The sequence below is a fragment of the Arthrobacter sp. MA-N2 genome (genome assembly GCF_000517125.1).
GTDB lineage: Bacteria > Actinomycetota > Actinomycetes > Actinomycetales > Micrococcaceae > Arthrobacter > Arthrobacter methylotrophus.
This window is the reverse complement of the sequence record NZ_AQRI01000026.1, coordinates 1-55,761: the sequence shown is the minus strand read 5'-3', so window position 1 is coordinate 55,761 and position 55,761 is coordinate 1. Positions and strand designations below refer to the sequence as shown.

Sequence of the window (55,761 nt, the reverse complement as noted above, 5' to 3'; positions counted from 1 at the left end):
CCCCAGACCCTCAAGCTCCTGGACGTGTGCCGCCGCCGGGGGCTCCCGATCATCACCGTTATCAACAAGTGGGACCGGCCCGGCCTTGAGGCCCTTAATCTCATTGACGGAATCGCAGAGCAGACAGGAATGAATCCGGTGCCGCTGACCTGGCCGGCGGGCAGAGCCGGCGAGTTCGCGGGGTTGTTCGACCTTTACCGCGGGGAAGCGGTGCAGCTGGAGGCGGTCCGCGGCGGTGCACTGCCCAGCCTGGAGACGACTGTGGCGGGCGGGCCCGCGACGAGGGACGCGCAGTGGCAGGCAGCCTTGGAGGAGGCCGAACTCGTCACCGCCGCCAACGGGAAGTTTGACCCCGCAGCGTTTCAGGTGGCCCGCCAGACCCCGGTGCTCTTCACCGCCGCCGCGAAAAACTTCGGCGTACGACAACTGCTGGATGTGCTCACCGAACTCGGCCCGGCCCCGTCCGCCCGCCGCACGGCCGAAGGCGGCCACCAGCCAGTGGACGCAGGCTTTTCCGGGTTTGTCTTCAAGGTCCAGGCAGGCCAGGACGCCGCCCACCGTGACCATATCGCTTTCCTGCGGGTCTGCTCCGGAGTCTTCGAACGCGGCATGGTCCTGACCAACGCCAGGCTGGGACGGCCGTTCGCCACCAAATACGCTCACAGGGTTATCGGCCGGAGCCGGGAGGTTGTTGATTACGCCTGGCCCGGGGACATCGTTGGGCTCGTCAACGCCGCCCGCCTGCGGGTCGGGGACAGCCTCTACGCCACCGAAACGGTCCGGTTCCCCGAGATCCCGCACTTTGCCCCCGAACTTTTCACGGTCGCCCGCGCCGCGGACCCCGGGCGGTATAAGCAGTTCCGGCGTGGCATCGCCCAGCTCGAACACGAAGGCGTCGTCCAGGTCCTGCGCTCGGACCGGCGCGGGGAACAGGCGCCGGTCCTGGCGGCCGTGGGGGCACTGCAGTTCGAGGTCGCCCAGCACCGCATGGCTGGGGAATTCCACGCCCCGGCAACCTTCGAACCCCTGCCCTACACCCTGGCTATGCACCTGAACAACGCAGGGGAAACCCGTCTTCCCGAGACTTTCCGGGGTGGGGAAATCATGCACCGCTCCGACGGCGAAACCCTGGCGCTCTTCACGGACCGGTACAAGCTCGAGCACTTCCGAGAAGACAACCCTGGAGTGGAAATCAGCGCGATCGGTACCTGAGCGTCCGGCTTCGTGCTCAGCCGGCCATCCGGCCGCTGATCACGGCAATGAACTGGTCCGCCCGTCCCAGGTCCGAGGCGAGGGCTTCCCGCCGTGCCGTCGCCTCCTGCAGCATCGACTCCAGTTCGCCCCGTACTGCCTCCCGGTCATAGTGGCCCCGGGAGGTCAAAACATCGAGCATCTCCGCGATTTCATCGAGACCGAAGCCAAGGGATCTCGCCTGCCGGATCAGCAGCAGGCGTTCATAGTCCTCCTCGGAGTAGACCCGGAACCCGCCCTCGGTCCGGGCGCTGGGGTGCAGCAGGCCCACCGAGTCGTAATGCCTGATGGTCCTTAGTGACAGCGCAGTGCGTTCGGCCAGTTGCCCAATGTGCACAATCTTCCTCCCGGATGGTTACGGCTCCTAATTAGAAGTCTACCATTACGTTAGGGTATGGTTGGTGGTGGGCCGGAAGGTCCCCTTACGTTTACCGGCGCAGCGCGGCGCCTCCCCACACTCGCACCGCCCGGGCATTCGTTTGCCCACAACCCATGAAATGGAGCCCGCATGACTGTTGCCGCCCACGCACCAACCCTGACCCCGGAGCAACGCCAGTCCGTCCTACGAACTCTCCGTTCCCCCCGCCTGCTGCGCACTGAGGTCCTCGCCGGCCTCGTTGTGGCGCTGGCCCTGATTCCCGAGGCCATCGCGTTCTCCCTGATCGCAGGGGTGGACCCGCGCATCGGCTTGTTCGCGTCCTTCACCATGGCCGTCTCCATCGCCTTTGTCGGCGGTCGTCCGGCGATGATTTCAGCCGCGACAGCAGCAACCGCTCTCGTCATCGCCCCCCTGGTGAAAACCCATGGCCTGGACTACTTCATCGCCGCCGTCATCCTGGCCGGCATCTTCCAGATCATCCTGGGGGTGCTGGGGGTCGCGAAGCTCATGCGGTTCATCCCCCGCTCGGTGATGGTCGGCTTCGTCAACGCCCTGGCGATCCTGATCTTCACGTCGCAGCTGCCCGAGCTGATCGGTGTCCCCTGGCTGGTCTACCCGCTCGTCGCGGCCGGTCTGGTGATCATTTTCCTGCTGCCGCGGATCACCAAGGTAGTGCCGGCTCCGCTGGTGGCCATCATTGTCCTGACCGCGGCCGCCGTCGTCTTCGCCATCAATGTCCCCACCGTCGGCGGAAAGGGAGAGCTCCCCGAGAGCCTTCCCTCCCTGTTCTTCCCGAATGTTCCGCTGACCTTCGAGACGTTCCAGATCATTGCCCCGTTCGCGGCCGGCATGGCCGTGGTGGGACTGATGGAATCGCTGATGACGGCCAAACTCGTCGACGACGTCACCGACACGCACTCCTTCAAGACCCGGGAGTCATGGGGCCAGGGCGTCGCCAACGTCATTACCGGCTTCTTTGGCGGTATGGGCGGCTGCGCCATGGTGGGCCAGACAATGATCAACGTCAAGGCCTCCGGCGCCAGGACACGGATCTCGACCTTCCTCGCCGGTGTCTTCGTCCTGGTCCTGGTGGTGGCCCTCGGTGACATCGTGGCGCTGATCCCGATGGCCGCACTGGTCGCCGTGATGATCTTTGTCTCGATCGCCACTTTCGACTGGCACAGCATCCACCCCCGGACCCTGAAACGGATGCCCAAGAGCGAAACCACCGTCATGCTCGCCACCGTGGTCCTCACCGTTGCCACCCACAACCTGGCAATCGGCGTGATCTTCGGGGTGATCGTCGCGATGGTCGCATTCGCCCGCAGGGTGGCGCACTTCATGAGTGTGGAGCGAACCATTGAAGATCACTTCGGGGAAACGTTCGCCAAGTACAAAGTCAGCGGCGAATTGTTCTTTGCCTCCTCCAATGACCTGTACATGCAGTTCGAATATGCCGAGGACCCGGACCGGATCGTCATTGACCTCTATGATTCCCACCTGTGGGATGCTTCCACCATCGCGGCGCTGGATTCCATTGCCGCCAAGTACCACAGCTACGGCAAAGAGGTTGAAGTTGAAGGGCTTAATTCGGCCAGCGCCGCCATCCGCGAACGCCTGGGCGGGATGCTCACCGGCGCCCACTGACGCCACGGCTCCAAACCTGTCCACCGCCGCCCACCCGCACCAGGGAGGCCGGCGGTGAGCGGGTTAAGGTGGTTGAGCTCACGGCAGGGCGTGGCCGGACGGACGTCCTGGGCGGGAACGGTCACTGGGGCCGCCCTGATCACTGCCGCCAGCGCACCGGGCCAAACGGCAGGGCTTTCGCCGTTCACGGATCCACTCATCACCCAGCTCGAGGTCAGCCGGACCGATATTTCCTTCAGCTATCTGGTCGGCACCCTCGCCGGGGCCCTGGCGCTGCCGTTCATCGGCCGGGCACTGGACCGGTGGGGTGCACGGCTGGTCATCACCGCGGCCGCACTGGTTTTTTCCGGGACGCTGCTGGCGATGAGTTTTGTCACCGGGGTCCTGGGACTGACCGCGGGGTTTGTCTTCCTGCGGATGGCCGGGCAGGGAGCGCTGACCCTTGCCGCCACGACCGCTGTGGTGAAGGCGGTCACGAAGCGTCGCGGCCTGGCGGTGGGCATCACCGCGGCCGTTGGATCGGCGGGCATCTCACTGACGCCGGTACTGGTGGAGCGGCTGATCAGCGCAGGCGGCCTGCAGCAGGCGTGGCGGCTGGAAGCGGCAGGCGTGCTGCTGGTCATCCTCCCCATGGTCTTGCTGTTGCCGCGGCACCGCTCCGCCACCCCTGCCCCCGGTCCTCCCGCCCGTGAGGATTCTGCCGCCACAGCCCAGCACGGGGTCGGGGATCCGGGCGGACACGTCCCTGAGCGGCTGTGGAGCGGAAAGCAGGCGGCACGGACCCCAATTTTCTGGGCCATTGCCGCGGCGCTGACGGCAACGGGCATGCTTTCGACGGCGCTGGCATTCCACCAGGTGTCCATCCTGACCGCCCGGGGCCTGACGAGTACCGGGGCCGCGGCGAATTTTATCCCGCAGACGGTGACGGGCATCCTCACGACCATCATCCTGGGTGCGGTGTCACACCGACTGGATCCGCGACTGGCGCTGGCCGGGTCCATGGGTCTTCTCGCGGCCGCCCTGCTGTTCCTGCCGCTTGTCAACGGAACCCTCACCGGCATCTTCTACGGTCTGCTGCTGGGTGCGGCAGGTGGAGCGGTGCGCGCCGTGGAACCCATCGCGTTGGCGAACTACTTTGGAACCGCCAGCATCGGCGGGATCCGGGGTGTGATCACGGCGATCAACGTTGGTTCCACCGCGCTGGGGCCAATCCTGTTTTCGCTGGGACGGGACGTCAGTGGCGGCTATGTATTTCCCGCACTGCTTGCGGCGGTGATTCCCCTGGGGGTTGCCGTCTTCGCGTTGCTTTGCCCGGCCCCCGGCAGTACCGGAGGGGTCCTGCGGCGCAGCACCCGCACGAGTGCCTAGACGGCTGAAGGCCCGGCAGCACTGCTGGACCTGACCTTCAGCCGTGAGACGGGAGCCCTCTAGGCGTCCACGACGATGGCGGTCACCACCGGGGCGCGGTTGTAGAACCGGCGCATCCACTCCGTGGTGGCACGCTCGATCACAGCTTCGGGGTCCTTCACCTGTCCGTGCCCGTTGCGGGATGCATGTGCCTGTCCCACCGCTTTGCCGACGGCGGCAGCGGCCTTGTCCAGGTCCGCATCGGTGCAGGCGAACCCCCGGGTGAAGAATTCCGCCGGTTCGGCCAGTTCCCCGGTGTCCGCGTCGAGGATGGCCAGCACGGTCACGGACCCTTCTTCGGCCAGCTGGCGGCGCTCACGCAGGGTGTCTTCGGTGGTGCCGCCGACGTTCTCGCCGTCGACGAAAACCAGGCCGGCTGTGACTCGCCCGGAGATCGTTGCCCGCCCCTTGTGCAGGTCCACCGTGACGCCGTCTTCCGCCAGGACGATCCGCGCCGGATCGATGCCGGTGCTTTCGGCCACGCCGGCGTTGGCCACCAGGTGCCGCCATTCCCCGTGCACGGGCATGACATTGCGGGGCTTGACGAGGTTGTAGCAGTAGGCAAGTTCACCGGCGCTGGCGTGTCCGGAGACGTGGACCTTGGCATTGCCCTTGTGGACCACATTCGCGCCGAGCTGGGTGAGGGCGTTGATGACCCCGTAGATGGCGTTCTCGTTGCCGGGGATCAGGGAGCTGGCCAGCAGGACAGTGTCGCCTGCGGCGATGCTGATGGCATGGTCCTTGTTCGCCATCCGGGACAGCGCGGCCAGAGGTTCGCCCTGAGAGCCGGTGCAGATCAGGACCACGTTGGGGTCATCGCTTTTCTGCAGCCGACGGAAATCCACCAGCGTATTGCGCGGGATCGTGAGGTAGCCCAGGTTCTGGGCGATGGTCATGTTCCGGACCATCGACCGGCCCACGAAGGCGACCTTGCGTTTGTGCCGGTGCGCGGCGTCGATGACCTGCTGGATCCGGTGGACATGGCTGGCGAAACTGGACACAATGATCCGCCGCGGCGCGGTCCGGAACACGGTATCGATGGCCGGGGCCAGATCCTTCTCAGAGGTGGTGAATCCCGGCACGTCGGCGTTGGTCGAGTCGACCAGGAACAAATCAACACCCTCGGTGCCCAGCCGGGCGAACCCGGCCAGGTCGGTGATCCGACGGTCCAGCGGGAACTGGTCCATCTTGAAATCCCCGGTATGCAGCACCAGCCCAGCCCCTGTCCGCACGGCAATCGCCAGCCCGTCAGGGATCGAATGGTTCACAGCAAGGAACTCCAGATCGAACGGACCCAGGGGCAGGTGTGTCCCCTCCGCCACCACCACCGTTTTCGGGGTGATCCGGTGTTCCTTGAGCTTGGCCTCGATGAACGCGACCGTCAGCTTGGACCCGACCACAGGAATGTCGGGCCGTTCCCGCAGCAGGTACGGGACGCCGCCGATGTGATCCTCATGCCCGTGCGTGAGCACCACGGCCACCACATCATCGAGCCGGTCCCGGATGGCCGTAAAGTCCGGCAGAATGAGGTTCACCCCGGGCTGGTGGTCCTCGGGGAACAGCACCCCGCAGTCGATGATAAGCAGCTTGCCTCCGTATTCGAAGACGGTCATGTTCCTGCCGATCTCCCCGATTCCTCCCAGCGCGACGACGCGCAGTGCGCCGTGGGCGAGCTTGGGAGGCGTCTTGTGTTCGATGTGGGCATGGTTCATGGTGTGCTGTTTTCCTTTGACTGGACGGCGGGGTGCTGGTGCCCGCACTGCGCGGGAGGCAGTGCCTAGCGGCGTGGCGGTTCGGTGGTGATGTAGGACCCGCCCTGTCCTGAGGCGCACTGGCAGTTGATGTCCACTTCGAAATGTACCGTCACTTCATCCAGATGGGCGGTGTTTTCCACCGTGACGGTCTTACGGATGGTCTGGGATGCAGACATGATGCTCCTTCTTTTTGTGGTGCGTGGTGGTTTCCCGCGCAGGTATAGCTCAAAACGTGGTGATGGCGCGGGCCGCGTACAGGGCAGCGCCGACTGCTGCGGCATCAGGTCCCAGCGCGTTCAGGCTGACCACGGCGGCGTCCCCGATGCCGGGCCCCGCTTCCTTGACCAGGCTGCGGCGGAACGGATCCAGCAGCAGCGCCCCCAGGGCACCCAATGGGCCGCTGAGAACAATGTGCCGGGGATTGATAATGTTCGCGGCCCCGGCCGCTGCACGGCCCAGCGCCTCGGCGGCCGCCTCGGCAATCCGCAGCGCAGCCGGATCCCCGGCCACCGCGAATGCAGCGAATTCCCGGAACGTGACAGGTGCGTGGGCCGTCGCGTAAGCGGCCAGCACTGCCGGGACGGAAGCGATAGTGTCCAGGCACCCTCTGTTGCCGCAGCGGCAGGGAAGCCCCTGATCACTGACTCTGATGTGACCGATCTGGCCCGCCAGCCCGGCGTGGCCGGTGTACGGCTGACCGCCAAGGACGATTCCAGCAGTGACCTCGGAACCGGCACTCAGGAACAGCACGGCCCCATCCGTGGCCTGCAGGTGCCGCGAATGAGCAAAAGCTGCCATCGCGGGGGCCGCAGCGACGGTCACCGGGACTCCCAGAGCCTCCTGAATGACCGCCTGGATGGCCCCACCGGAGCAGCCGCGGAAGGCAATGCCGCCGGTCACCGGCCCGGCACCCGGAACCGGGGGTCGCGGAAGGGCCACACTGGCAGCGCCCAGACTGCCCTCTTCCGCCCCAACCTCGGCCAGGAGAATCCGCAAGGAATCTGCAACGGCTTCCGACAAGCCGGCACCGGTCTGCAGACCTGAAGCCGGGACGCTTGCCCGGGCCACAATTTGCCCGCCGGGCCGGAGGAGCACGGCATGCAGGAGGCCGCTCGAGACTTCAAAACCCGCCGCCAACGGCCTCCCCTCCTGCAACTGCACCAACACCGCCCGCCGGCCGTGACTGACGGTGTAATCGGTGCGGACCCGGCCCTCGCGCCTGAGCCTACTCACAACGTTCGACACCGTGGCCGCGGAAAGCCCGGTGGAGCGGGCAAGTGCCGCCTGCGTCGCCGGCCCGGCAGCCAGCAGGCCAGCCAGAACAATCTCCCGGTTCCGCAAGGCCAGCGCCTGCTGCGAACCCGGAGCCGCCCCGCCCGGGCCCAAGGTCGGGGACGGCGCCGCAACGGACCCCGGTGGCTGGGAAGCCTGGACCGGACGGTCGCTGATGCTGAGGGAAGCCACGTAACATCTCCTGGCCAATAAGGCGGAAAGAATAACGGTCAAGAACCGCCATAAACCAACTCTACCCTGACGTTAGGTTAGAGTCATAATCGCAGCCACCATCACATCAGTACTCTACTCTTACGTTATGGTAGATATGAGGCCGGTTCCTACCGGGAATGTTCCCGACCGGCCGCCTTCAAAGAGCTGCACCAACCTACGCCTTCAAGAAACGGGGAGTGACCATGCACGAGTGTTCGGTTCGCGGCTGCACAGCACCAGCGGATGATGTTTTCCATGTTGAGGGCCCGGATGAACAGGCCCTGGCGGTTTGCGGTGCCCATAAAGACGCCATGGAAGGCGGTGAGGACTGGGTCCTGACGCATCCGGACGGAGCCGGGCCCGGTGGGGCCGACGTCCTGGTCTCACGGGACGTCCCGTGGCGGGTCCTGGCCGCCAGTGCCAAGAAAGCGGAAGGAAACAAAACCGGACTGATTCTGCACCTGACCCTCAGCCATGCCGGACAGTCCAGGGAACTGCAGCTGCTGGTGCCCTGGGATGAAGCCGAGGTCCTGAGGGGAATACTGGATTCTTGACTCCCAGACCTGTCAGACGGGTGCATCCGGCACGGCGGCCCCCGCAAACCGATAACCAACAGACAGCGCAGCGCCCAGCCGTGCCGGAGCCTGAACTCTTGATTGTCACCGGCATGTCCGGGGCAGGACGCAGCAGTGCGGCCAATGCCCTCGAGGACCACGGCTGGCGTGTCATTGACAACCTTCCCCCGGTGCTGCTGGGGGCTCTGACCGAACTGCTGACCGGGACGCCCGGGCAGCCCTGGAAACTCGCCGTCGTTATGGACATCCGCGGCGGCGGCTTCTTCAACGACCTGCGTCAGACCCTCCGCACCACCCTGCCAACTGACCTTCCCTATCGGATACTCTTTCTGGACGCCAGTGACGCCGTGCTGGTCAGCAGGTTCGAAAAAGAACGCCGGCCCCACCCGCTGCAGACAAACGGGAGAACACTGGAAGGAATCAGCGCCGAGCGGGAAGCGCTTCGGGCCGTCAAAAGCGCCGCGGATATTGTCCTGGACACCACCGAAATGAACGTCCACGCCCTCTCCACGGCCATCACGAAAATGTTTTCCACCACCGGAACGATCGTGGTCCGGGTGGACGTCATGAGCTTCGGCTTCAAGCATGGGCTGCCGCTGGATGCCAACCACGTCGCCGACGTACGGTTCCTCCCGAACCCTCACTGGATACCGGCACTCCAGCGATTGTCCGGCCTGGAGCCGCAGGTCCGGGAGTACGTCCTCGAAGCCGAGGGGGCCAAGGACTTCCTTGACCGATACGTCCAGGCCCTCGTCCCCGTCATCAACGGGTACCGCCGCGAAAACAAACACTTCGTCAACATCGCAGTTGGCTGTACCGGAGGTAAACACCGCTCCGTTGTCATTGCCGAGGCGCTCACGGCGCGACTCGCCCAATTTCCCAACCTCACTGCCAACACTCACCACCGCGACGTGGGACGCGAATAGCGACGAGAGCGCCCATCCAAGCCAATCCAGCAGGAATGCGTGCTGGTCCAATCATCCAGCGCAGACGCCCTCTGAACTGACATCGCGTCGACGGCCTTCCGATCCAGCTCCAGTGCCTCGAAACCTCCCCGCCTCAAAACGCTGGAGATTCAAGACAGCCGGAGTGCAGCGGCGCGACAAAGAGCGATCATAAAGCGCCGCCATTTACCGGCAAACTCCACAGATACCACCACACCGATGGGTAAGGCGTTCTATGGCATCGTGGCCGTGTTCGCGCAGTTGCGCATCGACACCATTAGGGAGAACACCATGGCCGGCCTCGCGCATGCCCGGTCCCAGGGCCGCGTTGGCGGACGCCCTACGGTCATGACACCGGAACGGCTACAAGCCGCTCTCTTGCTCCATCAGCAAGGGAAGAACAAGACACAGATCGGAAAGGCCCTAGGCGTGAGCCGCATGGCCGTAGCGCGGGCGCTTGAACGTAGCGGGACCTGACAGTCAGCCCTACTTGCTCAGCGTCGCTGGATATCCTCATCCCACTCGCCGCCGCCCAAAGTATTGTACAAATCCTCAAAGAAGTCCTCCCACACGGAGAGAAGTTCCTTGACGGTGAAAACCATCGGCTCAGTGCGATGTGATTCCGGGGCTGAGCTGCGCATTGAGGCAATCAGACTTTCAAGATGACGTGAGCATACGCCGCATACTTTGACTGATGGTTTATCGGCATCCTCTACTTGACCGAGGCCTAAGCCTTTGTCAGCGATGCCCACAACAAAACGCTGCGGAGTGCGGGAGCATCCGACGAACATTCCACCCACGAGTTCCCCCACGCAGGCAACCGCGTCTTTGCTGGAAGGCTTTGTCGGGATCATCTAGGCACCTATCTCTCGTCGCACACAATCCGCGTCAGGCGACTGGCGGCCACGCGGAGATTTATGGCCAACGCTACGCGACGTTACCCGCGGTTGTTCGGAAGACTCAGTGAGGGAGATAGCGGCCGTGCCATTCGCCGGCAACGGGCCGACGGACATCCTTGGCCGCTACCCAGCAGGTGTACTGGCTGCCGCCGTCATCGGTCCATGCCACATCCACATCGTCCTTCGTCCAGTGTGTCGCGTACCCGTGGATTTCGAGCGTGTCGCCGTTGACCAAGGGAACCAGGGCGATCACCTGGGGTTCCTCGCCATAGGTGAATCTGCGTATGGTCTGGCCGGTGAACTCGGGTCGCCTGTCGGCGTGCTCGTACACGGTGCCGTTCATTTCGAAGATCCTCCGTGGCTCGAACATGCTCGTCATGCTGCTCTACCTCTCGGATCCGGAGTGGTCTGTGCCTTCACGGTGGCGCGCCGTTTCAGGACTGCATCAGTCGGCTTAGGCACGTCGTGTATGCGGTCATGGTTTCTTCGAAGGTGAGTAGTCGCAGCCCGCCGTACACGGCGGCCTCGGCCCGTCCATCCTCGGTGTCCTCCACCTCGCACAGGAGAGGTTCGCAGCTGCTTCCGTTCGCTGTCAGGGTTGCGATACCCCACGGGTGTTCCGGGGCCGTCACGGTGATGCCGGCAGCGTCAAAGGTGTCCCGAAGGACGTAGGTGGTTACAGTCCGCCACGACTGCACGAACGGCGGCCGCAGCTGCTCGATGAGCTCGTCGTCTTTGCCGTGGTAGGCGCTGGTCAAGTCCATCGCCAGGGCATCCCATTCGCGTGCATCACGGACCATCAGGTGGCCGGTGCGAATCTGGGCTATTGCCGCGTTGAACGTCGTGGTCAAGTCCCCAAACTTCCTGTCGTTTCTGGTGAAGCGCTTGTCTTGCCATTGCTTGGATCACGCGGGCCTACGGCACCAAGTGGTGATTGTCGCCGTCAGCCATTGTGGTAATCACCGCCCCCAGCCCGAGCAGGAGCCCCCTGCGCGCCTTAGAACCTGCCCAAGGGCTTACGGTGCCATCGCTCCGGAACGCGACCCCGCACACCGAATGTGTGTCGTCCCGGCTGAAAAAAAACCCAGCCACCACGACCAGGGGAGACGGCCGCCCGATGGCTTGGACCATGGGAAACTCTCCCGTGACCGGCCGGTACTCTACGGAGGCTGTGCACGGCCACCGCTCGCCCCGGTGGACGTGGGGACGGCTGGTGACGTGGTGGTTGTGTGCAGGCGGTCAGTTTGGGTCCGGTCGTCCCCATGTGTGCGGGAAAAGCCCGAAGGAGATAGCTTTTGCCGTGCCCATGGGGGCGAGGGGTTACTCACCGTCGCTGGTTGCGCCAATCATTTCTTTCTCGCGTGAAGCGTCGTCATTCGCTTTCGACTGGCGGGCGGCCTTGGTGCCACGTGGACGGCCGCCGGCCTTCTTGGTCGGGGCGTCCAGGCCGAAGCCGCGCAGATCGGATTCGGTCCAGTCCGCGCGCAGGGCGGCCTGGTAGTCCTTGGCGTACTTCTGCTCTGCGGCCGCTAGCAGCTGGGCGGCTTCTGCGAGTTCGACGCCGCTGGCAGCTGCCGTCTTCACCGCGTTCACTTTCGCGTCCCGTGCAGCGTCAATTTTTGCGGCCGCTCTTGCGGCTATGTCGTTGATATCCATACCTCAAGCCTAACCGTTCGTCCCGGCCGTGCCGGGAGGTTTTTGCGGGAATGCACACAATCGTGCGAATACCGATGAAGCCATCGCAGCGGAGCAAGCTGGGTACTTATCTACGATAAGTCCGCTTCAACCTCGCTTTCGCGCTCGGTTGGTGGCAAACTGGTGTTTGCGTCCCCCAGGTCTGGGGGTCGCTGCGCTGGGCTTTTCAGTGACCGTGAGGAGGGAACGTGCCGGATCGTCGTCGTCGTGCGAATGTGAAGGGCGGGCGTCCTCATTCGTGGCAGGTGACCGCTTCCGATGAAGAAGCAGCTGCTTTGGTTGTCCGGGCTGAGCAGGCCCGTAAGACGGTGCCGGCCTTGCTCTTTGACGCTGCGATGGCCCAGGGCATGGCGGAACAGTTTGTGCTTGACGTTGAGGTTCGTGAGGAGCTGACCGCGATCCGGAACATGATGCGGGCGCTGGGTAACAACATGAACCAGCTGGCGAAGCACGCGAACGCGACGGGGGAGTTTCCGGCAGAAGCGACTGCCGCTATCAAAGCCGTGCAGCGCACCGCCGCCCGCATCAATGACACACTCTTGGATCTAGGTCAGCGATGATTCCCAACGTCAGCACCGGCAGCCGCATGTTCGGCCTCATCCAATACCTTGCCGGACCCGGACGGGCCAACGAACACACCAACATGCATGTGGTCTGCGCGTCGGAACAGATCGTATCCGTGCTGGACCGGCAGGAACTCGATACCGAAAACACTCGTGCCTTGGGACACGAAATGAACTTCCCCAAGAAGGCATTCCGGGTCTCCGATGACGACCGCGATCACGTGCTGCATGTTTCGTTGTCGCTGGACCCGGACCAGCTGGGGGAGTCGGGCCAGCGTGACGATGAGTTTTGGGAAACCGTGTCGCGGAAGTTCGTCTCCGAAATGGGTTTGGACGGCGCGGACGGGAAAGCCGGGTGCCGATGGGTTTCCATCCGCCACGGGCTGAGCAAGAACGGCAACGACCACGTTCACCTGGCTATGTCCATGATCCGCGAGGACGGCACATGGTGGAGCGATTACAAGAGTAAGTTCAAATCCCAGAAGGCCGCCCGCGTGATCGAGAAGGACCTCGGCCTGCGCGTGCTCGGGCAGGGGCTTAAGACGAAGGGAACCAAGCCGGGAGAGCTGGAATCACTGGCCCGCCGACGTGCCGAAGCAGCGTACGGGCGCGAAGCTAAGAACAACCAGTCCATGGTGCCCTGGGCAATGCTGGACAAGACCGCCCGTGATCACCTGATCGGGGTGCAGCGGACCATCGAGCAACCGCGCGTGGAGCTTGCCCGGCGGTTGCGCGGAGCAGGCGCTGGAGCACGTTCGGAAGCTGAGTATGTGCAGCGGCTCCGAGGCTCGGGCCTGTTGGTTCGGCCCTACTTCGCCAAGGGCAGCACCACGACAGTTGCCGGATATTCGGTAGCGTTCCGGCCGCAATCGGGGGAGCGTCCTATCTGGTACGGCGGCGGAACCCTGGCCAAGGATTTGGCGTTGCCAGCGCTGCGCGGACAGTGGCCCGAAGCTGACCCCGCGGCCGCCGTCCCGGAATGGAAAGCCGCAGGTAAGAACAAGGCATTCGCTACCGCCGTCCCCGCAGGTTCGGACGTGGTGTCCGCCGAGGTTGTGAACGGCTTCTTCCGGGAGATGAAAGACGCTGCCGCGCTATTCCGCGACGTGCAGGGAACCGATCCGGCACGGTTCGCGCAGATCGCCCGGCAGGGTGCAGGAGTGCTCTCGGCGTGGAGTGTCGCAGCCGGGGCAGAGGGAGACGCAGCGGCCAAGGACCTCGCGGCCGCCGCCGATCTTTTCGCCAGGCACGCGCAGCTGGCCGAAGAACCTAAACGAGCCGTGCTGCCCACCCGCGAGATTATTGCCGGGATCGCAACGCACCAGGCCATCAGCCTGTCCAGACGGGCCGGGGCGTCGGCCGTTCTGGCCGCATGGAGTGATTTCGGGACCCAGTTGGGGAAGGCGTTCAAGGCCCATGACTACGGGCACACATCCGACCGGCTGGCCCGTGAGGTTCGGCAGAACCTGACGGCCGTGCAGCGGGCTTACCTGTCGGTGGACGGCAACCCGATACGGCCCCACTTCGGTGGCACCGCGCCCATGAAGGGCACTGCGGATGCAGCGGTGGCCGTACTTGACCGGCCCGTAGTGGCCGCACCCGGTGAAGCACCGGAGCCGGTTCAAAAGCCACGACCGCGCCTCGAGGTACTGGAGGAGCAGTTGCGGGCGGCCGGCCTGCCTGAGCAGGCAATCCGGGCACGGCTCCAGGCAGAGAAGATCATGCCGACAGGTCCGCGCCCCGCCCAGGGGAAGGCCGCGGTGCCCAAGGCGTCCAGGGCACCGACACAGGGACCAGACCAGAAAGTACAACAGAGCAGGGATCAACAGAAAGGTGGGGGATGACGTTGAGCGAGACTGACGGCGTTGATGGGTTTGTTGAAGAGAGTTTCCAGCATGCGTTGGCGATGGCCGCGCAGATTGGTTCCAGTGCGGCCCGGACGTGGCAGCAGCATGCCGAACGGGCGCGGGCCGATAACAGCCGGCGCGGTGCGATGGACCGGCTGGCGTTCGATTCGGAGAAGCTGGCGGCCGCGACTGCGCTGGCCCCGACTGCCAGGAACCAGTGGTGGGAATCGGCCGGGCAGGCAGACATTGTGGATGCCTACCGGATTGCCACGGCGTGGAAGGACCACGACCCGGTGGCCGCGTCGGCTGAGCAGAATATCCGGACCCAGCTGCAGGAACGTTTCGGGTTCGACATTACCGATGTCGTGCGGGATCAGCAGCGCATCGACGCAGCCCACGCGCCGGAGGCTTCGGTGGAGGCGTGGATGAATCTGGGTCCGGGGGAGCGGTCCACGGTTCAGGCACCGGAAGCCGTCGAGGCTGCCGCCCAGCGGTGGGCCATCATGCAGCAGAGCCCCGATTACCAGGACCACGTGTTGGGGCAAGTTCAGGCCAACAATCCGCAGGCCAAGGACCAGCTGGTGAAGGACTGGCTGGCGGCCGGCTCACCGGAGGTCCGGCCGTTCGATCCGGAGTTCCTTGCAGCGCAGAAGCGGTTCGATGACCGGGAGCCTGCCCGCGCGGAGACGCGTGAACTGGAGGCAGAGCAGCGCCGGCAGGAGTTCCTTGCCCGGCAGGGACGGACCCCCGAGCAGGCGCTTAGCCAGGTCAATACGGCTGGTTCCACCGAGGCCAGGAAAGACGCCGAGGGGTATAAGGCTGTTGCTGCGGCCGAGTTCGCCCGTGCTGATCAGGCGAAGGACGAAGCCGCACGCGAGGAACACAGCGGGCCGTCCCACGCGGAGGAGGAGTGGTACCGGGACGAGTTTCTTGCCCGCCATCCCGAAGCCCTCGACGCTGAGGTCAAAGCGGACAGGGCGGCCCACCAGGGGGCCAGCCACGAACGTGCGGGCAACGTAGCGGAGGACCGCGCGGCGGCCGCCTACGGGACTGCTGAGCACCGTGCAGCGCTGGAACAGCAGCTCGTGACAGCCGGGGTGCCCGCCGAGGCTGTAAAGGCACGCATGCAGGGCGAGAAAATCCAGAAGTACCCGATCACCCACGCGGCCGCCGGCAAGGGCGCGAAGGCCGGTAGAACCCGTGGAGCGAACGCCAGTCAGGCACAGGCGCAGAGCAAGAACCGTACGCGCGGCCGCTGACTCCCGGCACCGCTTAGAGTAGCCCCGTACACCGTTGGTGTGCGGGGCTACTCTTTGGCCAAACTCTACCTATGCCTGGGCGTGCGTGGGGATGCTGGGCGAGAGTTCTGACTGCTCACCGCCGTGACTATGTCGGGAAGCCGGGCGGCTTTCCCCTAGGACGGGGATCAATCTGCAACACTCTTCTCGCCTCCCTAACGTCGCCCGCTCCGTATTGTCGGGCTGACGTTGTTAGGAGCGGAACGTGTCGTATCCTCCGATTTCCCGGCCCGGTCTTGGGGCGGGATTGCTCACTGTTAGGACGAAAATAACAGCGCATGCTAACGGGACTGCTAAAGCGTCTGGTGCTATCGGGATGAAGTTTTGGACCACCCAGGTAACGGCCCAACCAAAGGGGATAGTTGCTGCTATCCACGACCAGAATTTCCAGCCCGTGGGGAATGGCCGGTCTACTGCATTGCCCATAGCCGAACAATAATCCCGCTTGGAGAGGGAACGCTAGCCCGTGATCGTTCCTGTTCTGATCATCGCGAGGGCGTCAGCTATGGTGCCGTCGCTTGAGTATTGTGACCCTTGTGAATAATGAAGCCGATCAAACGCCCTCTCAGCGCATGTTGGCGGAAGCGCTGAAGGAGATGCACCGCCTCTACTCGGAAGATCCAGTCAGAGCAGTCCGCGGCCAGCACTTCATTAAGACGCTGCATGGCCACATTGCCGCCGAGTTGAAGCAGAGACTGCATCCAGATGCGGTTCGCGCGGGAGTTTACGTCAAGGAAGAAGCGGCCATCCTCGGCTCCCACAAATCGAAAGACGTCGATGTCGCGGTAATGCATCCGACGTCAGGCCCCCTGCTTCTAGTAGGTGTAAGAAGTCAGATGAGCTCAGTAGGCAGAAACGTCCTAACCTATTACCAGGACATCGTGGGGGAGGCCATCAGTCTCCAAGAGCGCTACCCCATGACAGTGCATTCCTACGTCTACCTTCATCCGTTCACGTACAAGGAAGAAAAGGCTCAGACCAAGACTCTGCCAGCACGCACGGTTACCATCGAAACCGACTACGCGCGCTATGCGAAGATGTACCGCGCTATTACGGGCAGAGATGACAAGTTTTATCGAGTCCTCAGCGGAATCTACGACCAGTTCGCTTACCTCGTCGTGGACTTCGAGAAGTCGCCTGCAGAGTTGCGGGATGACCTAGTAAAGCAGGCCGTCCCCGATACGGACCTGTCCCTTGAAACTTTTGTGGATCGTTTGGTGGCGACGTATAAGAGACGGAACATATGGTTTGACCTGTTTATCTAGTTCTCCAATAGGAAAGTCTCTCAATTCCCTCGTAGACGAGAGATAGTCCGGAGGCCCCTAGGAGCTTGTGAACCGCGGCATCGCCGGCGGCGTAGGCGGCCTTTATGTCACCGGTCTGGAGAGCCTTCGAGATAGAGTCACTGTCAACCAGGTTGGAGTGTTCAGTTCGAAGAACTCTTACTTTGGAGGCTTCGTTGGGGACCATGACAATTACTCCGCCGCCGAGCGAGTGAACCTGCAACCCGATGCTCAGCAGTGTGAGTGGCGTATACCAACTTGCGGCGAACTGATCCGGCGTGCCTCGCTTCAGATACCCTCCCAGCAGACTATTTGAGGCCAACCATTTCTCGTCATTGATCAGAAGCAGGGGACGCTCGCTGAAGACGCTCAGAATAATGTCGGGCGCGAGAACGCCTGGCACTCGGTACCAGGGACTGCGGCGCATCGCCTTGTATCCCGCTGAAACACCAGTTTTGACGCCAAGTTTCACATAGCGTTCTTCGCCCGGAGCGAGGTCATCGTCTGGAACCCAAAGTGCTCCCCTGGCTTCTGCCACCATCTCAGATGTGCGGAGACCGTGTCCTTTTAGGCGCCTGGAGTTTATAACTGCTGGATAGAGGCTTGAATCGGGGATCTTGTACTTAGCAATAACCTCAGCTGACGGGTGAAAGTACTTCTTGTCGCCAGCTATGTAGCCGATCCTAAACGTCATGCTGTCTGACGCCGCATGAGTATGTACGGGGTCGGACTCCGCTAGTAACTCAGCCAGTCCATCGGGCAATATGGCTCGTTGAAAAGCCCGGTCACCGTCGTTGAGGTCGGAGATTCTAATCGGTCCGCCGATAGCCTCCACGCCTTGAACCATCTGTTCATGCGTCTCGTAGGCTTCGTAATCCACGACGTCCGTGGACCCTCCATAACCATCAGCCAATAGCAGCAGGACATCTTGGTTGATATCCGGAAAAATTCGTTCCCTCGTCCTCAGAACTCGAAGAGATGAGAAATGGCGTGCCAGATGATTCCAGAGCGGCCTGGCGTAGGCCACATAGGTGAAATCGAGGGGAAGAACGACGGCAGCACGTCCTCCAGGCTTCAGAAAGGACATCAGATGAACCACAAAGGGCATCCATAGACTTCCGCTCGGGTTCATGGGATGGCCTAGGTGGGTCTGCACCTGCGCCAACGCCGTACGACGCATAGCCTCGGGTATGTGGCGAAGCCGAATATAGGGAGGGTTGGCAATAACCGCATCCACGGGCGTTGGCTTCAAACTCATAAAGTCGCCGATGCGGAGCTCTGATTCGTTGATCAACTCTGCACGGATTGCTTCGCGAGCAGTCGATTCATCGAGTTCCGCCGCAATCCATTGCGTACCCTTGCGTCCGCGAACGGCAGCAACGTCTCTGATTGCTTTAATGAACGAGCCGTCACCGAAGCTCGGCTCGAGAAGCGTCTCATGGTCCCCCCTAAGGGTCCAGGATGCAATGAAATGTGCGGCATCTTGCGGAGTGTAATAGGCACCACGTGCCCGACGCTCTGACAGAAGAAGGCCGCTAACGATAGAGCTTTCCGTCTGACTCGGGGGCTCGAAGACGAGATCGGATCGAGCAGGGCGTCCAGGGCCGCTGGGAATCAGCTCTTCGATGCCAACTAGATCTTCCTCGCGCCAGACAAAACCCTCCAGGCGCCCCACTGGCTCGGGTAGCCACGAAGCCTTCCGGCTACGCCAAGATCGAATGGTGGCCTTGGAGACCCCAAGTCGCTTTGCTAGTTCAGCGGAGTCAATAAGCCCTTGTAGTGTCGGCGCACTCGGATCTGTTGTCACTCGCCCACCTTAATTCAATGCAACAAATCCGTTGCATTAGACATGCCGATACTTGAGAAAGTGACGCGGTCTACTCAGTGGGTCCCGGGGTCTGGACGGTTGTCGCGTCGAGGTTCAGGCCTTCGGGCAGAGGATCAGTGGGGTAGCGGACCATCTGGTCGCCGTGGTCAGACCGGCATTCGGAGAGTGGCCCGCCTTCGGCCATGATCCGGTCGAAGTGGCGGTCAGCGTGATCGAGCATCCAGGTACTGACAGCCCCGCCGCCTTCGGCGTAGGCGACCTCGTATCCCTGCCACAGAGCGGTCATGCGCATCATCACCGATTGGTGGTTCCACCACTGCCGGCACCACCTGATCCCGGTAGTACCGCGCTGGGCCATGACGCCGGGTGCGGAATCGAAGTGCTCATACAGGGGACCGTAGATGCCTTCGTAGAAGTCATAGACGGTGCGGAATGCTGGCTCGGGAGCCTCTTCGGTCTCCTCAGTGACGGAGGCCGAACCTTCCGTGTCCGGGGCGGCGGCCGAGTTATCGCTGATTTCACCGGTTTCGGTGTTGACCCCGGCGGCTTCTGCCACGTGGCCTGCCACACGGGATTCGATGCCGGCGGCCACTTCTGACCAGTCCAGGTCATCGAGCCGGGCGTCCACTGCCTCTTCGATGCGCTTGGTGTACCGGCGGAGAGCTACTTTGGTCAGCAGCTTCTCGACGGCGGCGGCGTCCAGCCCGGCCAGGGCGGCACCGCCAGTACTCAACGCGCTGAGAGCCGCTGACTCCTCCGGGCCGGGTGCTGCGTCTGCAATGGGAACGGCGGCCGCCGTCACGGAGGGCTCAGGTTCGTTGGCTGTGTCATCGAAGAACAGGCCGGATCCCGGAAGATCATCCTCCGGGACCCGCTCCGAGACTGACTGGGTGTCGCTCACGGTGCCGCTACCGGTGTGAGGTCAGGATTGCGGCGTACGGCGTCGGCTTCGGCCTCTGCATCACTGATGGTGCGGTCTGCCTGCGGGTCATGGGCGTGCAAGGAAGCCTTGACGGCCTCTTCGTGCTTGGTCCACATCCACGGGGTGGACTTGACCAGGGCAGCGCGGTTCTGGCCGGTGATGAGGATGCCCCGGCCCTTGGGGAGCGCGGCGAGTTCGGCCACATCGAAGATCCGGTCCCGGTGTTCCTGTTCGGGGCCTCGTGGGGAGTTCTTGGATCCGGGTGAACCGGGAGTTGTGTAGTAGTAATCCCCCACGGCTTCGGAGGTTTTGGACAGGAACGGCCCCGGCTTGTTCCCGCCCAGGTACAGAATCCAGTTCGCGGCCTGATAGAGCGCTTCCATGCCCTTTTCGCCCCAGACGGATTCACCTTGGGAGTAGGACTGCAGAATGGTGGCCACGAGGATTCCGCGTGAGCCGAAGTGGGAGTATTCCTTGGGGAGCTTGGACCAGCGGCAGACGTTGGCCGCTTCATCCAGGATGGCCGCCAAGGGCACCGGCAGCCGTCCACCGGGGCACTCGGTGGCATACTCGACGGCTGCTTCCAGGACGGCCACGGCCATCGCCGTTACGAGGGCGCGCCCGCCACCGGCCGAGTCCTTGGAGAGCGAATACAGGGTGTCTTTGCCCCGGACGAACTCTGCCGGGTTGAAATGGGGACGGCCACGGTAAACGGAGCCCTCAATCTCAGGGGAAGCCACGGTATCACCCTCAGCAGGATTGACCCACCGGGAAATCTCCTGGTTGGTCAGGCATTCGGTCATGATCTGCGCCGTGGAGAACACACCTGAGCGTTCGGGCAGCGAGTCCGGGGAGAAGATGCTCGCCAGCTGGTTCAAGACTTCCACATGGCGCGTGTCGTTCAGGATTGCAATCGCTTCGGGCTCCCGTACGTCCCGGTCAGAAATCCAGGCCTGCACCGTGGACAGGGGCAAGCCCTTCACGGCGGCCGCGAGGAAGAACCCGCGCAGCAGCTGCGTGGCGCGGAGCTCGAAGAACTGGAAGCCCTTCTCTCCCACGGATTCCATCTCGGCCTTCGCGAACGTGTCAGCCAGAGTCCACGCGCTGGCCGCGTCATGGACCATCGAGAGCGGATTCCACCACCAGGTGGGTTTCTCCCCAACGATTCTCTGCGGGTCAAAGACCCATATGGTGCCGCCGTTTTTGGCCCGCACGTCACGCGTGGCATCGGTAAGGAACCGCTTGTTCTCCGTCACGATCACCGCGCCAGGGGATTCAAGGATAAAAGGCACCGCGTAGGAGGCGGACTTCCCGGCACGAGGGCCGGCGAAGATCAGCCCGACAAGTTCAGCGTTCGCGTACAACGGCTGGGAAGTGGGGATGATCTTGCCCAGTTCGAAGCCGGGCCAGCCTTCGGCCTGGCATTTCATCTTCCGGTTGTCGGCCAATGCGCTCTTGACCGAGAGTGACTTGACCTCCTTGGCCGTTGCCATGTGCCGGGCCGCCGCGTCTACCCACGAGGAGCGGGGGGCGAGCTTCCGCAGCAATAGCCAACCACCCACGATCAGGGCGGCCAGAGCCACCCCAACGGTGGCTATCCCGGCGACGTACAGGCCCGAGAATTGACGCGGGCCCTTCACCAGCTCCTGGATGATGACCGGCGGGTTGGCCCACGTCCCGGTGACGTAGAACCCGCCAACACTCAGGCCGCCCACCACGGACAGCAGCACTCCGACCAGCACGGCCATGCCGGCCGTCGTTGCAGCGTTTTTACGGCGCAGGTACCGCGCCCGTGTTGGCGCACCCATCAGGCAGCCTCCTCTTCTTCCGTCCGAACGAACCGGTTACTGCGTTCGTCGGTGACGTGATGCTTCTTCTCGATCTCAGTCAGGGTCATCTGCACCGGGATACCCACCCGGCCGGGGACCTTCAGGAGGATCTTTCCCGCGCCCGGAGGGGCGGCGGGGGTTCCGTCAGCGTTCAGCTTCGGCTTCCAGTCCGGCGGTGCGTTGAAACCGGATACCGTCTCGATTTCCTTGGCGTTGAGCGGCTGGACCGCGCTGAGCTCGTGCAGGTCATCCAGGGACAGGGCCATGAGGCCCAGGAGGCCGCTGCGCTGGGCGAAGCCCTTGGCCGTGGCCCGGTCCTTTGCGTTGGGCAGGGACAGGAAGTCCTTGGGGCTGTGCGTGATCTTCAGCTCTGCTACACCCTTACCCCTGTTAGTCCGCCCGACCCGGTCGGCCCGGTCGATGATGCCCTCACAGGCCCGCATCGGGTACCAGAACTCGTCCTGCACGGACAGGTAACCGCCCCAGTGCACGGACGGGTCATACCGGGACAGTTCCCAGTGCGCGTCGATGGCCGAGAAGCCGATGTTCCAGGTGGCGAGCATCGCGGCCGAGAGCAGCTTCGTGTTCGAGTCCGGGATTGAGGAGGTATCGAAGCAGAACCCGCCGGGATTTCCCACGGGAATGCTCATGGATTCGCTGCCGCCAATCAGCGGCCCCATTTCGCCGTTGAGGACGGCCAGCACGGACAGGTGCAATGTCCGGTACTCCGTGAGGAACTGCTGCGCATCGTTGCAGGCCACCGCCGAGAGGACTTCCGGCGGCGGGTTCAGGAACGCCGCTTTCAGGTCATACAGGGAAGGTCTGCGGACCCGGTTGATGACCGAGCGCACCAGCAGGGCCAGTACCGCATCTTCACTGTCGGCCAGCGGCAGGCCGCGGTTGATCTGGACGACCAGGGCAACCATGTCCACGGCCTTGCCGATGGCCTCCTGCCGCATTTCCTCACCCAGGACACCGCCGATCCTTGCAGCGGCATCCCCCAATGCCCCGAGGTGCAGGAGATTGATCCTGTCTTTCCCGCGCGGGCCGACGCTGAACACCGTGCCGCCCATCTTTTCGATGGCTTCGCGGTATTCGTTTTTCAGCGGGTCAAAGACCATCGGGACGATGCCACGCGCGGCCATGGAGTAGATGAACCGCTGCGCGACCGAGGACTTGCCGTTCCCGTTCAGGCCAAAGAGCATCATCGAGGGTGAGGAAATCAGGCCCGCGTCGTACCAGGTCTTCATGTCCCCGGCCACGGCGGTGCCCACGTTCATATCCCGGCCCAGCGGAGTCCCGACGTTCGGCCGGGACGTGCCGGCCGAAAACGGATAAATCCCGCACAGCTGGGTCGAGGACGAATACCACTGCGGCGGCGCTGGACGCTTGCCCCATCGGCCGCCGCCAAACCCGGTAAAGCCCTTGGATGTTTTGACGTGATTCACTTCGCTACCGCGCTTACTCATTTGGTGCCACTTCCGATCCAGAGGGGCGTAGTGCTGTACCGCCAAGGAAGAACGCCGAACGGAAGGGTGGTGTGGAACGCGGCCGAACCGGCGTGCTCCACGAACCGGTACGGCATGATCAGCTGGTTCATAAGGGACTTCACCTGATTCAGTGCGTCCCGATAAGACTTCTGATCCGGGGCAAACGTCACCGTGACCATCATCGAAAACAGCGACAGCCTGGCACCCTGCGCCAGCTCCTCTTCAGTCTTTTCGGCTACAGCCTTGGCCGCCCGGTCCCAGGACGTGGGCCGGCCCTTGCGGGTGCTGATCTTCCAATCAGCGGTTTTCACCAGCTTGTCCACGATTCTGGCCCCGCTACCGGGGTCCACAGGACGGTAGAACAGTGCAACGCGCTTGCGGAGGAACTTCGCGTTCGGCCCGAAAATCCGGTCAAAACTGCGCGAGGTTATGTGCGCGCCCGGAGGAACAGTCATCATCAGCGTCATCGACGCAACGCCATCGTGGAACACCACGCGGCCCTGTGAGTCATCGAAGAACCCCGGCCCGGCATGCTCCCAGTCCTTGACCGCCTGGCGGCCTTGGAGAGCATCCAAAGCCATTTCCTGATCGCGCATCGGCTGGTACGCCAGCTGCGCGACGTGGGCGAGTTCTTCTTCCACCAGTGGTTCGGGTGTGCCGGCCCCGGCATCACGGAGCATTTCGCTTTGGCCAGGAAGGCGGGCGGCTACCTCAGCTACGGCAGAGGACACGTCCTTATCGGTTGCACCCAGCGTTGCTGCATCCCAGACCATCGTTGCGTAGACGTTCAGCACGGCCGAGCGTGCGGGCAGGGTTCCCACCGCGTGGTCCAGGACTTCCTTGGCGAAGGCCGGGCCACCAGGGGCGACGTCGTCACGGATTGCTGCGCATGTCCCGGCTGAGGATTCCGAGGCTGAATCGACCACAACCGTGGCCCCCGTCAGGCCTTCTTCCACGCTCAGGGAAGAGAGCCAGCTGCCGTACTTGGAGACCTGGGCGTTGACCATGGATTGTTCCTGCATCGAAGCCCCGTCCGGGGAGCAGCCGAATACGGCTGCCAGCTGGTTCACGGCTTTGTGGTGAAGCAGCGAGTACTTCCGGCCCAAGCCGTCAGTACCTGAAATCGTGTCCACGTCCAGCAGGGCACCGGGCAGGCGCTCCGCGTCTTCCGGCGGAAGCGTGGACAGCGCCCCGGTGACGTAGAACGCCGAGCCGGAGGACTTCCGGGTAGCCAGGGACAGCGAATCGGTGATTTTGCCGATGATCGTCCGGCCGCCGAATTTCACCATGCCAAACAGCACGACCAAGGCCGTGACCAGCAGCACTACCAGCGCCACCAGATACAGACCCTTCATCATGAATAGCAGCGAAAACACCAAGCCCGCAGCCGAGACGATCAGCGCGGGAAGGCTGAGGCCATAAAGACCAGGTGAAGCAGGCTGAAGCCAGTTACCGAATTTTTCCTGTGCAGCGTTATCGCTCATGAGCCCAACACTCCCTTTCCATCAGAGTCTTTAGCTCCCTGAGCGACAGCGCCGCCCAGAGACTGAGAAGCAGCCTGAAGCCCCGAACCTGGCCCGGAAGCCCCGGCCGACGCACCGCCGCCAGCCGCCAACCCGCCCGAGGAAGGCGAACCACCGCTTGGACCAGCAATGCCGCTACCGCCAGGTGTCCCAGACGGACCAGCACCACCGGTAGAACCGCTCGGGCCAGAGGAGGAAGCACCACCTGAGCCGCCGGACGTGGAAACGTCCGGTGAAGCACCCTGCGCTGTGGAATTGCCGGGAGACGGTGAACTGAACCGGCCCGCAGTTCCCCCAGCGGAAGCGCCAGCGGCGGCAGAGCCGCCCCCGGTCATCACGGCCGCTCCCCCGGCCACGGCGGCACCGACGACAGCAGCGCCGGCAGCCATGGCCATGGTCCCGCCAGCAGCTGAGCCCATCGCGGCCGTCGCTGGGCTAAGGAGCTTCATAAGCGCCGGAAGGGCAGCAACAGCCAGCACCAGCAGCAACATGCCGTTGATGACGCCTCCAATCCCGTCATCACCCGACTTCAACTTCCACGCGAACGCGTAAATGATTGCCGCGACAGGCTTGTAAATCAGGAAAGCAATCAGCCACTTAGTGACCGTCGAGAAGCCACCTTCGGCACCGCGGATCATGGCCGCCGCAGCGGCGACCGGCCACACAGCGACCAGCAAAGGCAGGACCACGGCGCGGACGATCATGATGATCCACTGCAACAAAGTAGCGATCACCCCGAAAATTCCGGCCACAATCGCCAAGCCGGGACCGATTTGACCAACGGCCCCGGCTGCCGGGCCGAGCTGGTCATAACCGTTAACGGTCACGCCGGCCTCGTCGAGGATGTACTTCGCGAAGGCGTCCCCAGCGGGGATGGCGACCTGCATCAGCGCGGTCCCGGCTGTGGTCACCATGAAGACCATGAACAGGGCCTTCGAGGCCTTCACTGCCTGATCCCCACGGGCGTGGACCATAGTCCAGATGCAGGCGACCATGATTCCCACCGTCGTCAGGAAGATGCTGATTACCTGCAACTGGTCAGACAGCCACTGCATGGAGGCACCGTCCAGGCTGACGAGCATCCCGGCATCCAGCCAGGAGGTCAGGAAACCCTTCATGATCGAATCCCAGGCGCCCATCATGGCTTCACCCAGGCTGTTGGCTCCCGAATCGACGGCAGAGTTCACCGCACCTGAGGCCGCGTTCCCCACACCGCCAACCACTTTGCCGGCAACGCAGGCCAAACCATCCGTCAAAGGATTGCAATCAGCCATTTGAACCACTCCACTCCACAAATCCGCCCTTGACGGGAACGGGCGGCTGGCCGACAAAGGTCGAGCCGTCGTCAAGAACTTTCAGCTTCCAGTCCCCGTCAACCCAGCGGAAGGTGAGCGGAAGACCGGCATAGCCTGAACTAGTCGCAGCGGTAGCCACGACGAGCGTTATTGACGCTTCGTCACCGGTGAAGCTGTCCACGATGAATCCGGCGAAGGTTGCCGGAGTGGTTCCTGCGGCCTTGTCCGGGGTCTTGTCCAGCAGAACCTTCTTCCCAGGAGAATCGATCGCGTAAACCTCACCCGCTTTGCGTGCGTTGATGAGGTTCCCCGCCGCATTCATCGACACAGCGGTGAGTGCCGCACCCAAGGGTGAGCGGGCGAAGCAGACAGGGAATCCGTCTTTTGTTTTGGTGGGGCCGTAGGTGTCCGAGACGGGCCACGTCCACCCCTTGTCGGCTTCCCAGCGGAGGTCTTTGGGCATGGCCGGCTTAGAGGACGTGTCCCCTTCGGGCACGTCGCAATCACCTGTTGCTTTGGTGGCTTCTACCGCTATCGGGTTGGGCGGTGTCGTTCCGGCTGGTTTGACCAGGATCAGGAACAACAGAATGGCGACGAGGAAGACCAACGCGACTGATGCCCACAGCGCGACCTTTCCCCTCAACGTTTGGGGGTTCTGCACCTTGCTCAATGGTCGCCTCCTTATCCGACGAACAGTGCGCCGAGGAGGCTGGCGGTACCCAGGCCGATAGCGCCTGTGAGCCACCATCCGGCCTTGCCCATGAACTCTTCACCGCGGCCGCGCTGGTGAGCGAAGAACAGGCCGATGAAAAGGATCATCAGGCCCAGCACGGCGAGGGAACCGCCGATGATCTTGGTCCACATCAGAACGGTGTCAAGGCCGTCCTGGACCGGGCCGGGGAGCGGCTTGGCTTCGGCTACAACCATGGTTGCTACCTCGGTGAGTTTGGTGAATACAGTCATTTCATTTCTCCTTTAGTGATTGAAAGTGCGGCTCGGACCTTTGCCAGGTCTTTTGCCGGTACATCCGTGAAATCGGCCAGTGCAGAGCGCTTGATCAGCAACCCCGGAACCCAGGGGGCGGGGACCAGAGGAACGGCACCAGCTAGAACCTTGAGTTCGTTCTGGATCAGCTTGGGGGTCCGTCCCGGTACGGCCGGGACAATCAGGACCGCGCTGAACGCAGCCCGGCCGTGGGCAGCAATGGCGGCTTTGGCCGCATCGATGCCGTGCAGGCTGGCGCGGGCGACAAGCACCACGGGTGTCCCGTCCGTGGGAAGCTGCTGGCCGTGGTCGGCACCGTCCAGGATCGAAGCCCAAGCCGTGGCCCCGGCACCGCCGTGCGCGGCCACGAAACCGACAGGCTGTTCTTCGGCTGCCGGGGTTGGTTCCTCTTCAGGTGCGGCGGCGCGGACTTCCGGTGCGATGCTTTGTGCGGCCGTCACCCAGGGACTGACGTTCTCGGTCTTTTCGGTCACGTTCATAGCCCACGCGCCACCGCTGCTGCCGCCCGCAACCACGCCCTGCGCGTTGCAGGCTGGAGGGCGCCGAAACGGATCTGACCGGACTTCAACGCCTCATCAAAGGGCACCACAACCACATCCCGGACGTAGGGCCGGAACTTCTCTGCCGTCTCCTGCGAGAGCCGGGCCTCGCCTCTTTGCCGTTCCGAGACGATTACAACGGCATTGGAAGCGAGTTCGGCAGAGCGCTCAGCCTTCAGGTCCAGGCCCTGCAATGTCAGGAGAGCAGCCTCTACCCGGTCCTCTTCATTGGTGGTGGGAACCACCAGCTGGTCCGCGTGGTCGATCATACGGTTCCACTCGGCGCTTCGGTGGTTGTTGCCTGAATCCATGAGGATCAGCCGGTAGTACTTGGAGACGACCCGATGCAGTACGTCAACCTCTTCAGCGGTTACTTCGTGCGTGCCATCCACATCAGCGTCAGAGCGCAATACGTCGTACTTGTCCGTGCTCTGGTGGTGGACGAATGCGTTGATGTCCGCCGACTGGGCTGTGGGCGAGAGCAGCGCATCAGCGGCGGCGATTACGTCCAGTGCGCTCCTGGCATGGTCACCCTTCTCTGTACGCCACCCCAAAGTCCCTGTCGTGGGGTTGTTATCCCACCCCACGACGCTGCCGCCGTTGCGGCCGAAAACGGCAGCCAAGCCAGCCACGGTGGGTGTCTTGTTCGATCCGCCTTTCTGATTGACCACTGCAATGGTTCGGGTGCCGGCGAAGTGCTTGGATGCCAGCCGGATATCCTCGCGTTCGCTCAGTTCATCCTCGGACGGCGCGAGGGACAGGCCCAGGCTGTTCAGCAGACCCCGGAATCCCTGAGTAGCCGGCTCAACGGCGCTGGGGGCAGCAAGGAAGCTCCCCGCTTCCCTGATAGACCGGCGGGTAACCGTCTCTGCCGCTGCTGGTGCAGCGGACGAGGCTGGCTCCCTGACGACGGTCGTAGTGGACCTAGCCGCCGCCAGCGTGGTTGTCGCGGCGGGCACGGACGGGATGCGCTCAATGATCGCGCTGGCATCCTCCGGGACCGTTGCGGGCTGCTCTTCCTCGACTTCACCAGACGGTGAGACCACCAGGTAGGAAACCCCGGTGTCGTCCATCGAGGTCACACGGACGGGGCGGCCGAGGGTGGCTGCCTCTCCGATGACGCGCTTCATGAGCGCCTGGCGCAGGTCGTTCACGTCCAGGGCTTCGTAGGGGTGTTCTTCCCCGTTGATCTTCAGAACACCGGTGTTGTCCCCGTTGATGATGGCGCTGATCACCGGTTCCGGCTGGATCAGCGATTTTTCGATTGCCATGGGCCTACCTCTTTCTTTTCGGAGTGGTGATGCTGTTTAGGAATCTTTTGGAGCGACACGAGTAATCAGCCACGGTTCCTCCTGCCCTGACCGGTGGAGAGAGAGAACCCACGGGCCGTTATTCGTGGAGAACTCCGCCGTGACCGACATAGGGTTCCCCTTCTCCCTGACCAGGACCGGGCCAGAGAGAATCTTGGTGACCGGGATCCGGCCAGGGTCGATGTACTGCGCGGACTCCTGATAATCGGCGCTCATGCGCGGCTGGAGCGCATCGAACCACGCCCGTGCCGTCACGTCCGGACGAGCAAACTTACCCATCAGATCAATGGCAAGAGCCTTGACCTCCGCTTCCGCCGAGGCATCCCAGGTCACGACCGGCACGCCGTGATCCTCGTCGTGTTCGTGCAGCTCCACTGCGGCGCTGCTCGACTCGGCAGGCTGAGGGGTGGTGTTCGAAGCCGGGGCAGCGCAGCCCGTGAGGGCCGCGGCCGCGACCGCGAGGACAAGGCCGAAATTCTTGGTGCTCATTAGAAGCTCACTCCCTGTGCTTTGAGGATCGGTGCTGGGTCGGTGGTCTGGTTGATCGGGACCATGGGGTTGGGCAGGGCGCCTGGGAAGAACTCCATGTGCAGGTGCCGCCCGGTCACGTTGCCCGTGGCCCCCTCGGTTCCCAGCGGGGTCCCGGCGGCCACCACGTCGCCTTCCTTGACCTTCACTGACCCGGCCTCCATGTGGTACATGCCGATGGTCAGCTTCCCGTCCGTGGTTTGGCCGGTCACCCCCGTGCCGAACGTGCCGTCAAGGTTGCGGACCTTGACGATCTTCATATCCGTCACCGCCACGATGGTTCCCGCGCGGCCGGGAGTAGCGAAGTCGATCCCATAGTGGAAATTCGCCAGCACTCCCCCAACCGTCCCGGCAGGTGCAGCGCGGGGGCCATAGCCACTACTCATGACCGCACCGGGCAGCGGGTGGACCCACTTACCGGAGAGTTCACCCAAGACAGCTCCGCCGGCGCTGGGGCATGCCCCGCTGGCATCAATCCCGGCCGTGGCTTCCCCGCCCAGGGCCTTCACTACCTCAGCTGCAGGAGCACGGAACTGCGCGTAGTGGTCCTCCACAGCATTGCCCTGAACGCGGTGAATGGCCGTACTGGGCTCCAGCTGCTCCCAACCAGCAACCCTGCTCAGCGCCTTGAAGAAGCTCGTGGCGCTGATGTAGGGGTCCATCCGGTCCGAATAAGAGCCCCACGCGCCGTTGTCCCGCTGCTGGAACAGCCCGCGTGAGTCCGGGCCCGCCACGTCGCCGTGGTCGATGACGTTCAGCGTGGACTCCCCAATAGCGGCCTGCACACCAAGAATCTGAGCCGCCGCCGGCAGACCAAGATCCTTCGCCGCCTTCATGATCGCGGCCGCGTTCTCCAGCTGCTTACCAGAGAAAGCACCCGCCTTCGCCGGAATGCTACCCACGGCCACACTGCCGCCGGCCACACCACAGGAGGAGGCAGCCTTAGCCCCACCCGCACCCAAGAACAGCACCACAATCAAAATGGGGGCCAAAAGAAAAGCCCCTACAGCCAGGCCTACGCTCCCAGCGCCGCCCTTCACGATGCGGACCGAACGGCAGAACGCCGCCGCACCCAGGAGTCAGCCGTCCACAATGGCCCGGCAGCCTCCACCGTCAGGACCACGTCCGGGCGGCGGACACGGAAAACGACGCCGGGGCGACGGTCTGGGAAAACGTCTGATGCGGGATGGGATGTCAACAAGCCGGCGGACACTAGGTCGGCCACGACGGCGTTCAGGGAGTCTCCCAGCCCCGTAAGCCGGGCGACCTCGGCCTCATACGTCACGCACGCGGCCCTGCCTTCGACGAACTCCCGCGCGTCCATCATGCCCAGAAGCTCAGAGAGCACCCGCACCTGATCGTCCGGGAGGTTCAAGCCATCAACCCACGAGCGGAAATTCTCGCTTACCTGCGCGGCCCGATCACGAAGAGCTCCGTTCATCGGCCACTCCGTGCCGAACGGCAATGAAGTCTTCACTATCTGCCCATCCCCCTAGAACATCATTCCCACAACTAACAGCAACGACCGACAAAACTGACGTTGGACCAGCTCGTCATTCTTCACAGACAGGACCAAAAGTGCTTGTCACACGGCCTCCCTGTGCAGAAGCTCACGCCACGCTGGTAGCTGAGTTTCGGGCCATATCGTCATATCACATTATATGGCATATCATCAGGAATGCACAGTTTGATACACAATAGGGAGGTGCCGAAATATGTCCCACTCGCGATTCCTGGCCTCACGGAGGGGTCCTTGAACATGCTTGGGGTCAACGCGCTCCGAACATCAATCCTTCGATACCTCGCGCAGCATCCCGATGGAGCAACGTCCGGGGAAATTGGTCGCGATCTAAATGTGGATTACCGGACCGTCTGGAGATATCTAAAAGAGATCGAGACGCAGCGCGGCGTGACCTCCCACCAGGCAGAGGGTAAGGGCCAGTCAGACAGGTGGCGCGTCTACAAGTTGAATGTGGAAGCCCGCGAAGCAGCCATAAACACTTACCTGGATTTCCTGCGGGGAACATAGCCTCCACGTTGTCGTACTTAATGACACATCAGACGTGCGGCGCGGCGTGTCGGAAAACTTTGCACTAGCCCTATGGCTAGTGTGGGCGTCATGGGAACTGTTCTTCGCCGTAAACGCGGCACAGGTATCAGCAACGTGCAGGTCAACTACGCAATCCCGAAGCACTGCAAGGACAAACTCCATGAGGTTTCCGAGCGCATGGGACTCAGTGACGCCCAGGGCCTGGAACTCATCCTCAACCACCTTGAACTTGAAGCGGACGGCCTCCCCGCGTGGGTAGACCGTCAGAGCCTGCAGGAGGCATTGCCTATCGCTAAGGCCAGTTAAAAACTGAAGGCCCGCACTAGGCGGGCCTTCATTAAGTATGTCGTTCAGATCCTTGTTCTTGGCGGATCACGATCTGAACTATTCAAGCTTCCTCTCGCGAGGACGCTCCCCTTTTTGCACCCTTCAAACGAAAGGTTATTGCTGCCTATGGTACCGGACCCGGTTCCGGCGTCAACGCATGCTCGTAGTCGTGTTTCCTGTCAAGTCACAGCCGATGGACCTCGGCTAGAGGATGAGCCAGGCCCCCGGCGGCTACAGCTGACGCCCGAGAACGTCTCTGCTCTGGGAGCAGGCCTTCCGGCCGCCGCTGAACCCGGATCTGGATCCGCTATTGGCTCCAGGAAGCGCCGTAAAGGGCGTGCTGGCAAGTACAAGCCCAGACGCGTACGCAAAGCCAACGAGCGCAGCAACCGCGCCGTATGGTCCGTCGTGCCGGCCGGGTACAGGCCTGCCCGCCACATCATTCGCTGGCTGCGTAGCATTCAGGAGCTCGCGGAGTTCCAGCTGGCTCGCAAAGACTTGAAAGCCAACATCTGGCGGTTCGTGAATGCCATCGCCCAAGGCCCTGGCTTTGACCCCGCCAGCATGACCATCATGCCGCTCTGGCAACGGCTCCAGGAGCGGTTTGGATTCCCCTCCAAGAGCATCTCCAATTACTTCCGCCGACTCCGTGACTGGGGCGTCCTCGCCGTCGTGGCCACGGGTCGCACAGCCGAGTTCACGCCTAAATCTAGCGGCCGCACCGAGAACGAAGCAGCCATCTATGTGCTGCTGGAAAAGGCCGACGTTCAGTCTGTGGAAAAAAGTAGCGTACCGGTGCCCACTAGGGCTGTTAACAACCCCCCGCACGCGATGCGCGAAGGGGATTCAAAAATTCAAATGGAAGCGGCTCCGCCGCTGACGTCTTCCAAACGCGCCGCACAGCGGCGCGAGGTCAATCACCAGCTGCTCAACCGGAAAGAACCCTTTTGGGATCCAAACACAACGACAAACGCCGGGAACAAGCGTGAGCGCCGCGAGGCCGAGCGTCTAGCCTCGCTGGAGCTCCAATTCAGGTCTTTTCCCCTCCAACGCATCTCCACAGCCCATGTCGCCGCCATCTGCCGGCCTTTCCTCCGGGCAGGCTGGACGGTCAAAGACCTCAAGCACGCCATCGATTGGCGCCCGAACACGGACGCCCGCTACCACCACGACGGAGCGGCCGGCGTTGACAACACCGGGGCTTGGCTCCGCTTCCGTCTGGGCAAGTGGATCCGCCCGGATGGCGGGTTCTACCGCTCTCCCAGCCAGAAGCAGGCAGCCGAACAAGCCCAGCGGGTGGCCGAACGTCGCGCCGCCCAGGAACGCCGGGAACGCGAACGCGGCGAATGGGCCACCTACACCCCTCTTGCCATGGGGTGGCGCGAGCGAGTTGCCCTGGCACAGGAAGCCCAAAGCGCATGACCATGGCTTCCCAAAATGAGAAGCAAACTACGCGCTGACACCCAATGTGGACCGCTTTGAGATGTATCCTCCGGTCTCCACCGGCCCACTGAGTATGTCAGTCTGATCGGAGCCCACTAGGACGGCCCGAACGGTACCCACCAGCCGGACATGCCGAACCTAATGACGGCTTGAATGGTACCCACCTGTGAGCGTTGATCCATCCAGTGTTGGATCGACGACGGGAGGGCCCGGGATGGGGTCAAGAGTGGAGTTGTTCGCGCAGATTCGGAGGGATGCCCGGGTGGAGCGGGCGTCAATTCGGGAGCTTGCCCGCAGGCACCAGGTGGCGCGGAAAACCGTGCGTAAGGCGTTGAGTTCCCCGGTCCCGCCAGAGCGCAAAACTCCTGAACGATCCTCGCCGCGGCTTGATCCTTTTAAACTGGCGATCGACGCCATGCTCGTTGAGGACACGACGGCACCGAGGAAGCAGCGTCACACTGCCCGGAGGATTCTTGCCCGGCTCATCGAAGAGCACGGAGCGGAGGAGTTGTCGTATTCGACGGTGCGTGACTACGTTCGGGTCCGCCGGGCGCAGATCGATGTGGAGGCCGGCCGCCGGGTTGAGGTGTTCGTTCCCCAGGAGCACGCCCCGGGCGCGGAAGCGGAAGTGGACTTCGGTGAAGTCTGGATCGTGCTGGACGGGGTAAAGACGAAATGCCACATGTTCATCTTCCGGCTCTCCCACTCCGGCAAGGCCATCCACCGGATTTACCCCACCCAGGCCCAGGAAGCATTTCTGGAAGGCCATGTCGAGGCGTTCAACGAGATCGGCGGCGTGCCGGTCAAACACATCCGCTATGACAACCTCACCAGTGCCGTCAGGTCCGTGGTGTTCGGTCAGGGCCGGAACCGCCTGGAAAACGACCGGTGGGTGCTGTTCCGTTCGTTCTACCCGTTTACTGAACTACGACACGCGTTTGTGCTGGTTGACGCCTAGATTCTGGTTCGCTGACTACGGTCTGTCTTGTGATGAGCGAAGACGTGGACAGAGACCTGGCTCGACTGTCGGTGCCGCTGGTAGGGGCGGTTGAAAGCACAGGGGACCTGTGTCGGCCGTGTCGGCTAGTTGATGCCGGAGGCGCACCGATCGCGGCGGTATCGGCGTTCTTCGACGAGTTGCAGGCGGCAGGCAGATCGGCCTCGACGCTGCGTTCCTACGGGATGGACCTGCTGCGGTGGTTCCGCTTCCTCTGGGAGATCGACGTCGCCTGGAACCGGGCGAGCCGGGTCGAGGCCCGTGACTTCGCCCGCTGGATGCTGGTATCGGGCAAGCCGCAACGATCGCATTGGCGCAGGCCCGGCGAATCAGTGAAGCGCCGGGCGAAGCCGGTCCCGTATTCGCCCGCGGTCCGGGCACACACCGAGACGGTGCTGCGCCGGTTCTACGACTTCCACCTCGACACAGGAACCGGGCCACTGCTCAACCCGTTCCCGTTGGAGCGTCCACGGCGCGGGGGTCGTGCGCATGCCCATCACAATCCAATGGAGCCCCACCGAAACGAACGCAGCGGCCTGTTCCGGCCGCGACTTGCCTCGAGGATCCCGCGCAGCATTCCTGACGCGAAATTCAACGAGATCTTTGCGCGCCTGCCCTCACATCGGGATCGTGCGCTGGTTGCCTTCTATGTCTCCACCGGGGCCAGGGCCTCGGAGCTGTTGTCGGCCCTGCGCAGCGGTGTTGATCCGGGCCGGCAGGTGATCACAGTGATCCGGAAAGGCTCGGGGGCGAGTCAGGAGCTGCCGGCTTCAACTGACGCGTTCGTTTGGCTCCGGCTCTATGAGCTCGAGATGCAAGGACGCCTGCCGAAAGGGCGATCGATGCCGATCTGGTGGACGCTCCGGGAGCCCTATCGTCCCCTGACTTACCATGCGGCGCACCGAATGTTCGAGCGGGCGGTCCGTGCGGCAGGGAGCGATGCGACGCTCCACGGGCTGCGGCATACGGCGGCCTACCGGATGGCCGAAGACCCGAATCTGCCATTGACCGATGTCCAGTTCGTGCTCGGGCACGCGCTGCTGACGACCACGCAGATCTACCTCACTCCGCGCAAGCAGGAAGTAATCCGGCGGGTCTTGGAGCACCACGAGCAACAGACCCGCCAAGCCGAGCGCCGGGCAGTTCCAGCGCCGGCACCGGGCTATGCGCCCGAGACCCTGCAAATCCTGTTCGGAAGGTCATGACTATGACTGTCCTGGTCGTTGACGATCCCAAAGCTCACCGCAGTACCCAGCAGGTCACCGCACCACTGCTGAGCGAATCACTTCGGGCCCGGCCGACCGCCACGCGCTGGGCTGCAACGATGCTGGACCGGGACGCAGCGTTGACCCGCATGAGATCGCGACATGTAGAGGCGAGCGATCACATCAAGATCCCCCGTCAGGGCAGTCAATGGGTTCTGGACTGGCTTGACGAGCATCCGGGCGCGACGTGGCAGGAACGATGGTCGGCGACCGGCGTTGAAGCAGCAGGTCGGCCCTGGCGGCAGATTCCCCTGGCCTGGCTGCGAAACCTAGGCAGGGAGAGCCAATGGAATGACGAACAGTTCCTCCGCTCGCTCCACATCGTATTCGGCGCCGACCTGATCCGCCCCTCACTCTCCTGGCTCTGCATCGCGGCATTCGGGTCCGGGTCCTTGGCCCGGACTATGGCGGCCATGCGCGACCCTGCCGGATTCGCCGAACTCCGGGCCAAATGCACCGCCGACCCGAACGTCTCCCAGACTGCACTGACCCGCAACCTATACCGCGCCGCCGCGCTGGTCTCGGCCATGGGCGGGACGATCAGCGACATCACCCCCGGTGATGTCGTGGAAGTATTGGACGCCGAAGCCTCCACGCGCGGCACCACTATCGGCTCGACCGGCCTGTTCTACCGGCTGCTGCACGAGATGGGCTCCTTCGGACCCGACGCGCCAGCCACGTTGCGCCACTTGCGCGTCGCCGGACAGAAAACCCCCGAACAGATGATCGACCAGTACCAACTCTCTTCCGACCACATCCGCGGTCTCTTGATCGCTTACCTCAAGGAACGCCAGGCAAGCCTCGACTACAGTAGTCTGACCTCGATCACCTACCACTTGGCGGGGCTGTTCTGGGCCGATCTGGAACGCCATCACCCGGGCATTGACAGCCTCGACCTCCCCGCCGGCGTCGCCGCGGCCTGGAAGCGGAGACTGCGCACCATCACCCGTTCCGTCACCGACTCCGATGGCCGTAAACGTGATGCCGAAGTCGAGCGGGTCAGTTACCGCGAATGCCTGACTCCTGTCCGGGCGCTCTACCTCGACCTGGCTCAGTGGGCCGTCGAGGACCCGGCCCGCTGGGCGCACTGGGTCGCCCCTTGCCCGATCGGAAGGGAGGAGATCGACCGCCGGAAGGCCAAGCGCCACCTGAAGTCCCGCATGGACGCCCGCACGCGAGAACGCCTACCGGTCCTGCCAGTCCTGGTCGAGAGCGTGAACCGGCGCCGGAAGGAAGCCGCCGAACTGTTCGAATCAGCAACCCGGACGGCCCCGGGAGCGACGTTCACCGCGGCCGGTCAAAACCTGATGCGAGTGGCTCCATCCCGAGCGGCTGCCGTGAAGATCTGGGCAGTCGAACCCGACACCGGTCAGCGGCGCGATTTGGGTCGCGAGGAAGAACACGCGTTCTGGGCTTTCGCCGCCGTCGAGACCCTTCGGGCTACCGGGATCCGCGTCGAGGAACTCACCGAACTGTCCCACCACAGTCTGATCCAATACCGGCTGCCCACCACCGGAGAAATCGTTCCCTTGCTGCAGATCGCGCCGTCAAAGACCGATACCGAGCGGCTGCTGGTGGTCAGTCCCGAACTAGCCGACGTCCTCAGCCTGATCATCCGCCGCGTCCAGAACCCGAAGACCGGAGCCATTCCGCTGGTCGAAGCATACGACGACCACGAGCGAGTCTGGAGACCAGCGGCGCCTCTCCTTTTCCAGCGCCGCGTCGTGGGCGAGCACCGCGCGATGAGCGCGGGACTGATCCGCAAACTGCTCACCGCAGCCTTGGAACATTCCGGCCTGGTCAATCCCGTCACGGGAGAACCGCTGCACTTCACACCGCACGACTTTAGAAGGCTGTTCATCACCGAAGCCGTCCTCAGTGGGCTGCCGCCACACATCGCGCAGATCATTGCCGGCCACCGAGACATCAACGTCACCATGGGCTACAAGGCCGTCTACCCCACCGAGGCCATCGACGCCCACCTGGCATTCCTCGCCCGCAGACGGTCGCTACGGCCCAGCGAGGAATACCGCACCCCCACCGAAGAAGAATGGAAAGAGTTCCTCGGGCACTTCGAGAAACGCAAAGTCGCGGCCGGGACCTGCGGACGAGCGTTCGGAACACCTTGCATCCACGAGCACGCCTGCATCCGCTGCCCGATGCTTTGGCCCGACCCTGCCCAGCATGGCCGGCTCCTCGAGATCCGCGACAACCTCCTTGCCCGCATCGCCGAGGCTGAACGGGAAGGATGGATCGGCGAGATCGAAGGCCTGCAAGTCAGTCTCGCAGGAGCCGAAGACAAACTCGCCCAGGCTCAACGGCGCCGGACGGGCCAACCGACTGTCTCTCTCGGGTTGCCCTCCGCCAAGAAAATTTGATCATCACCGACAGCGCCAGCCATCCCTTTCGAGCGAGTTCAGAGAATATGGATTTGATGCCTTTTATTGCCAGCCAGGTCTTGCCGGCGCTCACGAGAAAGGCGGGGTCGAGGGCGAGGTGGGTTGGTTCCGCCGCAACCGGCTTACGCCGATGCCCGTGACGAGGTCCCTTGAGGACCTCAACGACCGGATCCGGGGCCGGGAGGTCCAAGACGATCAGCGGCGGATCGATGGCAGGATTCGCACCATCGGCCAGGACTTCGCCGCCGAGCGCCCGTTCCTGGCATCGTTGCCGGCCGAAGAGTTCGATCCCGGTCTGGTGCTGAACCCGAGAGTGGACCGGTCCTCAATGATTACCGTGCGGATGGTGAAGTACTCGGTGCCAGCACGGTTCATCGGCCGGAGGGTCCGGGTCTCCTTGCGGGCGTCCGAAGTTGTGGTGTTCGACGGCCGCGCGGTGGCGGCCCGGCATCAGCGGATTATTGCCAAGGGTGGGCAGTCGGTCCAGTTGGACCATTATCTGGAGGTCCTCAAGACCAAGCCCGGCGCTTTGCCTGGTTCCACGGCTTTGGCCAGGGCGCGGGAGTCAGGTGCTTTCACCAGCGCCCATGAGGCCTTCTGGTCTGCCTCGCGCAGGGTCAACGGCGATGCCGAGGGGACCCGTGAACTGATTGACGTCCTGCTGCTGCACCGCTCGATGGAAGCCGAAGACATCGAGGCGGGGATCTCCGCAGCACTTGGAGTAGGTGCCGTCAGCGCCGACGTCGTAGCGGTTGAAGCCCGCAGACACGCCTCCAGCATCCCCGCTGGTGGGTCCCATCCTGACCGTCATCGCGGTGCACATGCTGAAGCGAAAGTGCAACGAGTTGTCAGCCTAACCCAGCGTCGGCTGATGGACCCGGCGACTGTCATCGCCGGGCTCCCTCCGGACAAGCGACCGCTCCCGACAATCAGCGCCTATGACGAGCTGCTGGCCAAACGCACCGAACATTCCGCAGGAACCGCGTCGAAGGAGAACATCTCATGAGCCCCACCGCACCGGCCACCACCATCACTCCAACCCTGCGCCGGCGCCGCGGCCTGACGGAACAGGCAGCGGTTGCCGCCGTGGACCAGGCCTGCCGCCGATTGCGCCTGCCCACCGTCCGGGCGGTCCTGGACGAGGCTCTGACCGTGGCGGGGAAGGAACAACTCTCCTACCAAGGCTTCCTGGCCGAGCTGTTGCTGGCCGAGTGCGATGACAGGGACCGTCGCTCCTCAATCCGACGCGTCAAAGCCGCGAACTTTCCGCGGGACAAATGGCTCGGTGATTTCGATTTCGACGCGAACACGAACATCAACCCCGCTACCATCCATACCCTCGCTACCGGCGAATGGATCCGGAAAGGTGCACCGCTTTGCTTGATTGGGGACTCCGGAACAGGCAAATCCCACCTGCTTATCGGGCTGGGAACCGCTGCAGCTGAGAAGGGATACCGGGTCAAATACACTTTGGCCACCCGGCTCGTGAACGAGCTCGTCGAAGCCGCCGACGAGAAAGTCCTCGCCAAGACCATCGCCAGATACGGCCGGGTGGACCTGCTGTGCATTGACGAGCTCGGCTATATGGAACTGGACCGCAGAGGAGCCGAACTCCTCTTCCAGGTCCTGACCGAACGCGAAGAAAAGAACTCCATCGCCATCGCCAGTAACGAGTCGTTTTCCGGCTGGACCAAGACGTTCACTGACCCCCGGCTCTGCGCCGCGATCGTTGACCGGTTGACCTTCAACGGCACCATCATCGAAACCGGTACCGACTCCTACCGCCTCGCCCACAGCCTGACGAGGAACGCGCACTAGAGGTTGTCGTTGGCCACATCATGCCGCGCAGCAGGACAGTTTGGAGACGTCAGTAGTGAAGGACTGGGCTGCGATTTTGATGCCTTCGGCCATGGTCAGATACGGGCTCCAGAGATTCGCGACCTGGTCCACGGTCATCCCGGCTTCAAGGATGTAGACCCCGGCGGCGGCGATGTCCCCGGCTTCCTTTCCCACGGCAGTGATCCCTAGGATCTGACCGGTGCCAGCGTCGGCAACGATCTTGATGAAGCCACGGGTGTCACGGTTCACCAGCGCGCGGGGGACAAATTTGAGCGGCAGAACCCGGCACATGCACCGGATCCCTGCCTGGTTCGCTTCCTTGTCCGTCATCCCGACGGCCGCCAAGGCAGGGCTGGTGAACGTGACCCGGGGCAGGTGCCGGTAGTCGACCTCGCGACCGGCACCCTCGAAGGCGTTCTCCACCATCAGGGCACCGTGCGCGGCGGCTACGTAGACGAACTCCCGGTGCCCCGTCACGTCACCCGCTGCCCAGATCCTTGGGTTAGTACTGCGAAGGCTCCCGTCGACCAGGACTTCACCGCGGTTCCCGGTTTCGACGCCGACCATGCAGAGGTTCAAATCCTCCGTGACCGGGCGCCGGCCTGTTGCCACGAGCAGGCGCGCGGCCCTGAACTCCTCCTGTCCTCCTGAGACGGAAGCGTCTACGACCACGTCCCCGGTGGCCGGATCGTAGCCTACCTTGGACACTGTCGCTCGGCGGACGACCCGGATGCCCTCGTCGGCGAAGACACCGGCGAGGGCGTTCCCGGCTTCAGGCTCTTCGGCCGAGGCGAGCCTGGAGCGGACCAGCATGGTCACCTTCGTTCCGAGCCGGGCGAAAAGCTGCGCCTGCTCCAGTGCCACGTACCCGCCGCCCAACACCAGCATCGAAGGGGGAACTTCCTGCAGCTCCATCGCACTCGTGGACGTCAGATAATCCACGTCGTCCATTCCCGGTACTTCAGGGATCCAGGGGGTGGAGCCAGTTGCCACCAGATAATGGTCGGCGCTCACTGTCTCGGTGGTCCCGCCCGGGACGGTGATATTCAAAACCGGTGCGGCCGCGGTGCCGGCGAACGCCGCCGTCCCCTGCTGAAGCTTCCATCCGTAGTCCGCGGCGAGGTCCACATACTTCTCTGATCTCATGGCTTCGACCAGGGACCGTTTCCCGGCGACCAGTTCGGGCATATCCACCGGCGCTGAGGAGGTGCTGATGCCCGGGAAACGCCCGGAAGCGTCCACGGCGACGTGGCGGGCTTCCGCGGCGGCCAGCAGGGCCTTGGACGGGATGCAGCCCGTGTTCACGCACGTGCCACCCACAGTGCTGCGCTCAACCATCAACACCCGCTTGCCGCGATTAGTGGCCCGGATGGCAGCAGCGAAAGCACCCCCGCCGGAACCGATGATGGCCAGGTCATAATCGAAAGGTATTACCGACATGAGGGACTCCTAAAGATGCGAGGGGAGCACAACTGCTGCTCAGCCATGGCGGGCCTTCAGCCGAAGACCTGCTCTGCATCTCATTCTCAACCTTCCCCTACACTGGAATGTCAAGGAATCGCCGTCCTGGTGGCCTGCTAAGAAATGGGTTCATGATGCGTATCGGTGAGGCCGCGGCAGCGGCAGGGATGACGACGAAGACGTTGCGCTTCTACGAGGACAGCGGGCTTCTCCCGGCAGCGAAAAGATCCTCTAACGGCTACCGGGACTACACCGAAGACTCCGTGGCTAGGCTCGAGTTCATCCGCCGCGGACGAGCCGCCGGCCTCGCCCTGACGCAGATACGGGAAATTCTTGGCCTCCGTGACGCCGGAGAAGCCCCCTGCTCCCACGTCCAGGACCTGCTCTCCAACCAGCTGGCCGACCTGGACCACCAGATTGCTGAACTGATGGCGTTGCGATCCGTCGTCGCCGGCCTCCACGCCAACGCCGATGCCGGGACCGACGCAAGCTGCGATCCCGGACGTATCTGCAGCTACCTCTGACACCCTCCTCCAAGGACGCCTGCTTCGGGACCTCGGATTTCGTCCCGACCCGTGGCAGTGGTTTCACAGGGCCAGAACGCAGACAAAGAGCGCCTGGGCAACTTCGCAACATCGTCCCCGGGCGTCCGGCTGGTGGGTACCGTTCGGGCCGTCCTAGTGGGCTCCGATCACGTTGACACAATCACCCACAGTGGGCACAGCGCAACGGCGAAGTTTCCCATGGTCCAAGCCATCGGGCGGCCGTCTCCCCTGGTCGTGGTGGCTGGGTTTTTTTCAGCCGGGACGACACACATTCGGTGTGCGGGGTCGCGTTCCGGAGCGATGGCACCGTAAGCCCTTGGGCAGGTTCTAAGGCGCGCAGGGGGCTCCTGCTCGGGCTGGGGGCGGTGATTACCACAATGGCTGACGGCGACAATCACCACTTGGTGCCGTAGGCCCGCGTGATCCAAGCAATGGCAAGTCCCGTCATTTCTGGAAAAGCAGAAATCTACATTCCAAGAAATCCGGAAAACTTCCTAGAAGTTCCTAGGGGGACTTGCAATCAATCTCCTAGGGGGGGTAGAATAGATATAAGAAAGCAGCCCATCCGGAAGGAACACGAACCATGGCCACCGCCACCAAAACCCGCAAGACAGCCGAAGAGCGCAAGGCTCAGGCCGAAGCCCTTCACGCACAGCTCACCGCTCAAATCGAAACGTTCACCAGCTCGGCCGAGTGGATGAAGTTTCTCGCCTTTGCCCAGGCATTCCACGCCTACAGCCTCAACAACGTGATTTTGATCCTCTCGCAGTGCAACATCGCGAGCCGCGTTGCAGGCTTCCGCAAGTGGCAGGACCTCGGCCGTCAGGTCCGCAAGGGTGAGAAGGCCATCAGGATTTTTGGCTACAGCACGAAGAAGGTCACCGAAACCAACGAGGCCACAGGCGAGGACGAGGAAAAGACCGTCGTCCGCTTCCCCATCCTCTCCGTTTTCGACATCTCACAGACCGACGTCATCGAAGGGGCCGAGGACTACAGCAGCCCCGCCCGCCGCCTGACCGGCTCTGATGATCTGGGCATCGTCGCCAACGTCACAGAATTTCTGACCGCGCGCGGCTGGAGCGTCACCCACGAGGCCATCCCCGGCGAAGTCAACGGCTACACCACCACGGACGGCACGCGCCGCGTGGTGATCGACGCGAACCTCTCCCCCGCGCAGGCAGCCAAGACAGCCATCCACGAAGCCGCCCACGTGATCTTGCACGCCGAGGAGGACCACAAAGAATACGTGGCACACAGAGGCGTCAAGGAAACCGAAGCCGAAAGCGTGGCCTACGTCATGGCCGGAATGCTCGGACTGGACACCAGCGCCTACAGTGTCGGCTACGTCGCCGGATGGGCCAAGGCCGACATGGAAACTATTAAGGCCACCGCCGCTAACGTTCTCCGCGCCGTCCACGAGCTCGCGGAAGCCCTCGACACCGACGACGAAGCTGCATAGAGCAAACCCAATTCCGGCCCATTTAGGGCCACGGGGTGGCCCGAAATGGGCCACCCCACTTACCGAAGGAGCAACCTTGCAGCAGCTCGAAGGCCAGGGTGAACTCTTCGCCATCGCGCCCGATCCATTGATCTACACCAACGGCGAGCACCCCACTCACTGCGTGAAGTGCCGCGAAAAGCTCACGATGGCCTACGAAGGCGGAGGAGGCAAAGGCTACCGCTGGGAGAAATGCCAGAAATGCGCCCGAACCAAAGATCCCGCGTTCACGCGGAAACTGCGCGCAGCCATCAACGAGGCCCGCAGCAAATAGACCAGTAAGCGGCGGCCGAAAGGCCGCCGCCGTCCTCGCAAGCTCGGCCGGCGGTCCACGGCAAAGTTCCATGGCCCCAGGCGTACCGCTGCCGTCTCCCCGGACGTCGTGGCTGTGGAGTACCTACAAACCAGGATCCGCCGGCACCAGGTCACCGCGGCGACCCAAAAAGCCTAGAACACGCTGATTCGGAGACGCTGACCAGAAACGTCGGGTGTAGGAGTCCTACAAGCCGGGGCAAGTCCCCCATGGTCCAAGCCATCGGGTGGCCGTCTCCCCTGGTCGTGGTGGTTGGGTTTTTTTTCAGCCGGGACGACACATATTCGGTGTGCGGGGCCGGGGTCCGGAGCGATGGCACCGTAAGCCCTTGGGCAGGTTCTAAGGCGCTCGGGGGGCTTCCAGTGTGGTTACGGGCGGTGACAACCACAAGCTGCAGAGCGGCGGTTAACCACCACAGGGGTTCCGCAGGCCAGCGTGACGCTATGCACGGCAAGTCTCGGTTTCTGTAAAGGCATAAAACCAGAAATCTACATTTCAAGAAATCCGGAAAACTTCCTCTGAATCTCCTAGGGGGACTTGCGTAGAAGTTCCTAGGGGGGATAGAATAGAAGTATCAAGAAGCCCACCGGAAGGAACCACAATGATTCAGAAATGCATTGCCCTGGTTGTTCCAGCCCGACTCAGCGAGGACGTAACAGCAAAGAATCTGGATGTCCGCCAAGGCACACTCCAAGCCGTTTACGGCCCACTCGATTGCATCGTCAGCGGTGACTGGCAGGTCTACCTCAGGGCAGACAGCAGGAACCTCCGCCCCAACGTCAGGGCCACGCAACTGCTTCACGAGACAGGGCTCTATCTGCCCGAGGTTGCAGGCAACGCCCTCTACCTCGGCCGCACAGATCACGGCTGGGACGCCGACGCTCCCGCCCATTTGATCCGACTGGCAGAGCGCCTTTTCGATATCCGCCTTCCAGCTGCCGAACTCGTCTAGACACCCACAGGTGGCCGGGGATCCCCGGCCACCCCCGATCCCCCAGGAGCAGGAGCCATGACCACCACTGTCTACACAATCACCGACGAAACCGGCCGCGAATGCAGCAAATGCACCGCCACCAAGAAGGCCATGGACCGCACGGGGATCACCTATGAAGTCCGGGAAATGACTGAGGCTGACCGCGAAGCGTTCAAAAAGGCCGGCCACATGTCGGCTCCCGTCGTTGTCACGGACTCCGACATTTGGGCCGGCTTCCGCCCCGACAAAATTCTGACGCTAGCCGGAAGGGAATCCTGATGGCACTGACCAAGGAACAGGCCGAGAAGATCCAGGGACGGGGACGGGTCGACTCAACATCGTGGTGCTGCTCCGGCCCGTTTCCGCTGAAGGGCTGCCCCGATTGGCGGAGCCACTGGCACTCGGATTGCACGGTCTGCCACTGGACAGAAAACCCCAGGTTCTGGGGACCGACTCCGGAGGACGCCGCGGCGCTACTGATCGAACACCTGGACCAGGAACACCACCGGCATGGACCCAGCAAACCCTTTTTTAGTTCCCGCCCCGCTTTTCAACAGCTTAGAACGCGAAAGGAACCAAGACCATGAGTGAATTGGCCGGACAGCTCGCACTCTTCGACACGCAGAGCTTCCCCACCATCCTTGATGCAGAATCCTACGAAGTTGCCTACTGCCCCGCGTGCCACTCCAATTGGGGCGCGGAGAATGCCCGGACCAAGCCACGCATTCAGGACCGCCTCGACGAGGAACACGAAATGATGGCTGACGGCCGCTGCGCCTACATGCACCAGCTCGCGATCACAGAACCGTTCTACACACTGGCGGAGGTTGCCCTCGTCCGTGCGGGCGGCTGGCCCTGCCCCTACCCAAGGCCCAAGGGGTTCGGAGGCCTGTACCAGCTCCGTTCGTCCTAGTCCCCCACCAATCCAAAGGAGAAACATGCAAAACACCTACGCCGCTGAAGCCCAGGCACTTCTCGCCGAAGCTGCCCAGGAACTTCCAGAGGATGCCACGGCAGCCGCCGCTATCAAGGCCACCATGGCGCAGGCATACGCTTCGCTCGCACTGGCGCAGGAAGTCGCGGCCGCAAGCGAAGCAAAAACTACGGCTCCCAAGATCTTCTAGTTTCTCCTAGCCCCCCTTGCAATTGACATGCAAGGGGGGCTAGAATAGAGTTATGAAGGAAATCAAAAGGAAAGAAGCCGAGGCGGAACTGACCAAGGCCGGATGGAGGATTATTCGGCAGACGGGCAAGCATGACGTATGGGCCTCGCCGGACGGGACAGTCACCGTGGCTGTTCCCCGGCACCGGACCATCAGCCCCGGAGTCGTCCGGCAGATCGCCAAGGGACTGCCGACCACGCCGAGCGGCTGGCAGTAGCCTTCCCGGTAGGGGCCGCAAGGCCCCTACCGGCCCACCGCCCGGCAGTACGAGAGGAAGAAATGACCGTCAAGCGCGAGCTCGAAGCTGTAGCCCACAAAGAGGGCAAGTGGTGGATGATCCACATTCACGAGTTGGATCAGGTCACGCAGGCCAGCAGAGCGAAAGACATCCAGGACATGGCCACGGACCTTGCGGCCGCCGTGCTCGACCTCGACCCCGACGAGGTTAAGGTAAATGTCAGCCTCCGAGCCCCTGACGAAGCCATGAAGCGCTGGACCCAGGCACGGGAAGACATTGAGAAAGCCCAGGAGCTTTCCGCTAAGGGTGCCGCGGAATCACGTGCCGTCGTCGCAGAACTCAGCGAGCAGTTCAGCATTACCGAAGTCGCCCGCATGCTCGGCATCTCCACCCAGCGAGTCTCCCAGCTCAAAGCAAAGAAGCCCGCCGAAGCATAACCAGAAATCTACAAAACAAGATTTCTGTAAATCCAGACGCAACGCGAATCCGGTTCAAGTGGCCGGCCCCTGGAACCCAAACGATCAAGGAGAACGGAACTATGGCACAGAAGATCATCCCCGGAGGATTTGAGGCCCGCGCTATCGCAGGCAAGTCGCCCGAAGAACTGGAGACCCGAAGCCAGGAGTATCACGAGGACGTCGAAGCCATCAAAGACGCAATCCTGCGCCAGCTCGGAGCCGGGACCGACATAGGCGAGCTTGTCTATGCCGGAATGCTGGAAGCCCAACGGGAAGTGGCAGAGGGCTACAACCTTCTGGATAACCGGCCCGGATCCTGGGAAGCCGCCGGACTGTCGCAACTAATGGAAAGCGTGCACGCGCAGCTCAACACGGAACGCGAGCTGACGGACGGGCCGACGTCCAAAGAAATCTAGGAATGTAGAAACCAAGAAAACAACAAATCTATATTTCAAGCAGCGTGTATATCCAGAAATGTAGATTGGAAGGAATGTAGATTCGTCTCATGCAGGTACTAGCGATTTACTCAGAGAGCGGTGGAGTCACCAAGACGTCCACGGCGGTCTCGTTGGCCGTCATTGCGGCCAGGAATGGCCGGCGGGTGACGCTGGTTGACCTAGACCCGCGGGCCGCCACCACGAAGTGGGCGCGAGTGGCCCCCGAAGAGGACCACCTACATGTCGGAGCGATCCTCGCGCATGACGACTGCGAAGGCTACGCGGAAGGCCTGGGCATTCCCGTTCCGGGCTGGTCCGAAAACCTCCGCATCATCCCGGCGGCGAGGAACGTCAGCAACAGGGAAGCCGAGTATTCCGACAGTGCGGAGTTCCGGCTGAAAACCTCGCTGGTCGGGCTGGAATCTGACCTGGTGATCATTGACTGCCCCAACCGGCAGGGCGGCCCGCTCATCAAGGGCGCACTGACAGCCGCGGATTCCATCGTCTACGCCTCGAAGCTCTCAGGAGACGGCGTGGACGGTGTTGTTGGGGCACGGCAGACGGTGACCCAGTTCAAGAAGAACCTGACACGAATCGGGGCTCCCGACTCGCTGGAGGAGGTGGGCATCATCGCGGCCGCCATAGATGACAGGGCAGTGGCCCAGCCGCTCGTTGAGCGGGTCTCCTTCGATGACCTCGAAGAAACAGGCTTGCTGCTGACACCGATGGTTCCCAAGCGCACCATCGTGGAGCAGGTCCGTCTCACGGGGGAGTGGTACGGCGATTATCCGAGTGGGCGCGTAGTCCTTGATGCCTACACCGAACTATTCAAGAAAGTGATCCGATGACCGAGAAGCCGGACCTGGGGAACCGACGCACCAAGATGTTGATCAAGCCGGCCCCCGATGAGCACGTAGATCCTATCGAGACGCCGCAGGTAGCGGCGCCGGCCCCTGCTTCGGAAAGGTCCGTTCCGGCGGCCGCCAAGAAGCCGGCAGCTGCCGCCGCCCCGCGAGACCTCAACCTTCAGGTCAGTGACGAGGTTTTCGAGACCATCGATTTCACCAAGTTCAAGACCAAGCTCACCAAGCGGGCCATCGTGGAACAGGCAGTGCTTGCCCACTGGGCCAAATACCGCCAACAGTAGGACCGACGAAGGCTTGAACCGTACCCGGAGGTGGGTGGGGAAGCGAACTAACATCTTTGGGAAGGGCTTGAACTGTGACGGAAACTGGAGACATTCTCGCCCTGTGGGCGCTGATCGTGAGCATCTTCGGAACCGGGATCGCCCTGCTTGCCCTGGCGGTGGCCTATCTCGACTGGCGCCAAGTCGGCATGGAATCGCCTTGGACGTTCACGGCCGTCGGCGGAGGTTACTGGAGGCTGGAGCGCATCCACCGAAAGCCAGCGCAGATACGGCGATTTGAGTACGGACAGATGTGCTCTGGACTCCAGTTTGCAGTCGCAAGTGGCGCAGGCTTCCCTATGAAGGTGTATCGGCGAGGGGACACGGAACTCGTCTCCGTAAGCCCTTCCAGCAGCGTTGAAATAATCACCATTGTGTACAAGGAACATGGCTTCTTGGACAGGCTCCTAAGGAAGATCCCGAAGCGCAGCACACTATATGCGCAAAGCTCAGTCGATGAGGGCTACCAGCGATGGGACACCCCCCTGCATCTGAATCCCTGATTCTCTCCGTACTGGCCACGCCCAGCACGGAAACCGCCGATTCCGTGCGCTGCTCGCCCGTTCCGCGACACACCCAGCGCAGAGCGCACGAAACCGTTGCACGAAACGGTTTTGCCCGTTTCCGTGGCCGCTAGGTTTGTGGGCAGAGAGGAGCCGCACATTGAACGTTATCGGCTACGCCAGAGTGTCCACCCGAGACCAGGACCCGCAATACCAGGAGCACGCCCTCACAGCTGCAGGAGCATCGAGGGTATTCACTGACCACGGGGACTCCAGCAGAATCCGAGACAGGCCCCGATGGGTTGCATGTCTGGACTACATGCGGGACGGCGACACGCTTCTGGTCCACCGACTCGACAGGGTGTCGGGGGAGTGGCACCTGTTCCAGCTCATTAGCGAGCTGGCAGAGCGCGGCATCAACATCCGATCCCTGACCGAACCGGAGGTCGATACCACCTGTGGATGTTGGTGTTAGGTGGCGGCTTTTTGTGTTCGCTCTGTGTCGCTAGTTGCCGATGACGAGGATGCTTGCTGCTGCTTCTACCACGTCGTCGGTGATGGTTTCGAGTTGATTGATTTTTAGGACGCGTGTGATCTGTGGGAATAGCCGTTCGAGGAGACGGAAGTTGCCACGGGTGATGCGTTCTACTGCGGCAATTGCCTGGGCGTCGGTGAAATCATCGGGGTCGAGGGTCCGTCCAAGGCGTTTCCAGTGTCGGTCCAAAACGAAGAGGAGTTCATCTCTGCCCAGGGAGCGGTACCGGTGGGAGAAGCCGAGGCGGCTGTATAGCTGGGGGTAGTGCCGAAATCGTTGGTCGATGCCGGGCATGCCGATGAGGATCATCGGCAGGTGGGTTCGGTCGTGGTTGTCACGGAGGAGTTCAAGGGCTGTCGCGTTAAGCCGTTCGGCTTCGTCGATGATGAGCAGCTCAACGAGTGTGGTGACTCTGTTCATCGAGCGTGGTGCGGCATCGAGCTTGTGCAGGTGTTCATCAATGCACGAGCCAACTCTCACCTGGTACCGGTGGATGTCCTCCATAAGGCTTTTGGGTCGGCAGAGAACGTCCGGGGTGTAAAAAACGGTCCGGGAACGGTTGGCGAGTGCATAGTGCTTCTCGTCCTGGTCGCCGCGTGGTCCCCACTCGGTGATGTAGGGCTCAAGGTCATCCCAGTTTGCGTAGCGGCGCGCGGAGAGTGTTTTGCCCACCCCGGCGTCCCCGTGGCAGATCCCTATTGTTCGTTCTTTTCGGACTGCGTTGGCAAACTCGTTGAAGCGCCGGTGTTCCTTGGTGACGATGAAGGTGGGGTTCATCATTAGTCCTCTTCGTAGGTGCGCAGCCGGCGCCGGCGCCGTACTGGTTCAGTGATGTGCGGTTCGTCGCGGCTGGTGACTGACGGAATGCGGTCGTTGATGGTGCGGCGCAGTTCTTTCCGGCGCGCTCTGCGTGCGGCCTCTATGTCCCGCAGACTCAAACGAAGGTTGGGGTGATCTTCGTCAACAGCAACGCAGACGAACGTGTCATGGTCATAGACGCGGATCTCGGATACGTCCCGCGGGTCGTAGCGGATGGTGACGGTTTGACCCACGAAGGGCGCCAGCGTGGGCGAGAGGTAGCGCTGGCCTTGAAAGTGGATGCCGTCGCGTTGCACGGTCCGGTTCTTTGGAACCGTCAGGAGTAGCCCGTCGAGGTCCTCCAGGGATTCGGGCATCCGGGGAAGCCAACCGTCCGCGACCCAAGCATCCCGTGGTGAGACACCGAGTTCGCTGTGGGGCCGGTCGTTGTAGGCGGCGACGAAGCTTCCGATGGCGCGATCTAGTCCCGGGAGGTCGAGCGCGGCGCGTGGTTTCCCGTCCCGCGATCCAAGATGCCCGGGGAGGGTGGAGAGAACTTCTGTGTTGATGGTCCCGAAGAACCGCTCGATCTTTCCTCTGCCCTGCGGGCGGCCGATGGTCGAGTGGATGATGCGGACGTGCAGCTCGATGGCGGTGCGTTCGAGGTGGTGGCTGGTGAAGTCGGAGCCGTGGTCCACGTGCAGGATGTCGGGCAGCCCGCACATTACCCAGCTGGGGTCGCTCTTGCGCCAAATCGCCTGGCGGAGTGCCAAGGCGGTGTTCAGTGCTGATGGTGCACCGGTGAAGACGGTGTAGCCGCAGAGCGCCCGGGAGTAATCGTCCATCACTGTCGTCAGCCATGGCCGGTCAGGTTTCCCGGTGGCGCCGCTAATCAGGATGTCGAGTTGGGTGTGGTCAGCTTGCCAGATTTGGTTTGGGCGGTCGGCGCGGCGGCGAAGGACAAGTTCATGCCGGTCCCTGTACGATCCAGGACCTTCGAGAGCCAGGGTCACCAGGGCAGGGTCTAGGGCCTGGACGATCTTGCGGACGACGGAGTAGCTCGGCGCCAGCGCGCCTCTTCTGCCCGCTTCGGCCGCGGCGAGTCTGTGCAGCGTTGCCATGCTCGGACGGGGCTTCGTCAGTGCAAGTCCCTCGATAAACCTAACCACTCCGGGGTCTATGCGCCGCGTGCCGGCATCGGCGCGCGGTCCCAGGTCGAGGGCACTCGCACCACCAGCTCGGTAGAGCCGAAGCCAACGTTGAAGAGTGCGGGTGCTGATCCCAGTTTCGCGGGCGAGGGCGGCAAGCGGGATCTGGTCCTCGACGTGAAGTCGAAGGACTCTCCAGCGCTCATCGCCGGTCAGGAGCACCTACATCTTGATGCCCTCGCGCACGGCGAGGGCTTGCTGGTGGCGGTAAAGAGTCGCACGGCTCCAGCCCACGAGGCGGGCCGCGTCTTCGGCGGTGCGTCCCTTCGCCCGGGCGTCCTGCGCGATCGCCAGCTTGTCCGCAATGACAAGCGGATCCGTCAGCGGGCGGCCAAAGCGTGTTCCGTTCTGCCTGGCAGCGGCGATGCCGGCATTGACGCGCTCGATGATCAGCTCGCGCTCATACTCGGCCAACGTGGCGAGCATGTTCAACATCAACCGACCCGTCGAGGTCGCCGGGTCGATGCCGTCTGAGATGGATCGGACCTGGACGCCGCGTTCGCGCAGCAGGTTCACGGTGTTCAGCACGTCGATCAATGACCGGCCCAGCCGATCGACCCGCCACACAACGACGATGTCGCCCTCCTCTGCATACTCCAGGAGCCTCTTCATTCCAGGCCGCTCGATCGCCGTCTTGCTTCCCGAGGTGACATCGGCAAAAACGTCGCGCTTCTGCACGCCGGCGGAGACGAGTGCGTCGAGTTGCAGCTGGGCATCCTGGCTCGAAGTACTCACCCGCGTATAACCCAAATGTCTCATTAGGCTATTTTGACTCAGAAAACCCGTCATAGGCCCCCGTTGAGACGATTTATGGTGAGACGTGTTTCCGAGACGTCAGCGGGCCCGGCTTTCTCAAGCTGCTGTCATTTTCAGAAGTCGTCTGCACGGAATGTCAGAAGTCGTCTGCACAACGGTTCCAAGTCCCGCAAGGGACCGGCTTACGGGCACTACAAGGACACTTCGTGTGACTAGAGTTCAGTCCATGATCGTTTGGCTCAACGGCACCCACGGAGCGGGAAAGACAACAACGAGTGCGCTTGTGCAGCGAATGCTGCCCGACTCCCGCGTCCTCGATGCCGAAAAGGTCGGCGAGGTGCTCATGGACATTAGGCCGGGACTTCCCGCAACGGGCAACTTCCAGCACTGGGAGCCATGGCGGCCGCTCGTTGTTGAAACCGCACGGCGCGTGCTTGAGTTCACCGGAGGCACACTCGTGATGCCAATGACTGTCCTGGTCGAGAGCTACTGGCGGGAGATTAGCGACGGTCTTACGAAGCACGGCATACCGATCCGGCATTTCGTGCTCCATGCCGACCAAGCGGCGCTGCACGACCGCATACAGAACGACAAAGTTCTCGGCCCCTCGACGTTCCGCTTCTCGTATTTGGAACCATACGCGGACGCAGCTCGTACCTGGCTACACAATGAAGCGGAGGTCATCGACACCACAGACATCACGCCGGACCAAGCTGCGCAGCAGATCGCGGACTCGGTGCTTGGCCGCTGAAAGTGCCGAACGTCCGGCCTGCGTGTCTCCGCCAAGAGGATCCCGAATCGGGAAGGACGTTCCATGGTTTGAAACTGCATTGCCCCATTCCCCTAGGGTGGTGGTCATGTCTGAGCCATATTTTTTCTCCGCCGAAGCGGACATAGTTGATCGTGGCCGCGTACACCAGTGGCTCAGCGAGCAGTCCTACTGGGCGCAAGGTCGGGGTCGTGAGCAGCAGGATGCAGCTATCGACGCCTCTCGGAACTACGGGGTCTACGACGTCGGGACTGGAGAGCAGGTGGCCTACGCTCGCGTCGTGACTGACGGCGTTACGTTTGCCTGGCTGTGCGACGTGTTCGTTGCGCCCGAAGCCCGCGGTCAAGGCATCGGGAAGATGCTCGCCGCCGGTGTATTGGCGGACCTGGAACCTCTAGGCCTGAAACGGATTTTACTTTCAACGGCAGATGCTCACGGGCTTTACGCCCAATATGGCTTCACAGAACTGACTGAGCCATCAAGAATGATGGCACGAGTGCGCTGACCCATCCGTCACTAGGACGCCTTATGGCCGTCATGTGTGACCTTCGGGGATAAATGGCGGCTTTTCACGGCGCTGTTGGCGCTTGGTGCAGCGGCAGCCAGGCCTAGTGAGTAGTGGATGCAGGGACGTCCGGAATCTTCAAAGACCCCATGCCCGGTAACCTGCCAACCCGCACTTTCATATATCTTGCGGGCGGAAAGGTTTTCTTTTAGCACTCCGAGGGTCGCCTCTGCGAATCCCTCCATCACGAGTGACTGAGTGATGTTTGCAAGCAAGGCTCGCCCCAGTCCGCGGGACTGAATCGCGGGGTCAACGGCCAGCAGCGTGAGGTGAGCCGCTCGTGCAGCAGCCGGCGGAGTCTTATCTATTGCCAGCGCAAACCCATAGGTCCTTGAGCCGCTTTCCGCGAGGGTAAGGATACTTCCCGGGACGGTGAGTTTTGCCATTGCTCTGCGCTTCACTTGTTGATCGCTGTGTGTGCCATCACGAACGGCAAGGGCGTTCATCCAGAGTTCTGCGCATCCAGGGAAGTCCGCCTCGGTTCCCGCGCGGAATATTAGTGGCGCGGGCCGCCTGTTCCTGTTGTGATTTTCCATCCATACATTTGTAGCGCAGTCGGCCCGATTCGTGTCCGTGGGCTTAGTGAGGAATAGAACGTATCTTGCAAACGATCGTTCGCAAGACAGCACTTGGTTTTCCCTCCTGCCCCTGGCATCCAAGGATTCGCGGTGTAACGCCTGCCGTGTGCGCGCCAAAGTAACGGCTGGCTCCATGCGCGAAACACCGCGTGCAAAGATCAACGCTTCAGGAGGACGGACCCGCCCGGGAGGCCGCCATGGGGCTCCGCTCATACAGGCGCCGTTCCAGATGTCGGCCTACTCCCCCAATTTGTCGCTGCGTCTCCCCAGATGCAGGGCTAGCCGCGCCCACCAATCGAGCCGATCTCCGCCCCTGTTCGCACCGGAACTGCTGGGCAGCACGAACACTTCGCTACCAGCGATTCTCCAGTACTGAAGGCCCATCTCGACACTCTGACCGGGATCGGCGTGCTCGACGTAATCCTCGGCAACACCCTTGCCGTTGAAAGCCACACACTGAGGCCGGAACTCGCGCACCAGTGCCTCCAACCGTGCGTGGCCGGCGCCAAGTTCGTCGGACTTGTTCAGGTCGGTCAAACCGATCCCCAGTCGCGGAAGGTCTTCGTCGTCCTGCCAGGTCAACGCCTCGGAGGTCAGCCCGGAGTCGTAGAGAAGGCCCCAGAACGCATTGCCGCCGTCCGCGTAGTAGTGGCCTTTTTGGAGGCTTTTGCCACCTGGCTTTGGCATATCCCCACTGATGAGCAGCTGCATTCCTGCAGCAATCCGGTCCGGCAGACCCGCTCTATCCATTCCCCGCCTCCTTCGCCTAGGCGCCTCATGGTATCGGGCTTCCACCGTTTCCGGGCGTACTGAGGCTTAGCGTTGGACATTGCACTTTTCAGACGCCACCTCAGGGCTCCTTTCGCCTCAGGCAGACCGGATCCCCTGATTCTTGCAAACGAAGGATGCCGAGAAAACAGCGAACCGAGAATCGGGGGTTGATTGCCCATCGAAGGTGTGGATCGCGGCAGAGCAACGTGACTATCAATCTGGTCCAGAACAGTCCCACGACTTCATGGGCTGACTCCTTTGCAGGGTTTGAGGTAAGCAACTGCGCTTGCGGTCGGTTCGCTGTCGTCCCCGTTCCCTACCGTACCGCCTGCGATAAGAACAGTGCCGTTGGCGAGCAGTGTTGCCGTGTGGTCGCTGCGGACGTCTCCAAGGCCAGTCTGTAGTGACCACGTCTCAAGCAGGGGGTCAAACAGTTCGACGCTGTCAATGCGCTCGTCTGAGCCCGTCATTCCACCGACAACAAGGACCGTGCCATCGGGCATCAGTGTGGAACTGTGATCGTAGCGGGCGACTTTCAGATCTGCCGTGGCCGACCACGTTTCGGTCGCAGGTTTATACAGTTCGGTCGTGGCGATGGCGACGCCCCTGTCGAAGCCCCCGGTTACAAGCACCGAGCCCGTGGATAGAAGGGTCGCGCAGTGGCTTGAGCGGGCAACTTTCATACGTGCCACGGTGGACCAGGTTCCGGTCTGTGGGTTGTAAAGCTCGGCTGGGTCCAATCTTTGGGGGTTGGCGTAACCGCCACAGACAAGCACAGTGCCGTCGAGGAGCAGGGTGGCACAGTGGCCGTGGCGGGCAACTGCCATGCTGCCCGTTGCAGTCCACGTTCCAGCCGCTGGGTCATAGAGCTCGCTACTAGCCAAGGGGGCTCCATATTCGGCCAATCCGCCGGCAACCAAGACTTTCCCATTGGGCAGTAGCGTGGCTGTGTGTGAACTTCGGGCAGTCGCCATCTTGGCTGTGTTCTGCCAAAGTCGGGCTGCTGGGTCGAACAATTCGGAACTTGCCATGGGTTCCCACCAGTAAATCGATCCCCCAGCAAACAGGACTGTTCCATTTGGCAGCAGTGTCGCTGTGTGTGAACTTCGGGCAGTCGCCATCTTGGCTGTCTTCTGCCAAAGTCCAGTTGCTGGGTCGAACAACTCGGCACTGCGCAAAGCACCGTCGCGCTCCCCTCCGGCAACGAGTACTGTACCAACGGTCAGGAGCGTGGCCGTGTGCTCTGTTCGGGCTTTAGTCATCGGCTCTGCTGCTGTTACCGCAGGTTCCTTGGTTAGTTCCGGCGGAAAGCGATTCCGAAATCTGGCTGTATGCCACTCTTGATAGTTGTCGTGGAACCCCTTCACGAAGTTCAGGTACGGAGCAGATC

At 62.6% G+C, this 55,761-nt stretch carries 60 protein-coding genes and 2 pseudogenes (1 of these 62 only partly in view); 34 read left to right on the top strand and 28 right to left on the bottom strand.

Annotation, left to right across the window (positions count from 1 at the left end):
- Positions 1 to 1,212, top strand: the 3' portion of a protein-coding gene (locus A3M3_RS0100315) for a peptide chain release factor 3 (RefSeq protein ID WP_028264624.1). The gene continues 387 nt to the left of window position 1, outside the view; only the last 1,212 of its 1,599 coding nucleotides appear in the window; its start codon lies off the left edge, out of view; it ends in the stop codon at positions 1,210 to 1,212.
- A gap of 16 nt (positions 1,213 to 1,228) precedes the next feature.
- Here A3M3_RS0100315 and A3M3_RS0100310 read toward each other — a convergent pair whose 3' ends face one another.
- The gene (locus tag A3M3_RS0100310; RefSeq protein ID WP_331280350.1) at positions 1,229 to 1,588 is read right to left on the bottom strand and encodes a MerR family transcriptional regulator; all 360 of its coding nucleotides are present in this window, start codon (positions 1,586 to 1,588) and stop codon (positions 1,229 to 1,231) included.
- A gap of 171 nt (positions 1,589 to 1,759) precedes the next feature.
- Here A3M3_RS0100310 and A3M3_RS0100305 point away from each other — a divergent pair, with 171 nt between their 5' ends.
- The gene (locus tag A3M3_RS0100305) at positions 1,760 to 3,277 is read left to right on the top strand and encodes a SulP family inorganic anion transporter (RefSeq protein WP_028264622.1); all 1,518 of its coding nucleotides are present in this window, start codon (positions 1,760 to 1,762) and stop codon (positions 3,275 to 3,277) included.
- A gap of 72 nt (positions 3,278 to 3,349) precedes the next feature.
- Positions 3,350 to 4,645 (top strand): MFS transporter, encoded by a 1,296-nt coding sequence (locus A3M3_RS0100300; protein WP_231497152.1) that lies wholly within the window; start codon positions 3,350 to 3,352, stop codon positions 4,643 to 4,645.
- Positions 4,646 to 4,704: 59 nt separating this feature from the next.
- Here the strand turns inward: A3M3_RS0100300 and A3M3_RS0100295 are convergent, their stop codons facing one another.
- The 3 genes from A3M3_RS0100295 to A3M3_RS0100285 all read right to left on the bottom strand — a co-directional run bounded on the left by A3M3_RS0100295 (position 4,705) and on the right by A3M3_RS0100285 (position 7,902).
- Positions 4,705 to 6,396, bottom strand: coding sequence for a ribonuclease J (locus A3M3_RS0100295; RefSeq protein WP_028264620.1), 1,692 nt, complete (start codon positions 6,394 to 6,396; stop codon positions 4,705 to 4,707).
- Positions 6,397 to 6,461: 65 nt separating this feature from the next.
- Positions 6,462 to 6,614 carry a hypothetical protein gene (locus A3M3_RS27790; protein WP_155854252.1) on the bottom strand — a complete coding sequence of 51 codons (153 nt, stop codon included), beginning with the start codon at positions 6,612 to 6,614 and terminating at the stop codon, positions 6,462 to 6,464.
- Positions 6,615 to 6,663: 49 nt separating this feature from the next.
- The gene (locus A3M3_RS0100285) at positions 6,664 to 7,902 is read right to left on the bottom strand and encodes an ROK family transcriptional regulator (RefSeq protein ID WP_028264619.1); all 1,239 of its coding nucleotides are present in this window, start codon (positions 7,900 to 7,902) and stop codon (positions 6,664 to 6,666) included.
- A 218-nt stretch (positions 7,903 to 8,120) separates the two neighbouring features.
- Between A3M3_RS0100285 and A3M3_RS0100280 the strand changes: the two genes are divergently transcribed.
- From A3M3_RS0100280 to A3M3_RS29415, 3 genes are all read left to right on the top strand, one after another.
- The gene (locus tag A3M3_RS0100280) at positions 8,121 to 8,477 is read left to right on the top strand and encodes a hypothetical protein (RefSeq protein WP_155854251.1); all 357 of its coding nucleotides are present in this window, start codon (positions 8,121 to 8,123) and stop codon (positions 8,475 to 8,477) included.
- Positions 8,478 to 8,557: 80 nt separating this feature from the next.
- On the top strand, positions 8,558 to 9,424 hold the full coding sequence (gene rapZ, locus A3M3_RS0100275) for an RNase adapter RapZ (protein ID WP_028264617.1): 867 nt from the start codon (positions 8,558 to 8,560) through the stop codon (positions 9,422 to 9,424).
- A 237-nt stretch (positions 9,425 to 9,661) separates the two neighbouring features.
- Positions 9,662 to 9,919, top strand: a complete 258-nt coding sequence (locus A3M3_RS29415; protein WP_231497151.1) for a recombinase family protein — start codon at positions 9,662 to 9,664, stop codon at positions 9,917 to 9,919.
- A gap of 17 nt (positions 9,920 to 9,936) precedes the next feature.
- On the opposite strand, the gene A3M3_RS27785 is transcribed toward A3M3_RS29415, so the two are convergent.
- The 4 genes from A3M3_RS27785 to A3M3_RS0100245 all read right to left on the bottom strand — a co-directional run bounded on the left by A3M3_RS27785 (position 9,937) and on the right by A3M3_RS0100245 (position 11,997).
- Entirely contained in the window at positions 9,937 to 10,296 is a 360-nt protein-coding gene (locus A3M3_RS27785) for a hypothetical protein (RefSeq protein WP_155854250.1), read from the bottom strand.
- A 106-nt stretch (positions 10,297 to 10,402) separates the two neighbouring features.
- Positions 10,403 to 10,720 carry a hypothetical protein gene (locus A3M3_RS0100260; protein ID WP_028264616.1) on the bottom strand — a complete coding sequence of 106 codons (318 nt, stop codon included), beginning with the start codon at positions 10,718 to 10,720 and terminating at the stop codon, positions 10,403 to 10,405.
- A gap of 55 nt (positions 10,721 to 10,775) precedes the next feature.
- Positions 10,776 to 11,192, bottom strand: coding sequence for a hypothetical protein (locus A3M3_RS23375; RefSeq protein ID WP_035741096.1), 417 nt, complete (start codon positions 11,190 to 11,192; stop codon positions 10,776 to 10,778).
- 469 nt (positions 11,193 to 11,661) lie between these two features.
- Positions 11,662 to 11,997 (bottom strand): hypothetical protein, encoded by a 336-nt coding sequence (locus tag A3M3_RS0100245; protein ID WP_028264614.1) that lies wholly within the window; start codon positions 11,995 to 11,997, stop codon positions 11,662 to 11,664.
- A gap of 227 nt (positions 11,998 to 12,224) precedes the next feature.
- Between A3M3_RS0100245 and A3M3_RS0100240 the strand changes: the two genes are divergently transcribed.
- The 4 genes from A3M3_RS0100240 to A3M3_RS0100225 all read left to right on the top strand — a co-directional run bounded on the left by A3M3_RS0100240 (position 12,225) and on the right by A3M3_RS0100225 (position 17,009).
- Positions 12,225 to 12,596: a plasmid mobilization protein gene (locus A3M3_RS0100240; protein ID WP_028264613.1), complete on the top strand. Its 372-nt coding sequence runs from the start codon at positions 12,225 to 12,227 to the stop codon at positions 12,594 to 12,596.
- The gene (locus A3M3_RS0100235) at positions 12,593 to 14,443 is read left to right on the top strand and encodes a relaxase/mobilization nuclease domain-containing protein (RefSeq protein ID WP_028264612.1); all 1,851 of its coding nucleotides are present in this window, start codon (positions 12,593 to 12,595) and stop codon (positions 14,441 to 14,443) included. The genes A3M3_RS0100240 and A3M3_RS0100235 overlap by 4 nt, the downstream gene beginning before the upstream one ends.
- Positions 14,440 to 15,705: a hypothetical protein gene (locus tag A3M3_RS0100230; protein ID WP_028264611.1), complete on the top strand. Its 1,266-nt coding sequence runs from the start codon at positions 14,440 to 14,442 to the stop codon at positions 15,703 to 15,705. Before A3M3_RS0100235 ends, A3M3_RS0100230 begins: the two co-directional genes overlap by 4 nt.
- 557 nt (positions 15,706 to 16,262) lie before the next feature.
- A complete protein-coding gene (locus A3M3_RS0100225) occupies positions 16,263 to 17,009 on the top strand; it encodes a hypothetical protein (protein ID WP_155854248.1) in 747 nt (248 codons plus the stop codon).
- On the opposite strand, the gene A3M3_RS0100220 is transcribed toward A3M3_RS0100225, so the two are convergent.
- The 13 genes from A3M3_RS0100220 to A3M3_RS0100160 all read right to left on the bottom strand — a co-directional run bounded on the left by A3M3_RS0100220 (position 17,002) and on the right by A3M3_RS0100160 (position 30,737).
- Positions 17,002 to 18,702, bottom strand: coding sequence for an SAM-dependent methyltransferase (locus A3M3_RS0100220; RefSeq protein WP_028264609.1), 1,701 nt, complete (start codon positions 18,700 to 18,702; stop codon positions 17,002 to 17,004). The genes A3M3_RS0100225 and A3M3_RS0100220 overlap by 8 nt on opposite strands.
- Before the next feature lie 202 nt (positions 18,703 to 18,904).
- A complete protein-coding gene (locus A3M3_RS0100215) occupies positions 18,905 to 19,756 on the bottom strand; it encodes a DUF4913 domain-containing protein (protein WP_028264608.1) in 852 nt (283 codons plus the stop codon).
- Entirely contained in the window at positions 19,753 to 21,585 is a 1,833-nt protein-coding gene (locus A3M3_RS23370) for a type IV secretory system conjugative DNA transfer family protein (RefSeq protein WP_051422862.1), read from the bottom strand. The genes A3M3_RS0100215 and A3M3_RS23370 overlap by 4 nt, the downstream gene beginning before the upstream one ends.
- Positions 21,585 to 23,075 (bottom strand): hypothetical protein, encoded by a 1,491-nt coding sequence (locus A3M3_RS0100205; RefSeq protein ID WP_081736647.1) that lies wholly within the window; start codon positions 23,073 to 23,075, stop codon positions 21,585 to 21,587. The genes A3M3_RS23370 and A3M3_RS0100205 overlap by 1 nt, the downstream gene beginning before the upstream one ends.
- Positions 23,072 to 24,580 carry an SCO6880 family protein gene (locus A3M3_RS23365; protein WP_035741092.1) on the bottom strand — a complete coding sequence of 503 codons (1,509 nt, stop codon included), beginning with the start codon at positions 24,578 to 24,580 and terminating at the stop codon, positions 23,072 to 23,074. The genes A3M3_RS0100205 and A3M3_RS23365 overlap by 4 nt, the downstream gene beginning before the upstream one ends.
- The gene (locus A3M3_RS26780; protein ID WP_051422861.1) at positions 24,577 to 25,893 is read right to left on the bottom strand and encodes a hypothetical protein; all 1,317 of its coding nucleotides are present in this window, start codon (positions 25,891 to 25,893) and stop codon (positions 24,577 to 24,579) included. The genes A3M3_RS23365 and A3M3_RS26780 overlap by 4 nt, the downstream gene beginning before the upstream one ends.
- Positions 25,886 to 26,584, bottom strand: coding sequence for a hypothetical protein (locus A3M3_RS0100190; protein WP_028264606.1), 699 nt, complete (start codon positions 26,582 to 26,584; stop codon positions 25,886 to 25,888). The genes A3M3_RS26780 and A3M3_RS0100190 overlap by 8 nt, the downstream gene beginning before the upstream one ends.
- An 11-nt stretch (positions 26,585 to 26,595) precedes the next feature.
- On the bottom strand, positions 26,596 to 26,877 hold the full coding sequence (locus tag A3M3_RS0100185; RefSeq protein ID WP_028264605.1) for a hypothetical protein: 282 nt from the start codon (positions 26,875 to 26,877) through the stop codon (positions 26,596 to 26,598).
- Positions 26,874 to 27,392: a hypothetical protein gene (locus A3M3_RS26775; protein WP_051422860.1), complete on the bottom strand. Its 519-nt coding sequence runs from the start codon at positions 27,390 to 27,392 to the stop codon at positions 26,874 to 26,876. The genes A3M3_RS0100185 and A3M3_RS26775 overlap by 4 nt, the downstream gene beginning before the upstream one ends.
- Positions 27,393 to 27,394: 2 nt before the next feature.
- Positions 27,395 to 28,729 (bottom strand): MinD/ParA family ATP-binding protein, encoded by a 1,335-nt coding sequence (locus A3M3_RS0100175; RefSeq protein WP_028264604.1) that lies wholly within the window; start codon positions 28,727 to 28,729, stop codon positions 27,395 to 27,397.
- Positions 28,730 to 28,765: 36 nt separating this feature from the next.
- Positions 28,766 to 29,257 (bottom strand): hypothetical protein, encoded by a 492-nt coding sequence (locus A3M3_RS0100170; protein ID WP_028264603.1) that lies wholly within the window; start codon positions 29,255 to 29,257, stop codon positions 28,766 to 28,768.
- The gene (locus tag A3M3_RS0100165) at positions 29,257 to 30,288 is read right to left on the bottom strand and encodes a M23 family metallopeptidase (protein WP_231497150.1); all 1,032 of its coding nucleotides are present in this window, start codon (positions 30,286 to 30,288) and stop codon (positions 29,257 to 29,259) included. The genes A3M3_RS0100170 and A3M3_RS0100165 overlap by 1 nt, the downstream gene beginning before the upstream one ends.
- A 44-nt stretch (positions 30,289 to 30,332) precedes the next feature.
- The gene (locus A3M3_RS0100160) at positions 30,333 to 30,737 is read right to left on the bottom strand and encodes a hypothetical protein (protein WP_028264601.1); all 405 of its coding nucleotides are present in this window, start codon (positions 30,735 to 30,737) and stop codon (positions 30,333 to 30,335) included.
- Between the two features lie 237 nt (positions 30,738 to 30,974).
- Here A3M3_RS0100160 and A3M3_RS29410 point away from each other — a divergent pair, with 237 nt between their 5' ends.
- The 8 genes and pseudogenes from A3M3_RS29410 (at position 30,975) to istB (ending at position 39,595) form a co-directional block, all read left to right on the top strand.
- Positions 30,975 to 31,325 carry an HTH domain-containing protein gene (locus A3M3_RS29410; RefSeq protein WP_081736646.1) on the top strand — a complete coding sequence of 117 codons (351 nt, stop codon included), beginning with the start codon at positions 30,975 to 30,977 and terminating at the stop codon, positions 31,323 to 31,325.
- 90 nt (positions 31,326 to 31,415) lie between these two features.
- A complete protein-coding gene (locus A3M3_RS0100150) occupies positions 31,416 to 31,652 on the top strand; it encodes a hypothetical protein (protein WP_155854247.1) in 237 nt (78 codons plus the stop codon).
- A gap of 429 nt (positions 31,653 to 32,081) precedes the next feature.
- Entirely contained in the window at positions 32,082 to 33,095 is a 1,014-nt protein-coding gene (locus A3M3_RS0100145) for a hypothetical protein (protein ID WP_028264598.1), read from the top strand.
- A 235-nt stretch (positions 33,096 to 33,330) separates the two neighbouring features.
- Positions 33,331 to 34,035: pseudogene (gene istA / locus A3M3_RS23350) on the top strand (IS21 family transposase); the annotation flags it as partial.
- A 71-nt stretch (positions 34,036 to 34,106) separates the two neighbouring features.
- Positions 34,107 to 35,318: a tyrosine-type recombinase/integrase gene (locus A3M3_RS0100135; RefSeq protein WP_028264596.1), complete on the top strand. Its 1,212-nt coding sequence runs from the start codon at positions 34,107 to 34,109 to the stop codon at positions 35,316 to 35,318.
- A 2-nt stretch (positions 35,319 to 35,320) separates the two neighbouring features.
- Positions 35,321 to 37,756 (top strand): site-specific integrase, encoded by a 2,436-nt coding sequence (locus A3M3_RS0100130; RefSeq protein WP_028264595.1) that lies wholly within the window; start codon positions 35,321 to 35,323, stop codon positions 37,754 to 37,756.
- 46 nt (positions 37,757 to 37,802) lie between these two features.
- Positions 37,803 to 38,783: pseudogene (locus tag A3M3_RS23345) on the top strand (Mu transposase domain-containing protein); the annotation flags it as partial.
- Positions 38,780 to 39,595, top strand: coding sequence for an IS21-like element helper ATPase IstB (gene istB / locus A3M3_RS0100120; RefSeq protein WP_028264594.1), 816 nt, complete (start codon positions 38,780 to 38,782; stop codon positions 39,593 to 39,595). The pseudogene A3M3_RS23345 and the gene istB, both read left to right, overlap by 4 nt.
- 18 nt (positions 39,596 to 39,613) lie before the next feature.
- On the opposite strand, the gene merA is transcribed toward istB, so the two are convergent.
- A complete protein-coding gene (gene merA / locus A3M3_RS0100115; protein WP_028264593.1) occupies positions 39,614 to 41,056 on the bottom strand; it encodes a mercury(II) reductase in 1,443 nt (480 codons plus the stop codon).
- A gap of 155 nt (positions 41,057 to 41,211) precedes the next feature.
- Between merA and A3M3_RS0100110 the strand changes: the two genes are divergently transcribed.
- From A3M3_RS0100110 to A3M3_RS23340, 14 genes are all read left to right on the top strand, one after another.
- A complete protein-coding gene (locus A3M3_RS0100110; RefSeq protein ID WP_028264592.1) occupies positions 41,212 to 41,601 on the top strand; it encodes a heavy metal-responsive transcriptional regulator in 390 nt (129 codons plus the stop codon).
- Between the two features lie 604 nt (positions 41,602 to 42,205).
- The gene (locus tag A3M3_RS0100105) at positions 42,206 to 43,081 is read left to right on the top strand and encodes an ArdC-like ssDNA-binding domain-containing protein (protein WP_028264591.1); all 876 of its coding nucleotides are present in this window, start codon (positions 42,206 to 42,208) and stop codon (positions 43,079 to 43,081) included.
- 76 nt (positions 43,082 to 43,157) lie between these two features.
- Positions 43,158 to 43,394, top strand: coding sequence for a hypothetical protein (locus tag A3M3_RS0100100; RefSeq protein WP_028264590.1), 237 nt, complete (start codon positions 43,158 to 43,160; stop codon positions 43,392 to 43,394).
- Positions 43,395 to 44,034: 640 nt separating this feature from the next.
- On the top strand, positions 44,035 to 44,385 hold the full coding sequence (locus A3M3_RS0100095) for a hypothetical protein (RefSeq protein ID WP_028264589.1): 351 nt from the start codon (positions 44,035 to 44,037) through the stop codon (positions 44,383 to 44,385).
- Positions 44,386 to 44,442: 57 nt separating this feature from the next.
- Complete coding sequence (locus tag A3M3_RS0100090) at positions 44,443 to 44,685, top strand: glutaredoxin domain-containing protein (RefSeq protein ID WP_028264588.1); 243 nt, start codon at positions 44,443 to 44,445, stop codon at positions 44,683 to 44,685.
- 304 nt (positions 44,686 to 44,989) lie between these two features.
- On the top strand, positions 44,990 to 45,319 hold the full coding sequence (locus A3M3_RS0100085; RefSeq protein WP_028264587.1) for a hypothetical protein: 330 nt from the start codon (positions 44,990 to 44,992) through the stop codon (positions 45,317 to 45,319).
- A gap of 25 nt (positions 45,320 to 45,344) precedes the next feature.
- Positions 45,345 to 45,530, top strand: a complete 186-nt coding sequence (locus A3M3_RS0100080) for a hypothetical protein (RefSeq protein WP_028264586.1) — start codon at positions 45,345 to 45,347, stop codon at positions 45,528 to 45,530.
- Between the two features lie 52 nt (positions 45,531 to 45,582).
- A complete protein-coding gene (locus A3M3_RS0100075; protein WP_028264585.1) occupies positions 45,583 to 45,786 on the top strand; it encodes a type II toxin-antitoxin system HicA family toxin in 204 nt (67 codons plus the stop codon).
- A gap of 62 nt (positions 45,787 to 45,848) precedes the next feature.
- A complete protein-coding gene (locus A3M3_RS0100070; protein ID WP_028264584.1) occupies positions 45,849 to 46,244 on the top strand; it encodes a hypothetical protein in 396 nt (131 codons plus the stop codon).
- 101 nt (positions 46,245 to 46,345) lie between these two features.
- Positions 46,346 to 46,681, top strand: coding sequence for a hypothetical protein (locus A3M3_RS0100065; RefSeq protein WP_028264583.1), 336 nt, complete (start codon positions 46,346 to 46,348; stop codon positions 46,679 to 46,681).
- Between the two features lie 89 nt (positions 46,682 to 46,770).
- On the top strand, positions 46,771 to 47,550 hold the full coding sequence (locus A3M3_RS0100060) for a ParA family protein (RefSeq protein WP_028264582.1): 780 nt from the start codon (positions 46,771 to 46,773) through the stop codon (positions 47,548 to 47,550).
- The gene (locus tag A3M3_RS0100055; RefSeq protein ID WP_028264581.1) at positions 47,547 to 47,849 is read left to right on the top strand and encodes a hypothetical protein; all 303 of its coding nucleotides are present in this window, start codon (positions 47,547 to 47,549) and stop codon (positions 47,847 to 47,849) included. Before A3M3_RS0100060 ends, A3M3_RS0100055 begins: the two co-directional genes overlap by 4 nt.
- Before the next feature lie 74 nt (positions 47,850 to 47,923).
- Entirely contained in the window at positions 47,924 to 48,391 is a 468-nt protein-coding gene (locus A3M3_RS0100050) for a hypothetical protein (protein WP_028264580.1), read from the top strand.
- Positions 48,392 to 48,527: 136 nt separating this feature from the next.
- Positions 48,528 to 48,866: a recombinase family protein gene (locus A3M3_RS23340; RefSeq protein ID WP_331280349.1), complete on the top strand. Its 339-nt coding sequence runs from the start codon at positions 48,528 to 48,530 to the stop codon at positions 48,864 to 48,866.
- A gap of 30 nt (positions 48,867 to 48,896) precedes the next feature.
- Here A3M3_RS23340 and A3M3_RS0100040 read toward each other — a convergent pair whose 3' ends face one another.
- From A3M3_RS0100040 to A3M3_RS0100030, 3 genes are read right to left on the bottom strand one after another with little or no spacing between them, the layout of a single operon-like run.
- Entirely contained in the window at positions 48,897 to 49,703 is an 807-nt protein-coding gene (locus A3M3_RS0100040) for an AAA family ATPase (protein ID WP_028264579.1), read from the bottom strand.
- Between the two features lie 2 nt (positions 49,704 to 49,705).
- The gene (locus tag A3M3_RS0100035; protein WP_442853086.1) at positions 49,706 to 51,094 is read right to left on the bottom strand and encodes a Mu transposase C-terminal domain-containing protein; all 1,389 of its coding nucleotides are present in this window, start codon (positions 51,092 to 51,094) and stop codon (positions 49,706 to 49,708) included.
- Complete coding sequence (locus tag A3M3_RS0100030) at positions 51,095 to 51,691, bottom strand: recombinase family protein (RefSeq protein WP_028264577.1); 597 nt, start codon at positions 51,689 to 51,691, stop codon at positions 51,095 to 51,097.
- A 223-nt stretch (positions 51,692 to 51,914) separates the two neighbouring features.
- On the opposite strand from A3M3_RS0100030, the gene A3M3_RS0100025 reads away from it, so the two are divergent.
- Both A3M3_RS0100025 and A3M3_RS0100020 read left to right on the top strand, forming a co-directional pair.
- A complete protein-coding gene (locus A3M3_RS0100025) occupies positions 51,915 to 52,439 on the top strand; it encodes an AAA family ATPase (RefSeq protein ID WP_028264576.1) in 525 nt (174 codons plus the stop codon).
- A gap of 106 nt (positions 52,440 to 52,545) precedes the next feature.
- Entirely contained in the window at positions 52,546 to 52,962 is a 417-nt protein-coding gene (locus A3M3_RS0100020) for a GNAT family N-acetyltransferase (RefSeq protein WP_028264575.1), read from the top strand.
- 11 nt (positions 52,963 to 52,973) lie between these two features.
- On the opposite strand, the gene A3M3_RS28380 is transcribed toward A3M3_RS0100020, so the two are convergent.
- The 3 genes from A3M3_RS28380 to A3M3_RS28655 all read right to left on the bottom strand — a co-directional run bounded on the left by A3M3_RS28380 (position 52,974) and on the right by A3M3_RS28655 (position 55,633).
- Positions 52,974 to 53,468 carry a GNAT family N-acetyltransferase gene (locus A3M3_RS28380; RefSeq protein ID WP_269317234.1) on the bottom strand — a complete coding sequence of 165 codons (495 nt, stop codon included), beginning with the start codon at positions 53,466 to 53,468 and terminating at the stop codon, positions 52,974 to 52,976.
- Between the two features lie 369 nt (positions 53,469 to 53,837).
- On the bottom strand, positions 53,838 to 54,350 hold the full coding sequence (locus A3M3_RS0100010; RefSeq protein ID WP_028264574.1) for a mismatch-specific DNA-glycosylase: 513 nt from the start codon (positions 54,348 to 54,350) through the stop codon (positions 53,838 to 53,840).
- 263 nt (positions 54,351 to 54,613) lie between these two features.
- Positions 54,614 to 55,633, bottom strand: coding sequence for a kelch repeat-containing protein (locus A3M3_RS28655; protein WP_051422858.1), 1,020 nt, complete (start codon positions 55,631 to 55,633; stop codon positions 54,614 to 54,616).
- Positions 55,634 to 55,761: the final 128 nt, after the last annotated feature.

Coding starts and splice junctions, on each gene's coding strand:
- A3M3_RS0100305 (WP_028264622.1), top strand. CDS start 1,760: ATGACTGTTGCCGCCCACGCACCAACCCTGACCCCGGAGCAACGCCAG.
- A3M3_RS0100295 (WP_028264620.1), bottom strand. CDS start 6,396: ATGAACCATGCCCACATCGAACACAAGACGCCTCCCAAGCTCGCCCAC.
- A3M3_RS27790 (WP_155854252.1), bottom strand. CDS start 6,614: ATGTCTGCATCCCAGACCATCCGTAAGACCGTCACGGTGGAAAACACC.
- A3M3_RS29415 (WP_231497151.1), top strand. CDS start 9,662: ATGGGTAAGGCGTTCTATGGCATCGTGGCCGTGTTCGCGCAGTTGCGC.
- A3M3_RS27785 (WP_155854250.1), bottom strand. CDS start 10,296: ATGATCCCGACAAAGCCTTCCAGCAAAGACGCGGTTGCCTGCGTGGGG.
- A3M3_RS0100260 (WP_028264616.1), bottom strand. CDS start 10,720: ATGACGAGCATGTTCGAGCCACGGAGGATCTTCGAAATGAACGGCACC.
- A3M3_RS0100245 (WP_028264614.1), bottom strand. CDS start 11,997: ATGGATATCAACGACATAGCCGCAAGAGCGGCCGCAAAAATTGACGCT.
- A3M3_RS0100235 (WP_028264612.1), top strand. CDS start 12,593: ATGATTCCCAACGTCAGCACCGGCAGCCGCATGTTCGGCCTCATCCAA.
- A3M3_RS0100230 (WP_028264611.1), top strand. CDS start 14,440: ATGACGTTGAGCGAGACTGACGGCGTTGATGGGTTTGTTGAAGAGAGT.
- A3M3_RS23370 (WP_051422862.1), bottom strand. CDS start 21,585: ATGGGTGCGCCAACACGGGCGCGGTACCTGCGCCGTAAAAACGCTGCA.
- A3M3_RS0100205 (WP_081736647.1), bottom strand. CDS start 23,075: ATGAGTAAGCGCGGTAGCGAAGTGAATCACGTCAAAACATCCAAGGGC.
- A3M3_RS23365 (WP_035741092.1), bottom strand. CDS start 24,580: ATGAGCGATAACGCTGCACAGGAAAAATTCGGTAACTGGCTTCAGCCT.
- A3M3_RS26780 (WP_051422861.1), bottom strand. CDS start 25,893: ATGGCTGATTGCAATCCTTTGACGGATGGTTTGGCCTGCGTTGCCGGC.
- A3M3_RS0100185 (WP_028264605.1), bottom strand. CDS start 26,877: ATGACTGTATTCACCAAACTCACCGAGGTAGCAACCATGGTTGTAGCC.
- A3M3_RS0100175 (WP_028264604.1), bottom strand. CDS start 28,729: ATGGCAATCGAAAAATCGCTGATCCAGCCGGAACCGGTGATCAGCGCC.
- A3M3_RS0100170 (WP_028264603.1), bottom strand. CDS start 29,257: ATGAGCACCAAGAATTTCGGCCTTGTCCTCGCGGTCGCGGCCGCGGCC.
- A3M3_RS0100160 (WP_028264601.1), bottom strand. CDS start 30,737: ATGAACGGAGCTCTTCGTGATCGGGCCGCGCAGGTAAGCGAGAATTTC.
- A3M3_RS29410 (WP_081736646.1), top strand. CDS start 30,975: ATGCACAGTTTGATACACAATAGGGAGGTGCCGAAATATGTCCCACTC.
- A3M3_RS0100150 (WP_155854247.1), top strand. CDS start 31,416: ATGGGAACTGTTCTTCGCCGTAAACGCGGCACAGGTATCAGCAACGTG.
- A3M3_RS0100135 (WP_028264596.1), top strand. CDS start 34,107: ATGAGCGAAGACGTGGACAGAGACCTGGCTCGACTGTCGGTGCCGCTG.
- A3M3_RS0100130 (WP_028264595.1), top strand. CDS start 35,321: ATGACTGTCCTGGTCGTTGACGATCCCAAAGCTCACCGCAGTACCCAG.
- istB (WP_028264594.1), top strand. CDS start 38,780: ATGAGCCCCACCGCACCGGCCACCACCATCACTCCAACCCTGCGCCGG.
- merA (WP_028264593.1), bottom strand. CDS start 41,056: ATGTCGGTAATACCTTTCGATTATGACCTGGCCATCATCGGTTCCGGC.
- A3M3_RS0100110 (WP_028264592.1), top strand. CDS start 41,212: ATGCGTATCGGTGAGGCCGCGGCAGCGGCAGGGATGACGACGAAGACG.
- A3M3_RS0100105 (WP_028264591.1), top strand. CDS start 42,206: ATGGCCACCGCCACCAAAACCCGCAAGACAGCCGAAGAGCGCAAGGCT.
- A3M3_RS0100095 (WP_028264589.1), top strand. CDS start 44,035: ATGATTCAGAAATGCATTGCCCTGGTTGTTCCAGCCCGACTCAGCGAG.
- A3M3_RS0100090 (WP_028264588.1), top strand. CDS start 44,443: ATGACCACCACTGTCTACACAATCACCGACGAAACCGGCCGCGAATGC.
- A3M3_RS0100085 (WP_028264587.1), top strand. CDS start 44,990: ATGAGTGAATTGGCCGGACAGCTCGCACTCTTCGACACGCAGAGCTTC.
- A3M3_RS0100080 (WP_028264586.1), top strand. CDS start 45,345: ATGCAAAACACCTACGCCGCTGAAGCCCAGGCACTTCTCGCCGAAGCT.
- A3M3_RS0100075 (WP_028264585.1), top strand. CDS start 45,583: ATGAAGGAAATCAAAAGGAAAGAAGCCGAGGCGGAACTGACCAAGGCC.
- A3M3_RS0100070 (WP_028264584.1), top strand. CDS start 45,849: ATGACCGTCAAGCGCGAGCTCGAAGCTGTAGCCCACAAAGAGGGCAAG.
- A3M3_RS0100065 (WP_028264583.1), top strand. CDS start 46,346: ATGGCACAGAAGATCATCCCCGGAGGATTTGAGGCCCGCGCTATCGCA.
- A3M3_RS0100060 (WP_028264582.1), top strand. CDS start 46,771: ATGCAGGTACTAGCGATTTACTCAGAGAGCGGTGGAGTCACCAAGACG.
- A3M3_RS0100055 (WP_028264581.1), top strand. CDS start 47,547: ATGACCGAGAAGCCGGACCTGGGGAACCGACGCACCAAGATGTTGATC.
- A3M3_RS0100040 (WP_028264579.1), bottom strand. CDS start 49,703: ATGAACCCCACCTTCATCGTCACCAAGGAACACCGGCGCTTCAACGAG.
- A3M3_RS0100030 (WP_028264577.1), bottom strand. CDS start 51,691: ATGAGACATTTGGGTTATACGCGGGTGAGTACTTCGAGCCAGGATGCC.
- A3M3_RS0100025 (WP_028264576.1), top strand. CDS start 51,915: ATGATCGTTTGGCTCAACGGCACCCACGGAGCGGGAAAGACAACAACG.
- A3M3_RS0100020 (WP_028264575.1), top strand. CDS start 52,546: ATGTCTGAGCCATATTTTTTCTCCGCCGAAGCGGACATAGTTGATCGT.
- A3M3_RS28380 (WP_269317234.1), bottom strand. CDS start 53,468: ATGAACGCCCTTGCCGTTCGTGATGGCACACACAGCGATCAACAAGTG.
- A3M3_RS0100010 (WP_028264574.1), bottom strand. CDS start 54,350: ATGGATAGAGCGGGTCTGCCGGACCGGATTGCTGCAGGAATGCAGCTG.
- A3M3_RS28655 (WP_051422858.1), bottom strand. CDS start 55,633: ATGACTAAAGCCCGAACAGAGCACACGGCCACGCTCCTGACCGTTGGT.